Below are 55,215 nucleotides of genomic sequence, written 5' to 3' on the forward strand. Positions count from 1 at the left end.
GCGACCTCGCCCACTTTCCGGCCGGTGGCGGGGGCGACGACGTCCATGACGGCGCCGTCGGAGGCGTCGCGCCACGCGCCGCCGATGAACAGCTGCTTCGGTGCGCGAGGGTCGGTTGCGGCGAGGGTGGATGCGGGATCGGTGAGGGTCATGAGGTGCTCCTTCGGTGGGTGGGGTCAGACCCGTGCGCTCGCGGCGACGCGTGTGAGTGCGTCGACGAAGCCCTGCGGGTCTTCCTGGAACGGTGCGTGCCCAGTGGCAAGGCGGATGATCTCGGAGCCGGCGCGCTCGGCCAGCGTCTGCTGCAACGACGGCGGCACGAGCACGTCCTTCTCGGTGAGCAGGTACCAGCTCGGCTTCGTGCGCCACGCGACCGCGGTCACGGTGTCGGTGAGGGAGGCGAGCGACTGCGGACGGAACATGTCGGCGAGCTGCTCGCCCGCCTCCGGCGGCGTGCCCGGAGGGAAGTCGGCGGAGACCATCGCGATGCGGTCCTCGCGGGTGGCGCCGAGGGTCACCTGGCCGCCGGCGACGTGCCATCCGGGCGGGAACGCGCCGCCGACGGACCCGCGGACGCTCTCTCCGGCATCCAGTGCGAAGGCGGCGATGTAGATCAGGCCCGCGACGGACGGATGATCGCCGGCTTCCGTCACCGGGACGCCGCCGTACGAGTGGCCGACCAGCAGGACGGGCGTCTCGGCGTGATCGAGGCGGTCGCGCAGCGCTGCGGCATCGGCGGCGAGGGATCCGGTCGACCCCGTGGAGGGCAGCTCGAGGGTCTCGACCGTCCAGCCGAGCGACTGGAGCGCGGGGATGACGGGGGCGAACTCCCACCCTCCCACCCACGCGCCGTGGATGAGGAGCACATGCGGGTTCTGGCTCATGTTCCGGTCTTCCTTGATCCGGGGAGCCGGCGTGCGGCGGCTCCGTGACGACGATGTCTGACGCTCAGTGTCGGTCGGAGCCCGGGGCCGCGGTATCCGTAGGACTACGTAACCTCGCCCGCCACCGCGGCGCGGGTGGACTCGAACCACGCCGCGATCTGTGCGCGGGAGCCGAAGCCGAGCTTGCCGAGGATGCGCTGCACGTGCGTGTCGACAGTGCGCACCGACAGCACGAGCCGATCGGCGATCTCGCGATTGCTGAGTCCCTCGTGGATGCCGGCGGCCACCTCCCGCTCGCGCTCGCTCAGCCCGCCCGCGGCGCCGTGGGCGGATGCGGCGAACGACACCGCCTCGGCGGGGGTCAGGCGTTCGCCGACGGCGGCGGCGCGTTCGAAGGCGCGGTCGCCGAGGCGGGCGCGCACTTTGGCTACGCATCGCTCGTGATGGGCGGCCATCTGCGGGCCGTGCACCGCGATGTCGGAGCCCACGCGGCGCCAGCGACTGCGGGCGGCGCCCAGCAGCACGGCGGAGCGCTCGGTGGGTGAGCGCGCCGCGTCGATCCAGCTCAGCAGCTCGAGCACGAGGCAGTCCCCGACCGGGTCATCGATGCCGTCCTCCGCCCGCAACGACTGGCGCGCCTGCGTCTCGGCCAGATCGAGCTCGCCGTCGCAGAACGCCGACAGCGCCAGCGACCACAGCGCGAGCGAGCGCATCCACATCTCACCGGTCGCCGCGCTGTGCCGCACGGCAGCCTCGGCCGAGGCTCCCGCTCCGGGCACGCCGAGGTGGCTCCGCGCCGTCGTGAGCTGGAACTGCGCGAGCAGCGCTTCGTCGGCGAGGCCCGCACCGAGGGCGCCGTCGATCGAGCGTTCGAAGTCGACGACGGCCGCCGCGGGATCGCCGGAGAACAGGGCGTGCGTGCCGCGCCACCTGTGGGCTTCCACGGTGAAGACGCTGCGCTCCGGCTCGGGGACGGATGCGAGCAGCGCCTCGGCGTCGCGCAAGTGGATGTCGGCCTCCTCCAGATCCCCCTGCAGCAGACACAGCCATGCCGCCGTGATCGAGCCCCGCACCCGTGGCACCGCGCCGGCACCCGGCAGCGCCAGCACACGCGTCGCCCACGCGCGGCCCTCGGGCAGGAATCCGCCCACGCCCCAGTGGTACCGGAGTGCCGCGAACAGCACGAGCGCGGTGTCGGCGTCGACGGTCGTCGCGGTGCTCAGCGCCGCGTGCAGCTCCGCCCGATCGGCCCGCTGGGTCGCGACGATGTGCGATTGGTCGGGTCCGTACCAACGGGCGTCGGCGGCCTCGGCGAGGCGGCGGTAGTGCGCGAGGTGACGGTGCAGCAGCAGCGGCCACGCGCCGTCCTCCTCCGCGCGTTGGCGTCCGTAGGCGCGAATGGTCTCGAGCATGCGGAAGCGACCGCTCTCGCGGTCCGCTTCGATGACCGACTGCGTGACGAGATCGTCGACCACATCCACGGTCGCAGCCTCAGTGAGCTCCGCCACCGATGCTGCGGCCGCGAGGTCGAAAGGGCCGCGGAAGACGCTCATGGCCTCCCAGACCCGGCGCTGCTCCGGGGTGCACAGTTCATAGCTCCAGTCGACGACCGCCCCCAGGGTGCGCTGACGGGCGACGGCGGAGCGGGAGGCGGCCCGCAGCAGCGTGAAGCGCGACGACAGACGCCCGTTGAGCTCGGACAGCGGCAGCGACCGCAGCCGGGTCGCCGCCAGCTCGATCGCGAGCGGCAGTCCGTCGAGCGAGCGGCACAGCTCCTCCGCCACCGGCTGCTCCTGCTCCGACAGGGCGAAGGATGCGTCGGCGGCCCGCGCTCGCGTCAGCAGCAGGGCGAGGGCGTCGGAGGGCTGAGACGCGTCCTCGGCGAGGGAGAGCGGCGGGACGGCGAAGACCTGCTCGCCGTCGACGTCGAGCCGGCGCCGGCTCGTCGCGAGGACGGTCAGCTGCGGGACCGCATCCAGGAGCTCGTCGGCGAACGCCGCCACCGCGTCGATGAGGTGCTCGCAATTGTCGAGCACGACCAGAGAGGGTGTGTCGGCGAGGACGTCGGCGAGGAAGTCGAGGGGGTCGCGGGCGGAATGCTCGCCGAGCGGCAGAGCGCGCGCGACGGTGAGGGGCACGCGGCGCGCATCCTGCAGGCTGTCGAATCCGACGAACCAGGTGGTCACCCCGACCGCGGCGGCGAACTCGTTGGCGGCCCGCGAAGCCAGACGTGTCTTCCCGACCCCGCCCACGCCGGTGAGGGTCACCAGGCGGCCGGAGCGCAGCAACGCGCCGATCGTGTCGAGCTCCGCCCTGCGGCCCACGAACTCGCTGCGCGGTTCGGCGATCATCCAGACCCCTTCGTCTGCACCGATTATGCATCCCGCTGAATGGAGAGGGGCGAAGAGTGTTCCTGCCTTCGTCCGTGGATTACGTGATCTCACGGATAGACGGGACGCGCTCCCACGGCGACAGACTTGCCGCGCCCGCCGCCGTCGGTGGGCGACGCACCGTTCAATGACGAACCGGGAGTTCCCATGCGCAAGACCCTGCTGCGCGCCGCCGCCCTCGCCGCGGCCGCACTCACACTCACCGCCTGCTCCGCCACCTCCGCGCCGGCCGGCACCGCCGGCACGGAGGGTCCCGTCAAGATCGGGATGGTCGTGCCCCTGACCGGCCCCTACTCCGCTCTGGGGCTCGGCGACAAGGAAGCCGCTGAGCGCCTCGTCGAGGACATCAACGGCAAAGGCGGGGTGAACGGGCGTGAGCTGCAGCTGACGGTCGTCGACGACAAGACCGATGTGACCGAGTCGGTCAAGCAGTTCAGTCAGCTCGCCGCCGACCCCAGTTACTCCGCGATGCTGGCGAGCTCGTTCGTCTCGGCCGCGACGGCCGTGGGAGACGTGGCGCGCACCCAGAAGATCCCGACCATCGCGCTGAGCCCCGTCGACGCCTTCGCCGACGGCAGCAACCCCTACGCATTCACCTCACCGCCCACGCCGTCGGTATATGCGGGGGCGCTCGTGGACTACTGGAAGTCGGAGGGCGTCAAGACCCTTGCGATCACCTACGTCGGCGCCGACGTCTTCGGGCAGACGGGCGAGAAGGCGACCGTTGCGCTCGCGAAGGAAGCGGGCATCGACGTCGTGCTCGACGAACCGTACGACGCGGCAGCGACCGACTTCAGCCCGCTCGTGAACAAGGTCGTGCAGGCGAAGCCGGACGCGTTCGTCGTGTGGGGTGCGGGCCCGGCACCCGTGATCATCACGAAGCAGATCGCCGGCAAGGGGGTGCAGACCTACTTCACGGGCGCGCAGGCGTCGAACCTCTACCTCGACCCCGCCGGTGACGCCGCGGAGGGCGTCATCGCCGCGACGACGGCCGCGATGGCGGGGGCCTCGCTGCCGGACAGCGCCTACAAGACGCTCGTGATGGCGGTCGCGGATCCCTGGCTCGCGGCGAACAACGGTGTCTATCCGCCCGAGTTCGCCTTCGGCGGGTCCTCCGCCGTCGAGCTTCTGGCCGACGCCGTCACGCGGGCCGGCTCCAGTGACCGGCAGGCGATCCGCGACGCCCTCGAGAAGACCGACCTGCTGACCTCGAACGGTCATTACCGCTACAGCGCCGACGATCACATGGGGCTGACCTCCGACGCGCTGGCGATCATGACGGCGAAAGCCGGAGCGTGGGTGCCCACCGCCTACGCGACGAAGCGTTTCACCACCGATCTGCCCCAGTGACGGCCGCCGCCGAGGAGGATGCACGTGCTCGAACTGCATGACCTGTCCCGTTCCTTCGGCGGTGTCTTCGCCACCGACGGGGTATCGATGAGCGTCGCGGATGGGGAGCTGCGCGGCGTCATCGGCCCGAATGGAGCCGGTAAGTCCACTCTGTTCTCGCTCGTCAGCGGACACCTGCGACCGCAGCGCGGCCGCATCCTCTTCGACGGCGAACGGATGGACCGGCTCGCCCCGCACCAGCGTGCACGACGCGGCATCGCGATCGTCTTCCAGGGCGCCCGGCTCTTCCCGGAGATGACGGTCTGGGAGAACGTCGCCGTCGGCGCCCATGCGCGCACCCGTGCCGGTGCGGCCGCGGCCGTCCTGCGGCTGCCGCGCCACCGGCGAGAGGAGAGTGAGATCTTCCGCAGCGCGTTCACGAACCTCGAGCGCGTGGGTCTGGCGGACTGGGCCGACCGTGCAGCGGACCAGCTCCCGCTGGGGCAGCAGCGGCGCATGCAGGTGGCGCGAGCGCTCACCGCCGAGCCGCGGCTGCTGCTTCTGGACGAACCCGCATCCGGATTGCGCGCCGGCGAACGCCGCGAGCTCGCAGCCCTCATCCGGAGCCTGCATGAGGAGGGGATCGCGGTTGTGCTCGTCGAGCACGACGTGGCGATGGTCACCTCTCTCGCCGAGCGCATCACGGTGCTGGAGCTCGGTCGCGTGATCGCGGAGGGGACGCCGGACGAGATCCGCCGGGACCCGGCGGTCATCGCCGCGTACCTGGGGACGCAGGCAGCGGCATGATGCTCGATGTTGAGGATCTCGTGGTCCGCTACGGCGGGGCGACCGCGGTCGACGGCGTCTCGCTGCATGTGGATGACGGCGAGATGGTCGCTCTCGTCGGCCCGAACGGCGCAGGCAAGACATCGATCGTGAACGCGGTCTCGGGGCTCGTTCGCCCCGCATCCGGGCGCGTGCGTACGACCGGATCCGTCGCGCAGGTTCCCGAAGGGCGCCAGATGTTCGGCGACATGAGCGTCGAGGACAACCTGCGCCTGGGCGCGTGGCGCCGTCGGGACAAGAACCCCGCGCATGTCTACGAGCTCCTGCCCGATCTGCAGCGGATGCGGCGCAGGCGCGCATCGACGTTGTCCGGGGGGCAGCAGCAGATGGTCGCCATGGGGCGGGCGCTCATGGCGCAGCCAGATCTCCTGGTCATCGACGAGCTGTCTCTGGGGCTCGCCCCGATGATCGTCGACCAGCTCATGACGCATCTGGCAGAGCTCAACCGCACGCGGCGGACCGCCGTCCTGCTCATCGAACAGGAGATCGGGCACGCGTTCGATCTGTGCTCACGGGCGTACGTGATCGAGACCGGAAGGGTCGCGCTGGAAGGTCCGAGCGCCCAGCTGCGCGAGGCTCCCGCGGTACGGGAGGCCTATCTCGGCGGGTTCGAGGCCCCGGGAACGGAGACGCCGTGAACGATCTGCTGGTCTACATCGTGTCTGGGCTCGCCCTGGCAGGCGCCTTCGCGCTCATCGGCAGCGGAATCGTGGTGGTCTACCGCGTCACACACGTCCTCAACTTCGCGCAGGGCACCTTCGCGGTGTTCGGCGCCCTCATCTCGTGGTCGCTCTCCCGCGCTCTCCCACCCTTCCTGGCCGTACCCGTCGCGATCCTCGTGTGCGCCGGGATCGGCCTGTTGGTCGGGATCGTCGCCGTGGGCCGCCGCAGCACCCCGCCCATGATCTCGTTGCTCATCACGCTCGGGATGTCGATGGTGGGAGCCGCGGTCATCATCCTGCTGTGGGGACAGGACCCCGTCTCCCCGCCGGGCCTGCCGGGCACAGTCGATCTGCTCGGCGTCGCCGTCGAGTCGCAACGTGTGCTGGTCCTGGTCGTCGCCGTGCTGACCTTCGTCGCCCTGGGCCTGTTGTTCGCGCGCACCGATCTCGGCCGCGGGCTCACCGCCGCCGCATCCAATCCGCGCGCGGCGCGGCTGGTCGGCATCGACACTCGCGCGATGGGTCTGATCGCGTTCGCGATCGCCGGCGCGCTCGGCGGTCTCGCGGGTGCGCTCATCGCTCCGACGACCGCGGTATCGGTGACATCGGATCTCCCGCTCGTGCTGAGCGGGCTGGCAGCCGCGATCTTCGGGGGACTTCGCAGTCCGTGGCTGACGTTCCTGGGAGCCGCGATCCTCGGTGTCGTCGGGCAGCTCGTCGCGGGATACGCGAACGGCTCGTACCAGACCCAGATCGCACTGATCATGATGCTGCTGATCATGATCGTGCGCGCCCGCAGCTTGAACGCCGAGGAGGCGAAATGAACGAGTCCCGAGGGCGTCTCGCCCGCATCCTGCCGCCCACCGTGGTCTTGATCATCGCCTGCGTGATCCCGCCGTTTCTCGGTGACCTCACCTTCTTCGTGCAGACCGCCCTCGCGGCGCTCGTCGTGGTGGGGCTCTCGCTGTTCATGGGGTACGCGGGCCAGACCTCGCTCGGCCAGGGCGCCTTCGTCGCCGCGGGCGGACTCACGGTGGCGGTGCTCACGACGCAGTTCGGTGTGCCGTCGGTCGTCGCCCTTCTTCTTGCGCCGATCGTGGCGGGCGCTCTCGCGGCCGTCGTCGGGTGGCCCCTGCTCCGGCTGCGCGGGCACTATCTCGCGTTCGGAACGCTCGCCGTCCTGCTCATCCTGCAGACGGTCATGGCGACCGTGCCTCTGTTCGGCGGCGGGATCGGCATCTTCGGGATCCCGGCGCTCTCCCTCGGGCCTGTCCAGGTGCAGGGCCAGCTCGCCTACGCATATCTCGCCCTCGCCGCCGTCGCGGTCGCGATGATCGTGGCGCACAACCTCGTGCGATCGCGCTTCGGACGAGGGATGCGCGCCCTCGCCGGCAGCGAGAGCGCGGCCTCGGCGAGCGGCGTCGCCGTCGCCCGTACCAAAGTGGCGGTCTTCGTCGTGGCGGGCTCGTTCGCAGGGTTCGCCGGAGCCGTCGGCGCCTTCTTCACCCCGTATGTGAGTCAGGACACGTATCCGCCGCTGCTCTCTTTCGGCTACGTCATCATGGCCGTCGTCGGCGGGCTCGGGTCGCTGTGGGGCGGGGTGGTCGGTGCCATCGCCGTGAGCGTGTGGTTGCAGCTGCTCGGTGCCGTCAGCGCGACCCCGGGTCTGGATCCCGTGGTGGGTCCTGTGCTGCAGTACGCCGGCTACGGTCTCATCCTCGTCGTCTTCCTCCTGCTCGTGCCCCGCGGGATCGTCCCGACGATCGCCGCCCGGGCTCGCACGCGCGCGGCCGCCCGCGGGGGTTCCGCGCCGATCCCCGTCTCCGTGGGGAGCGCCGGCCGGGGGTGAGGTGCGCCGGCGGCGTCAGATCCCGCGGTGGCGTACGAGGCCGTCGACGATCGTCGCGTGCACGGCGAGCGACGACACCTCCGCCGCGGAGCAGGTGGACGGATCTGCGGACAGCACGCTCAGATCCGCGCGCATACCCACCGAGATCCTGCCTTCCTCGCTCGAGACGCCCGCTGCCGCGGCGGCGCCCGCGGTGTACCCGGCCAGGGCCTGAGTCGCCGTCAGCGCCTCGGCGGGCTGCACCGGTGGACGACCGCCGTGGCTGCGGGTCTGCGCCTCCGCCAGGATCTCGCGGGGATCGAAGGGCGCGATGGGCCAGTCCGAACCGAGCGCCAGCGTCACCCCGAGCTCCACGAGCGATCGCGTGCGCCACCCCTGCTGCGCCCGGCGCACTCCGAGGCGTTCGCTCCAGTTGTCGCTGCCGTCGGCGTGCACGAAGCGGGTGACGTGTGTCGGCTGCATACTGGCGACCGCGCCGCTGGCGGCGACCTCCGCAACGATGTCGTCGCCGGTCAGCTCGAGGTGTTCGATCCGATGGACGGAGCCGGGGTACGCGGCGCGCGCTGCGGCGATGGATGCGGCGGCGTGCCGCACCGCGGCGTCGCCGATGGCGTGCGTGGCGGTCGGGACACCGTGCCCGGCGAAGTGCGCGATCGCCGCCGCGTAGTGCGCGGGAGACGACCAGGTGCTGCGCAGCGACTCCCCGTGGCAGTCCGGTGCGCACAGCCATGCAGTGCCGTTGTCCACCGTGCCGTCGAGGAAGAACTTGACCCCGTGGCGACGCCAGAGCCGGCCCCCCGTGCCGGTCTCGGACACGAGCCTCTCCCAGTCGCCGGGGGCCATCCCGGGATCGACCCACGGATGGATCCGAAGGCGCAGGGACATCCGGCCCGCATCCTCGACCGCGTCGTACAGCGCTGTGGGATCGCCCTCGAAGTCCATGACGTGCGCGCCGGTGAGACCCGACGCGGCCATGTCCGCCAGCTGGTCGGCGAGTCGTGCGGCGACGACCGCATCCGGCTCCGACGGCACGATCCGCTCGATGAGACCGATCGCCTCGTGTTCGCGCAGGAAGCCGGTGGGCCTGCCGGTCGCATCCGCTTCGACGCACGAACCGGATGCGAACGTGCGCTCCTCTCGCACGCCGGCGAGCTCGAGCGCGGCGCGGCTGGCCAGGGCCGAGTGCGCGTCGAACATACGCAGCAGCATCGGGGCGTCTCCCGCGGCATCGGCGACCGCGTCGACATTCGGCGTCCGGCCCTCCCACACCGCGTGCTCGAGCCCCCATCCGAGAACCCATCCGCCCGCGGCCCGGAGCCGTTCGTGGGCGATGGTTTCCCGCAGCTGGTCCAGCGTGCGCACACCGCGTAGATCCCGCCCCCTTGACACGCGCGCCGCGAGGATCGGATGCGCATGCGCGTCGACCAGTCCGGGCAGTACCGTTCCGGGCACCCGCAGCGTCTCGGTCCCGACGCCTGTCCACGCGCGCGCATCCGCCCGGTCGCCGATAGCGACGATGCGGCCGTCTGCAACGGCGAGGGCCTGCGCGTCGTGCCCGTGCAGAGCGTCGGCGATGACCACGAGTGGCGCGGTCACTGCTGCGTTCCTCCGATCCCGGCATACGCCGCGGGCCGGGCGCGCCGGAGAATCGCCGCCAGGACGATGCCGAACACGAGGGCGAGGCCGGTCACAGAGATGATGACCGCGTTCGTGGCCGCGTCGGCGCCGGTCAGCACGCCGATGTTGACGACGATGAGTACGAGGAACACGAGCATCAGCACTCCGCCGAGCACCCCCGCCGGCAGCACGTACCAGGCTCTGGCGATGTCGCGCCGGCGCAGGAAGAACACCACCACCGACGCGGCGGCGAGAATCTGCAGCACCACGATCCCGATCACGCCCGGCGTGTTCACCCAGATGAGCAGCTGACGGTACGGGTCCGCGCCGGCGATCGCGAACCCGCCGACCACCACCACGGCCAGCGCGGTCTGAGCCACTCCCGCCACCCACGGCGTCCCCGCGACGGCGCGCGTGCGGCCCAGCACCGGAGGCAGGACGCCGTCGCGCGCGAGGGCGTACGTGTAGCGGTTGATGGAGTTGTGGAAGGCCAGCAGCGCGGCGTACACGCTCGTCACGATCAGCAGCAGGAACACCACGGTCGCTGCGTCGCCCAGGCGGCTGCCCGCGGTGGCGAACAGGAAGTTCTCGACGCCGTTCTCGCCGATGAACGCCTGCACCAGGTTCTCCCCGTGGGCCTGCACGAGAAGCCACGTCAGTGCGAAGTAGAAGAGCGTCATCGCGATGACGGCGACATAGGTGGCGCGCGGGATAGTGCGGTTCGGAGTGCGCGCCTCGGCGCGGTACAGCACGGTCGACTCGAAGCCGATGAACGCGCCGAATGCGAGGCCGAGTACGACGGCGAACTGCGGAGTGAACACGTTGGCCGCAGCGAAGGCGCCCGTGCCGAATCCTTCGGGCAGCTGCCCGGTGGCCATGATGGCGACTCCGAGCACGATCAGCGCGAGCGTCTCCGCCACCAGCAGCACGCCGAGCACCTTCGCTCCGACGTCGATCCCGGTGAAGCCCATGGCCCAGACGCCGGCGATCGCGGCGAAGGCGAACAGCGGCCAGGGCAGATCGATGCCGAACACCGTCGCCACCATCGCCTTCGCATTGACGGCGAACAAGCCGTAGATCCCGATCTGCATCGCGTTGTACGACACGAGCGCGAGGATGCCGGCGCCCAGGCCCAAATGACGTCCGAGCGATTCCGCGATGTAAGTGTAGAAGCCGCCGGTCTTGGTCACGTGCCGGGTCATCGCCATGAACCCGACCGCGAACACCACCAGCGCGATGCCGACCAGCAGATAGGCGGTGGGGGCCGCCGGCCCGGCGATCAGGATCGCGAGGGGCACGGTGCCGGCGATCACGGTCAGAGGGGCTGCGGCCGAGACGACGAGGAAGGTGATTCCTCCCGCTCCCAGCGAGTTCTTCTTCAGGGCGCCGACGGTGCCGGTGGTCTCCGCGGGTGCGGAGGGGGTGTTCGTCCTCATTGACATGACTCCTCCAGAGGTCATTTATCTAACAGTGTTAGGCAGTATGTCGATCGATTGAGTCCCCGACAAGTACGCTGTGTAACTGTTCTGTTTCGGGGGTGCGTGTGGGAAGACCGAGGACCGCGCTGCTGTCGAGCGAGCGGATCGTCGACGAGGCGCTCGAGCTGTTCGACAGCGGCGAGCCGTTCTCGATGCGCGCCCTGGCGAAGCGTCTGGGTGTCGCCGCGGCCTCGCTGTACTACCACGTCGACGGGATCGACCACCTGATCGACGTGATCCGCGACCGCATGGTGCGCGACGATCCGCCTCCGGCTCCGGACGTGCGTCGCGGGTGGCGCGAGGAGGTCGAGGCCATCCTCCGTGCCATGCACGCCGGATACGCGCGGCACCCACGCCTCGTGTCAGCGCTGGTGGGAGCTCCCATCACGTCGCAGAGTGTCCTCGATCTCTACGAGCGGCTCGCTTCCGCGCTGCAGCGCGCCGGCTTCGCGCCGGTGCAGGTCGCGGTGCACCTCGAGGTGCTCGACAGCTTTGCGCTGGGGGTGGCCCTCGAGCGGGCGGCGCCTGCCGAGGTCTGGCGGATCGCGAGTCAGGACGGCGCCCTCTTCGCTGCCAGCCGCGCCTGGGCCGATCCCGATGAGCGGCTCGATGCCGCGTTCGAGCACGGGCTGCACGGACTGCTCGACGCGATCGAGGCGGGGGTGCGGTCGCAGATCGCAGACGCGTGACGACCGACACGGATTCAACGAAACGCAAACGGGCGTCACGAATCTCTTGACTTTCGTCGGTGCCACCCCGCACCATGAGGGGGTCAGCACGCTGCGGTGCCGACGCGTCGGGGACTCGAGGTGGTGACTCCGCGTGACGGATGCTTCGCGTTGGCGTTCTGCTTACCCGTCACTGAGAGGCACTTCGATGAAGAAGACCCTTGCCGCCATCGCTCTTGCAGCCGTGGCCGCTCTGACCCTGTCCGGTTGCACCGATTCCGCCGCGCCCGCCACGTCGCCCTCGGGTGACTCCACCGCCGGCGGCGGTGAGATGCGCCAGGTGCGCGTCGCCGCGCTGCCGATCGCCGAGACGGGCGCCCTGTGGGCGGCCATCGACGCCGGCATCTTCGAGGACCACGGCCTCGAGGTCGAGGTCGTTCCCGCCCAGGGCGGCGCGCAGGCCATCCCCGCGCTGCTCAGCGGCGACATCGACTTCGCGATCGGTCAGCCCATGGGCCCGATCCGCGCCGCCCTGCAGGATCTCGGCGTCGTGATCTTCAGCAACTACGCCTCGAGCCACGCCGACGGTGCGGACGTCAACTCCGTCGTCGCCCTCGGCGACTCGGGTATCACGAGCCCGGCCGACCTCGCCGGTAAGCGCGTCTCGGTGAACAGCATCGGCGCCGCCGGTGACCTCACCATCCGCAAAGCCGTCGACGATGCGGGCGGCGACTCGTCCACCATCCAATTCGTCGAGGTCGCCTTCCCCGACGTGAAGGCGCAGCTCGAAGCGGGCAACATCGACGCCGGCTGGGTGCCCGACCCCTTCCGCGGTCTCATCGTCTCCGGCGGCGGCGTCGACGTCGTCTCGCCGTACCAGGCCACCATCCCCGGACTCACGGTGCTCACCAACTTCACCACGCAGGAGAAGATCGACGCCGACCCGCAGCTCGTCGCCGACTACGCGGCGGCGATGGCCGAGGCGCAGCAGTACGCGACCGACAACGAGGACGCCGTGCGCGCCGCGATCGTGAAGAACCTCGAGATCCCCGAGGCCGCGGCCGCCGCGATCACGCTGCCGAACTTCACCTCCGACCTCGCCGACGCCGGCATCGAGAAGCTCGCCGCCCTCGCCGTGCAGTACAAGTACATCGACAAGGAGCCCGACTTCACGAAGCTGATCCAGCCGCAGTGATCCCGAGCGGGGGATGCGGCACCCGCCGCATCCCCCGCATCCCCTCTGGAAGGCCCCCCATGACCCTCGCTCCGCCTGCGCCGGTGCACACCTCGACGGTCGTCGTGCCGCGGCGTCGTCGCCGACGTTCGTTCCGAGCGCCGCTGCTCGGACTGCTCGGCGTCGTCGTGTTCCTCGGCAGCTGGCAGCTCATCGCGGCTGCCGGACTCATCAACCCCTCTCAACTGCCCTCGGCGGTCGACACGTTCACGCGTCTCGGGACGATGGCGGGCGACCTCGAGTTCTGGCGCAACGTCGGGCGCACCCTGACCGCGTGGGCGATCGGACTCGCGATCGCCTCACTGCTCGGGATCTTGTTCGGAGGGCTCATCGGGCTGATCCCCGTGCTCCGGCGCGCAACCCACACCACGGTGGAGTTCCTGCGCCCCATCCCCTCCGTCGCCCTCATCCCGCTGGCGATCCTGACCTACGGCATCCAGATCCCCGCGGCGCTCGTGATCATCGTGTACGCCTGCTTCTGGCAGGTGTTCGTGCAGGTGCTCTACGGCGTCGCCGACATCGACACGGTCGCCCGCGACACCGCACGCAGCTACGGTCTCACCCGCGCGGCGCAACTGCGCTCGCTCGTGCTGCCCACCGCGCTGCCCTACATCTTCACCGGGCTGCGCCTGGCCGCATCCGTCGCCCTCATCCTCGCGATCACTGCGGAGATGACCATCGGAAACCCCGGCCTCGGCAAAGTGATCATCCTCGCGGCCAGCAACGGCAACATCGCCACGGTCTACGCGGTCGTGATCGTGACGGGCATTCTCGGACTCATCATCAACCTCGTCTTCCGGGTGCTCGAGCGCCGCGCGCTCGCCTGGCACCAGTCGGTGCGAGGGGAGGAAGTGCTGTGACCCTCTACACGAGCACCGTCCGCACGCCGCCGCGCCCGCCACGGGTGTGGGCGCGCCTGGCCGCGAGCACGGTGTACGCGCTCGCCCTGCCCATCGTCCTGCTGATCATCTGGGGCGTGTGGGGCACGATCTCCCCGGGCAAGTTCTTCCCGCCGCCGGGGCGTATCGCCGAGGCGTTCGTCGACACCTGGGTGGGGCCGGCGTTCCTCACGGACGTCGTGCCGAGCCTGACCCGGCTGGCACTGGCCATCGTGCTCGCGATCGCCGTCGGAGTCGCGCTGGGCACCGTCATCGGACTCACACGGTGGCTGCGCGAGCTCGTCGAACCGCTGCTCGAGTTCTTCCGCGCCATCCCGCCTCCTGTGCTGATCCCCGTCTTCGTCGCCCTGCTGGGTGTCACCGACAACATGAAGATCGTCGTCATCGTCTTCGGGTCGCTGTGGCCCGTCCTGCTGAACACGGTCGACGGGGTGCGCGGCACCGACTCGGTCATGACCGAGACCGCCAAGTCGTTCTCCCTGACTCCCGCACAGCGCCTGTTCTCGCTCGTGCTGCCGGCGGCGAGCCCGCGCATCATGGCGGGCGTGCGTCAGACGCTGTCGGTCGCGCTGATCATGATGGTGATCTCCGAGATGTTCTTCTCCTCGTCGGGCCTCGGGTTCCAGATCGCCTACTTCCAGCGCAACTACCTCATCGCGGAAATGTGGAGCGGCATCGTGCTGCTCGGCTTGGTCGGCATCATCCTGTCGGTCATCTTCACCCTCGTCGAGCGCAGGATTCTGCGCTGGTACCACGGAATCAAGGAGGTCGAGCGTGCCTGAGACGCTCCTGCAGGTCGAGCACCTAAAGAAGGTCTACGAGTCCTCCACGGGCGTCGTGGAGGCGATCGGCGACATCGACTTCTCGATGCGCCGCGGCGAGCTGGTGTGCATCGTCGGCCCGTCCGGATGCGGCAAGACGACGCTGCTCAAGTGCATCTCGGGGCTGCTGCGCCCCACCGCGGGAAGCGTGGTGCTCGACGGAAAGCAGGTCACCGCGCCGCCGCCGAACATGGCGCTCGTGTTCCAGGAGTACGGACGCAGCCTGTATCCGTGGCTCACGGTGCGCGGCAACGTCGAGCTGCCGCTGAAGCACAAGAAGCTCTCCAAGAGCGAGCGCAACTCCCTCATCGACGACGCGCTGCTCGCGGTCGGTCTCGACCACGCCGCCGACAGCTACCCGTGGCAGCTCTCGGGCGGCATGCAGCAGCGCGTCGCCATCGCGCGCGCCGTCGCCTACCAGCCCGAGGTGCTCATCATGGACGAGCCCTTCGCGGCGGTCGACGCGCAGACGCGCGCGGACCTCGAGGACCTCGTGCGCCGCCTGCACCTGGAGCGCGGCATGTCGATCCTGTTCGTGACGCACGACATCGACGAGTCGGTCTACCTCGGCGAGCGTGTCGTCGTGCTCTCCAAGTCGCCGACATGGGTGCAGGAAGATCTGGTGATCGACCTCGCCCCGGAACGCGACCAGATCACGACGCGCGCGCTGCCCCGCTTCACGGAGCTGCGCACGCATGTGTACGAGCAGATCCAGCGCGCCAAGCGCGGCGAGGCCGTCCGTCCGGCCGCATGATATGTCGGTGACATCGGTGCAATCCCTCTCCCGGGAGGTCGAAGCGACCCAGCGCGCGCCGCAGCGTCTGCTGCTCGCGCTGCTGGGCGAGCTCCTCGAACGGGGGATCTCCCGGCCCGTGCGCGCGAGCTTCTACCTCGACGTCCTCGAGAGCGCGGGGGTCGCCGCTCCCACGACGCGGGCGGCCCTGGACCGGATGGCCGTCACCGGGCTGCTCTCTCGCGCGCGGGTCGGGCGAGGCGTCGAGTTCGCCCTGACCGATCAGGGGCGTGCGGTGCTGGAGGAGGCCTCCGAGCGCGTGCACTCGCCGCATCCGTTCGATCCGGTCGGCAGCGGCTGGACCCTCGTGACCTTCACTGTGCCCGAGGACCAGCGCACCCTCCGCCACCGCCTGCGCGCGGCGCTCGCGTGGGAGGGGTTCGCCGCGGTACGGGACGGCCTGTGGATCGCCCCGGGCGAGGTGGACCTGGTCGCGGCCCTCGGCGGGCTCAAGGAGGAATTGCCGCCCGGCGCGGTGATCGCCTTCCGCGCCCGCGACCTTGCCGCGTTCCCCGTGGCGGACGCGGCGCGCACCGCGTGGGACCTCGCCCGCATCCGCGCCGCGCACGAACGCTTCGCCCTGGAGTGGAACACGGCCGAGACCATCGAGGCCCCGCCGCTGTCGGCGCTCACGATGCTCGTCGCCGACTGGCTGGAGCTGCTGCGCAGCGATCCGCGCCTGCCGTTCGACTACCTCGGCGAGGACTGGCCCGCTCAACGCACGACCGAGATCTACCGTGCCCGTCGGGCCGCGTGGTCGGCGGCGGCCGCCGAGGCCCTGGCCGCCGCGCTCCCCGGGGACTGATCCCCGCCTCCCGCCCCGGGGGTCTGGCGGCACAGCTCAGTCGGAACCGGCCGGGTCGGTGCGGGGTGCTGTCGGTGCTGCCGGTTCTGGCTGAGTTTGTGCCCCGAACTCCTGCAGAACCGCTCGTCGGTTGGTTTCCGAGCTGCCACTGGCCGGTTGTGCAGGAGTTGGGACGTGGGGGTGGGGGTGGGCACCGCGGGCGGGCACAGCTCAGTCGGAACCGGCCGGGTCGGGGCGGGGTGCTGCCTGTGGTGCCGGTTCTGGCTGAGTTTGTGCCCCGAACTCCTGCAGAACCGCTCGTCCGTTGGTTTCCGAGCTGCCACTGGCCGGTTGTGCAGGAGTTGGGACGTGGGGGTGGGGGTGGGCACCGCGGGCGGGCACAGCTCAGTCGGAACCGGCCGGGTCGGGGCCCTGTGCCGCCGGTGGTGCCGGATGCGGCTGAGTCGTGCCCGACGGACAGTACCCTGGCCATCGCGGGAGGGAGACCGAGATGAGCGAGTCCGATATCACGGTGACGCCGCTGAACGCGCAGGTCGTGCTGTTCGCCGCGGAGGATGCGGAGTTTCCCGAGTGGGTGACCGGCGAAGAGTCGGCCGTCGCAACCGATTCCGCGATCATGGTCGCGACGCGAGGGGACGTCGACGGCGAGGTGACGGTGCGGGTGCGGACCACCGGCGAGGTCGCCCCGCCGGGCGAGAAGGTGTTCGAGCACACCCTGTTCTTGCCGATGCCGTCGGCGCGCTTCGGGAGCTTCCTCTCCGGCGAGCTTGCCGAGATCCGCCTGTCGGATGCGGGGGCGTACACCGCGCAGGTCTACGTGGACGACCCCGCGGCACCCGCCGTCGTGCTCGTACTTCTTCACCGCCGCGAGGGCTGAGCAGACCCTGGTGCCCCCGGAGATGCCGGGTTACCGTGGAATATGGCGCTCTATCGCTGGCGGCGGGCGCTCATCGCCGCGATCGTCCTCGGCGGCTTCGGCCTGTACTGGGCATCCATCGCCTTCGCGTGGCGGATCCCGCTCTGGGTGGTGATCGTCGGAGCGGTTCTCGCTCTGGGCGCGGTGTCGCTCCTCTCGTTCCGGCCCCGCCGCAGGAAGAGGACCGAGAGCGAGACCCTCTACGCATCCGACCCTTACAGCGATGCGTACCTCGGTCGCAGCGCACCGACGCACCCGCACCGCGAGGCGAAGCCCACGTCGCAGATCGGAGGCGCGCTGCCCGTCGATCCGCTCGCAGACGCCATCGGCAAGAGACCGGATCCCGAAGACCGCTGAGCGGGCGAGCCGTCACTCCTGGGCGGCGCGGATGTGCTCGGCGATGCGCAGGTAGTTCTCCCGGGCGAGCGCGTCGTCGCTGCCGTCGTAGCCGTGGTCGGCGCCCTCGACCTGCCAGAACTCCGCCAGGGCGCCCACGCGCTCGAGGCGCCGGGCGTAGCGCTCGTCCTCGTCGCGCAGGATGTCGTCGGATGCGGCGATGACGACGGCCGGAGCGATGCCCGTGAGATCGGCGGTGTCGGAGGCGCTCGCCGGCGAGACGAGCGGATCGGCACGCGTTCGAGGGTCCGGCACGTAGGAGCTGTCGAAGACCTCGGACATCCAGGGTCGCAGGAGGGGTCTCGCGAGCGGCGAGTGCTTCTCGGCCGCGGGAACCGTGAGATCGAGCGGCGGGTAGTGCAGCACCTGCAGACGGATGCGGGGACCGCCCGCATCCAGCGCCTGCCGAGCGACCGCAGCGGCGATCGCCCCGCCCGCGCTCTGCCCGCCGACGGTGAGCCGCGTGGCGTCCCACCCCTGCGCGTCCGCGTTGTCGATCGCCCACTGCACGACCCGCATGGCCTGGTGCACCGCGGTCGGGAACGGATGCTGGGGCGCGACCGCGTAGTCGACGTCGATCACCACGACGCCCGCCCGGCTCGCGATCGCGCGGCACAGAGCGTCGTCGCCGTGGAGCTGGCCGAGGATGTAGCCGCCGCCGTGGAAGTTCACGTGCACGCCGGGGTTGGCTGCCGCATCCGCCGCGCGGTAGATCACGGCGGGGGCGGGCGGGTCGGCCGGGATGATGAGCTCGCGCCGCTGGGCGTTGAACTCCGGCAGGCGCTCGCGGGGGTCGAGTCCGCCCGCCTGTGCCGCCATCATGCGCGGCATCGCCTTCTGCAACCGCCGCGCGACGAATCGTGCGACGGCGGGACGCGACAGCAGCGACACGATCAGTGCTTCCGTCCGAACAGCTCACGCAGCGCAGCCTTGCGGACCTTGCCGGATGCGGTGCGCGGGAGGTCCTCGACCACGACGACGTTCTTGGGGAGCTTGTACCGGGCGAGGACGCCGTCGAGCTGGGTGCGCACGGATTCGGTCGTGACCTCGGCGCCCTCCTTGACGGTCACCACGGCCCACGGGACTTCACCCCATCGTTCGTCGGGCACCCCGATGACCGCGACCCCGGAGATCCCGCGGATGTCGTTGATGAGGTTCTCGACCTCGGCGGGGTAGATGTTCTCTCCGCCGGAGATGATCATGTCCTTCAGCCGGTCGGAGATGAAGAGGTAGCCGTCCTCATCCAGATAGCCGAGGTCGCCGGAGCGGAACCAGCCGTCCTCGCGGAACGAGGCCGCCGTTTCGTTCGGGAGCCCGTGGTACCCGGGGAACACATTGGGCCCCGCGATCTCGATCTCTCCCACGATGCCGGGCGGCACGACGGCGCCCGTGTCGTCGGTCACGCGCACCTCGGTGAAGAAGTGCGGCAGGCCCACACTGCCCTGCTTCGCGCGGGTCATCGCCGGTGCCAGGGACGTGGCGCCGGGGGAGGTCTCGGTCATGCCGTACCCCTGCGAGAACGACAGCCCCCGCGCCTCGAAGGCGTTGAGGATGCGGGTCGGCACAGCCGAGCCGCCGCACGTCAGCTTCTGCAGGCTCGACAGGTCGGTCGTGGGCCAGTCGGGGTGATCGGCCATGAGCTGGTAGGTCGTGGGAACGCCGCTGAGCATCGTGATGCGGTGGCGTTCGATCAGCATCAGCGCGCGGCCGGCGTCGAATCCCTTCTCCAGCACGAGCGTCGCACCCTTCAGGATGACCGGCAGCGCGCCCATGCCGAGCGAGGCCACGTGGAACAGCGGTGAGATCATCAGCGCGATGTCGGTCGAGACCACGTCGTAGTCGACGATGCAGTTCAGTGCGACCCAGGTGAGGTTGCCGTGGGTGAGCACGGCGCCCTTCGCGCGTCCGGTCGTGCCTGACGTGTACACGATCGCGGCGGGATCCTCGAGCGACACATCCGTCGTCCCGACGGAGCCGCCGTCGGCGTCGCGCACCAGAGCAGCGAGGCCCGGATGGTGCGAGATCCCCTCGCCCGTGAGGATGACCTCGCCGATGGATGCGGCCTCGATCCCCGGGATGATGCGCTCCGCGAACTCCGGGTCGTGGATGAGCACCCGGGCGCCGGAGTCCGTCAGCACGTGTTGGATCTCCGGAGCCGCGAGGCGCGTGTTGACCGGCACGAACACGGCCCCGAGGCGGGCGCACGCGAAGAGCACCTGCAGGAAGGCCGGGCTGTTCTCGCCGAGGTAGGCCACCGCATCCGCCTTGCTGACGCCGCGCTCGCGCAGCACGGCGGCCGTGCGATCGACGGCGTCGGCGAGCTCGCCGTACGACAGCGTCTCGCCGCCGTCGACGATGATGGCGGGCTTGCCGGGGCTCTTCAGTCGTCTCTTGGTGATCCAGGATCCCAATCCGTGATCGTGCATCGTTGCATCCTCGTGATGGTGGGTTCGGGCGCAGCCCGGGGGATGAGGGTTCAGGCGTAGAAGCGGTACAGGCCGCGAGCGACGACGGCGGGCTTGGTGGCGCCCTCGATCTCGATGGTCTGGTCGACGGCGAACTGGTAACCGCCGGGCACTTCGGTGACCTCGGCGATCACGGCGCCGCCGCGGATGCGGGCGCCGACGGCGACGGGCGAGACGAAGCGCACCTTGTCGAGTCCGTAGTTGACCTTGGTGCCGACGCCCTCCAGATCGAACAGCTCGGACCAGAACTTCACGGTCAGCGACAGCGACAGGAATCCGTGCGCGATCGGGCCGCCGAAGGGGCCCTCCTTCGCGCGCTCCGGGTCGACGTGGATCCACTGGTGGTCGTCGGTCGCGTCGGCGAAGAGGTTCACCCGGTCCTGGGTCACCTCGAGCCAGTCGGTGAAGCCGAGGTCGGTGCCCGCGAGGGCTGCGGCGTCGGCGTAAGCGGCGGTCGTGGTCATGGTGGGTTCCTTTCGGTGGATGTTCAGACGAAGGCGGACGAGCCGGTGAGCCCGCGCCCGACGATCAGGGCGGTCATCTCGTGGGTGCCCTCGTAGGAGTAGACGGCCTCGGCGTCGGCGAAGAACCGCGCGGCGCCGTGCTCGAGGAGGATGCCGTTGCCGCCCTGCACCTCGCGCGCGAGGGCGACGCTCTCGCGCGCGAGACGAGCGGTCTGCATCTTGGCCAGCGCCGAGTCCTCGTCGCGCAGCACCCCCGCATCCTGCCGCGCCGACAGGCGCGTGACGATGCCGAGGGATGCGGTGAGGTTGCCGAGGATGCGGGCGAGTTTCTCCTGGACGAGCTGGAAGCCGCCCAGCGGCGAGCCGAACTGCTCCCGCTCGCGCACGTACGCGACCGCCGCATCGAGGGCGCCCGCCTGGAGGCCCGTCGCTATCCAGGCCACATCCGAGCGCAGCGCCCGCAGGATCTCGGCCACGTCGCGCCAGGTGTCCACCCGCTGGAGCCGCGCGCTCTCGTCGACGCGCACCCCCTCGAGGCGGATGTCGAAGTTCTGCATGGGTCGCAGCGACACCTTGCCCTCGATGCGAGTGAGGGTGACGCCGGGCGCATCCCGGGGCACGAGGAACGCCTTGACCTCGCCGTCGTCGGCGGCGCGCGCGAACACGACGAACACATCGGCGGTGTCGGCGCCGCCGATCCAGCGCTTCGCACCGTCGATCACCCAGCCGTGCCCCGCACGCGTCGCTGTCGTGGCGAGCCCGCCGGCGATGTCGGAGCCGTGGTCGGGTTCGGTCAACGCGAAGACGCCCCGCAGTGCGAAGCTGCGGATCGCGTCGTCGAGCGCGGCCACCTGTTCGGGGGAGCCCCCGCGGCGCACCGCGGTGCGGAACAGTCCCGACTGCGCGTTGTACGCCGTCGCGACGGAGACGTCGGTGCGGGCGAGGACGAAGGCGCGATAGCCCGAGAAGACGGAGGATGCGGCTTCCGCCGGGTCTACGCCGGCGGGCTGCATGAGATCGAGCCGTGCGAGCGCGTCGATGATCGCGGCCGGCAGCGTCGCCGTCTCCCACGCGGCGGGCAGGAGAGGCGCGACCTCGGCGCGCAGGATGTCGTCGAGGCGTGCAAGGGCCGCCCGGGCGCCCTCGCTGAGCGCCGCGTCGGCGAACCCGAGCGGATCGTGGCCGAAAGGCGCTTCGCTGCGCAGTCTCGGGATCATGGGCTAACCGAGCCCGAGCAGACGCGCGGCGTTGTCCTTGAGGATGCCGGGCATGACCTCGGGCTTCATCTCGATCTGCTCGACGTCGCGCAGCCACCGGTCGGGGGTGAGCAGCGGAAAGTCCGAGCCGAAGAGGATGCGGTTCTTCAGGAACGAGTTCGCCGCCCGCACCAGCTGCGGCGGGAAGTACTTCGGGCTCCAGCCCGACAGGTCGATCCACGTGTTGTGCTTGTGGGTCGCGACCGAGATCGCCTCGTCCTGCCACGGTACCGAGGGGTGGGCCATGATGATCTGCAGGTCGGGGAACCGGGCTGCGACGGTGTCGAGCAGCATCGGGTTCGACAGAGCGAGGCGGAAGCCGCGGCCGCCCCGCATCCCGGCGCCGATGCCCGTCTGCCCGGTGTGGAAGAGAGACACCACGCCTGCCGCCTGCAGCGTCTCGTAGAGCGGGAAGTACTGCTCATCGCTCGGGTCGAAGCCCTGCACGGTGGGATGGAACTTGAAGCCGCGCACGCCGTAGTCCTCGATCAGGTGCCGCGCGCGATCGACCGCGGCCTGCCCCTGATGCGGGTCGACGGAGCCGAACGGGATGAGCACGTCGTTGTTGCGCGCGGCGCCGGCGGCGATCTCCTCGCTGGAGAGCGCCGGGTGCTTCAGCGCCGTCTGCGCGTCCACGGTGAACACGACCGCGGCCATGGAGCGCTCGCGGTAGTACGCGGCGACCGAGTCCAGGTCGGGGCGGCCGGCATCGGCGCTGAAGTAGGCGGATGCGGCCTCCGCCAGATCCTCGGGAAGTGAGGAGTGCCCGTGCGCGTCGACCTCGATGTGCACATGCACGTCGATCGCCGTGATGGCGGACAGATCGATCGCGGGTTCGTAGCGCGTGGTCATCGGCGTTCCTCGTCGTCGGGGATGCGTGGTGCGAGGGGTCCGGTCTGGACCGGACCCCTCGAGTCTCAGGGGCGGGGGCGCTGCAGCTCTTCCGGCAGTGCGGGGAAGCGCTCGCCGACCGACTGCAGGTTGTCGCCGACCAGGTCGGCGAACTCCGACTCCAGGGCCTCGGCGCTCCAGCCGCCCTCGCGGTAGGCGGTGACGACGGGCTCCGGGTGGGACCAGAGCTGGATGCGGTCGCCGCCGACGCCGATCGCCTGGCCCGAGACGTTCGCCGCCGCATCCGAGGCGAGGAAGGCGATGAGGCCGGAGACGTCGTCGGAGGTTCCGAAGCCGAGGTCGTGGCGGTAGAACGCGGGCATGGGCTCGCCCGCCGCATCCGCTTCGACCGCTGCGGCGAAGTACGGCAGGGTCGCCGTCATGGCGGTGGCGGCAACGGGGATCACTGCATTTGCGGTGATGCCGGCCTTCTTCAGCTCGAGCGCCCAGGTGCGCACCATGCCGACGATGCCGGCCTTGGCGGCGGCGTAGTTGGTCTGTCCGAAGTTGCCGCGTTGCCCGGTCGGCGAGCCGATGCAGATGATGCGACCCGCGATCTGGTTCTCACGCATGTAGGTGGCGGCCTCGCGGACGCACGTGAAGGTGCCGCGCAGGTGCACGTCGATGACGGTGTCGAAGGCCTCGTCGCTCATCTTCCAGAGCACGGTGTCACGCAGCACGCCGGCGTTGGTGACGAGGATGTCGAGCCGGCCGTAGGTGTCGACGGCCGTGCGGACGAGCTCTTTCGCCGTCTCCGACGAGCCCACGGGAGCGACGACGGCGACCGCCTGGCCTCCCTCACGCTCGATCGATGCGACCGCCTCGGCGGCGGTGGCCGCATCCACGTCGTTCACGACGACGCGCGCGCCCTGACGGGCGAGCTCCTGGGCGTAGGCGAGACCGAGGCCGCGGCCGGATCCGGTGACGATGGCGACTTTGCCGTCGAGGGACATGGGGGACTCCTTCGTTCGTGCTCTCATTGAAACCGGACTAGTTGAAATTGTCAATTATTGTTTCCCGCACCTTTTGTTAGGATCGATCCATGGAAAAGAGCGAGGAAGCTGCAGCGCGGACGGACGCGCGCGCCCGGCTCGCCGACGACGTCAGCTTCCTGCTCGCCCGTGCCAATGCCCTCTCGCTCGCCGCGGGGAACGCGGCCCTCGCCGCCGTCGGACTGAAGGTGCGGTCCTACTCGGTGCTGGCGCTGGCGTGCGACACCGCCGCGGGGCCCTCGCAGCGCGAGCTCGCGGAGTTCCTGCGCCTCGATCCCAGCCAGGTCGTCGCCCTCGTCGACGATCTGCAGCGCCGGGGGCTGATCGAACGTCGGCCCGATCCCGCAGACCGACGCGCCAACGTCGTGGTCGCGACCGCCGAGGGCCTCGCCCTCCATGAGCGTGCGCTCGCCGCCGCCGAGGCCGCCGAGCGAGACCTGCACGCCAATCTCTCGGCTGCGGAGCGCCTGCAGCTCGCCGACCTCCTCCGGCGCATCGCGTTCCCCTGAGTGCGGTCGGGGCCGCATCCGCTCCGCAGGATTTCGGTTACATCCGCGCGAGCGTGCGGTTCGGAACCCATCCTTCGCGGCCCGCGGCGTCGCAGCACCACGACCAGCCGCTCTCGATGTCGTCGGCGAGGATCTCCACGACATCGCCCGCGCGGGCGGCCAGTTCGGTGGTGTCGTAACCGGTGCGCACGATCCCCGCAGCGCCGTCGATGTCGATGTGTCGAGCCGGCACCCAGCCGGATCCGTTCGTCGTGGTGACGAACACGAACGCGGGCCACTCGGTGTCGCGCTCGCCGACCGTCACCCGCTCACCGGGGAGCACGCTCAGCGGGTCGCGCTCGGGGATCTCGTGGTCGGCGGTCAGCTGCGCACGCATGACGTCAGCGTCGCAGGTGCCGCCGACATCCGCTCACCGGCCGTCGAGTACGTACCGGTCGCGTCCGACGGAGACGCCGACGACGCACTGCCCGACGAGCACGGCGATGTAGAGCAGCAACGGCGCGGTCCAGCCGCCGTCGAGAGCGTGGAGGGCTCCGAAGGAGATGGGACCGGCGGCCGCGAGCAGGTATCCCACCGACTGCGACATCCCGGAGAGCGCGGAGGATGCGGCGGCGTCCCTCGCGCGCTGCGCCATCAGGGTCAGCGACATGCTCAGGGACGCGCCCGCCGACAGGCCTGAGATGAGGGCCCATGCGGTCAGCAGCTGCGGTGCGAGGATCATGCCGACGGCGGCGACGATCGCGAGGAGGGGGAGTGCCGCGGGCACGGCCCGGCGCAGGCGCCCCTGCAGGGCGAAAGCGACGACGAACGATCCGACGACACCGAGGATCTGGTACAGCGCGACGTCGACGCCCGCGGCGACGGGAGACTTGCCGGTGGATGCGGCGAGCGGGGCCATCCATGTCACGAGCATGTAGAACGACGCGGACTGCGCGCCCATGTAGGCCGCGATCTGCCACGCGAGGCGGTCGCGCCAGATCCCCGTGCTGCGCGAGACGCCCGGCGAGGGAGATGCCGGCGCGGTCCGCGGGGTGCGGCCGTGCTGGGCCCATGCCCAGAGGGCGATCGTGAGCGGCAGGAGCGCGGCGGTCGCGGCCAACGCCACGCGCCATCCGGCATCCGGATCGTTCACGGCGTGCGAGATGGGCACGACGACGGCCGAGGCGATGGCTCCCACGCCGCCGAGCAGTGCCGTGTACATGCCCATCATGACCGGCACGCGCCCCGGGAAGTCGCGTTTGATCACCGCCGGCATGATCACGTTGGCGACAGCGAGGGAGGCGCCGATCAGGCCCGTCCCCAGCCACAGGTTGACCTCCGTGCCCGGCAGCGACCGCCATGCCGTTCCTGCCCCGAGCGCGACGAGGGCGATGAGCAGCACGCGCGACATCCCGAACCGGCGTGACAGGCCGTGGGTCAACGGCGAGACGATCGCCCAGGCCAGGAGGGGCACTGCGGCGAGCGATCCGAGGGCCGCTGTCGTCGTGCCGAGATCGTCGGCGATCTCTTCCAGCAGCGGGCCGACACCGGTGATCGTCGCGCGCATGTTCGCGGCGACCAGCGCCACGGCGACGAGCAGCAGGAGCGCCCGGCCGCGTCGTGCTCGGCGCTCGCCGGGGGTCTGGATGCTCACGAGCACCGGACTCTACCCTGCCCGCCGGTCCCGGCCGCTCCCGGTTTCGTGCGCCGGATGGGTGCGCCGCGGTGCGACATGTGCACGACGCGTGGTGCGGATGGTGCCCGGTGGGGCTTGTGGGGCCGCGGGGGTGGGGTCGGTCGTGCGGATGTCGCGGTACCTGCTTGGGGGCGGGCCGCGGGTGCGGCGGCGCGGGGTGGGCCGCGCGGGTCAGCCGAGGCGGGTCTCGAAGGGCCAGCCGGTGTACGCCTCCGCGAGGTAGGTGCGGCCGGCGTCCGAGTCGATGATCGAGCGGAGTTCGCCGAGCTGTCGCTGGCGGTCGAAGTCGGATGCGTCGGGCGTGCGGTGGAGCAGGCTGGTCATCCACCACGAGAAGTGCTGGGCCTTCCAGATCCGCCGCGACGCCGTCTCGGAGAAGGCGTCGATCGGCCGTTCGTCGCCGGAAAGCAGCAGCGCGCGCAGTGCGATGTCGAGCAGCACGACGTCGGCGACGGCCAGGTTCATGCCCTTCGCGCCCGTCGGCGGGACCGTGTGCGCGGCGTCACCGATGAGCGCGACGCGGCCGCGGCGCAGCTCCCCGGCCACGAAGCTACGGAAGCGCAGTACGTCTCGCTGGAAGATGGGACCCTCGTTGAGGGTCGTGCCCGGGACGCGCGCCTGCAACTCGTCCCAGATCTGCGCCTCGCTCAGTGCGTCCGGGTCGGCCTTCGGGTCGCACTGGAAGTACATGCGCTGCACCGTGCTGCTGCGCTGGCTGATCAGGGCGAAGCCCGCATCCGAATTGCTGTAGATGAGCTCCTCGGAGCTCGGCGGGGCCTCGCACAGGATGCCGAACCACGCGAACGGATACTCGCGGAACGACCCGGCCGCAGACCCGCCGAGTGTCTGGCGCACGACGGAGCGCGAGCCGTCCGCGCCCACGACGAACTCGGCCGCGATCTCGACGCGCTGCCCGTCCGCATCCACGCCGATGACGCGCGGCCGATCGGATGCGGCGTCTTCCACCGCGTCGACGCGCACCCCGAAACGCAGGTCCTGTCCGGCCGCGAGCCGCGTGGCGACGAGGTCCTTGAGCACTTCATGCTGCGGGTAGAGCCAGACGCTGCGTCCGCTGAGGGAGGGGAAGTCGATGCGGTGTCCCTCGCCCGCGAAGCGCAGCTCGATGCCGTCGTGCCGGTTGCCGTCGGTGAGCACGCGCGTTGATGCGCCGCTGTCGACGAGGAGATCGACGGTCCCCTGTTCGAGGATGCCGGCGCGGATGGTGGTCTCGATCTGCTCGCGTGTGCGGGAATCGACGATGACCGACTCGATACCGGCGTCGGCGAGCAGGTGAGAGAGCAGGAGTCCGGCGGGTCCGGCGCCGACGATGGCGACGCGGGTGCGGATAACGGTCATGGCGTCTCCTTCGACGACGGGCCTGTTGATGCTGCGCATTAGTGTGCCCGGTGCCCCCGCATCCGCCCCGGATCATCCCGTTGAATGGGACTCCGCGTTGGTGCCGTCTGGTTGCCCGAGTTACGTCGCATATGCGCATCTGCCGCACCTCTGCGCAGGCGCGGCAGTCGTGAAAGGTGGCGGATGCGGGGCCGCGGCGACCGGCGGGGCGGGCGGAGCCGGAGGCCGTGGCGTTCGAGGGTTGCCGGGTGGGGCGCTCAGGCCCGGGGGTCGCGCAGTCCCGCTTCGATCTCGGCGGCGGCCTTCCGCAACGGCGGCAGGGCGAGCTGCGCATCGGCGTCACGCGGCAGCACGACCGAGAGCGCCGCGATGACCTCGCCCTCTTCGCGCAGCGGCACGGCGACGCCCGTCGACACCGACTCGATCGAGCCCGGCGCGATCACGTAACCGTCGCGCCGGATGCGGGTGAGGATGCGGCGCAGCTCAGCCGCATCCGTCACGGTCTGGCGAGCCACGCGCCGCAGCGGCGCGTCGAGCACGCGCTCGCGGAGGGCGGCGGGAGCATGCGCGAGAAGCACGAGCCCTGCGGAGGATGCGTGCAGCGGGAGGCGCCCCGCGATGCGGGTGATGTTCGCGCCCGCATCCGGATGCGACAGTCGCTCGACGAACAGCGCCTCACCGGCCTCGAGCACGGCCAGCTGCGTGTGCTCGCGGATGGCGTCCTGCACGGCCGACATCGCCGGAAGCGCCGCCTGCCGCAGCCGCAGCGCCGTCGATCCGCGCAGCGCGAGCTCCCACAGGTGCATGCCGATGCGGATGCGCCGTTCCTCGTCGCGTTCGAGCAGACCTTCGCCGACAAGGTCGTCGACGATGCGGTGCGCGGTGGATGCGGGAAGCCCCGCGCGCCGGCCGATCTCCGCCGCCGTCTGCACCGTGCGGTCGGCAGTGAACGTCTCGAGCACGCGCACGATGCGTGCCGTCATCGAGTCGCCGCTCGGCGAGTTGGCCATGCCGCCACCATCTCACGCATCCCGTCGTACGCATGTCCCACTTTCTGCGGGTCCTCGCTGGGCATGTCCCACTTTCTGCAGGCCCTCGCTGGGCATGTCCCACTTTCTGCAGGCCCTCGCTGGGCATGTCCCACTTTCTGCAGGTTTGGGGATGAATTCTTGCGGCAAGTGGGACATGCGCTGCAGCAAGTGGGACATGCGCTGCGGCAAGTGGGACATCGGCAGCGGGTGGACCAAGGCCACAAGCTCGCGCGACACCCGCGGCTAGGGTGAGGGCATGGCGGATGGCGTGCTGCGTCGGGCGATGGCGCTCATGCGGGCGTTCGATGAAGATGCCCCCGAGCTCACCGCCGCCGAGCTGGCCGGCCGTGCGGACCTGCCCCTCTCCACGGTGCATCGCCTCCTCGCGCAGCTCATCGACGAGGGCCTCGTCGAGCGCACGTCGGCGCACGCGTACGCCGTCGGCGCCAGGATGTGGGAGATCGGCGAACTCTCGCCTCTCGCCCTGCGGCTGCGCGAGCAGTCGCTGCCCCACCTCGTGCGGTTGTACGAGGCGACCGGGGAGAACGTCCATCTGGCGGTGCTCGATGCCCCGACCCCGCCGGAGGCGGTCGTGCTGTTCGCCGGCCGCATCACGGGCCGAGCCTCGGTGCCGACCCTCGGGCGAGCCGGCGGGCGTCACCCGCTGCACACGACGGGTGTGGGGCGTGCGCTGCTCGCGACGTGCGACGAGGCCTGGCTCGATGCTTACCTGGCGGCTCCCCTCGTGCCCGAAACCCGGCATTCGATCACCGACCCGGAGGTGCTGCGGGCCGACATCGCGCTCACCCGTCGCCGTGGCTATGCCGTGACCCGCGAGGAGATGACCCTCGGCAACATCTCCGTCGCCGCCGCTCTCGGCACGGTCTCGCGGCTTCCGGCCACGGCGCTCGGCGTCGTCACCCACCTCGACGGCGCCGACGAGAGGCGACTCGCCCCGCTCGTCGTGCAGGCGGCGAAGGATCTGACGAAGGCGCTCCGCGGGGCACATTCTCACTGAGTGAGAATCGAAGAGAGCGCGTCCGACACGTCGGGTAACGCTGGAGGTCCCACTCGTGAACGTCGAAGGAGACGGTTCCATGTCCACCCCTCCGCCCCAGGCTGCGGCTCCCGAGTCGCTGTTGGCCTCTGCCGACATGCCCACGCAGTCGAAGATCAACCAGGAGATCGCGGACGCGCATGCCGACGCCGCCCGTCGCGTGGCCGCCGGCGAGGACGTGCCCACCACGCTCTACGACTTCGCGCCCTACCGCTCGAGCCTGCTGCGCCACCCCACCAAGAACCCGCGGCTCGTCGACCCCGAGACCATCGAGCTGTTCTCGCCCGCCTACGGTCAGCGAGACGTCGCCCAGATCGAGTCCGACCTGACGCTCCAGCACCGCGGCGAGCCGCAGGGCGAGCGCATCACCGTCACGGGGCGCCTGCTCGACAGCTGGGGGCGGCCTCTGGCCAACCAGCTCGTCGAGATCTGGCAGGCCAACGCGGCCGGTCGCTACATCCACCAGCGCGACCAGCATCCGGCACCGCTGGATCCGAACTTCACCGGCGCCGGCCGCACGATCACGGGGGACGACGGCGGTTTCGCGTTCACCACGATCAAGCCCGGCCCGTACCCGTGGAAGAACCACATCAACGCCTGGCGCCCCGCCCACATCCACTTCTCGCTCTTCGGCAGCGGCTTCACCCAGCGCCTGATCACGCAGATGTACTTCCCCGGCGACCCGCTGTTCGCGCTCGACCCGATCTACAACACCATCCGCGATCAGCGCGATCGCGACCGTCTGATCGCTGCCTACGACCACGACCTCACGGTGCCCGAGTTCTCAATGGGCTACCGCTGGGACATCGTCGTCGACGGCCCGGATGCGACCTGGTTCGAGCCCGAGGGAGAGCACTGAGATGACCGAAGCCACGCGCCTTCCCGCCACCTCCGGCCAGACGGTCGGACCCTTCTTCGCCTTCGGTCTCGAGTACCCCAAGATGCACGAGGTCGTCTTCCCGCACTCCAGCGGCGCGATCGTGCTGTCGGGCACGATCTACGACGGTGCGGGGGCGCCGATCCCCGACGCCGTGATCGAGATCTGGGGCGCCGACACCGACGGCACGATCTCCCGCGCACGCGGCGCACGTCGCCGCGACGACCACACCTTCACCGGCTTCGGCCGCAGCTTCACGACGGATGAGGGCGCGTATGACTTCTGGACGCGCAACCCGGGCCCGATCGACGGCAAGGCCCCGTTCTTCGCGGCCGTCGTCTTCGCTCGCGGGCTCCCGAACAAGCTGCACACGCGCATCTACCTGCCGGACGACGAAGAGCTGCTCGCGGCGGATCCGTTGCTCTCCTCGCTCGAGCCCCACGAGCGCGCTACGCTCATCGCGACGCGCACGCCCGAGGGTGATCTCACCCACGACATCCACCTGCAGGGCGAGAAGGAGACCGTTTTCCTTGCCTTCTGACGAACCCGGGGCGCCCTTCACGGATGTGGGGCTGCTCTCCCCGGTGACGGTGTCGCACGACGCCCTCGTGGCCGACGACGCCGTGGCTGCCGCTCTCGTGACCGCCGAGGTCGCCCTCGTGCGGGCCTGGGCGGTCGTCGGTGTCGCCCCGGATGCGGTCTCCGCTGCGGCATCCGAAGAGTTCGGCTGGTCTGGGGGCGGCGTGCTCGTCGACGCCGATTGGCTCGACACCGCCCGGCTGGCGAGTGCGGCCGTCGCGGGCGGCAATCCCGTCATCCCGCTCATCGCGCGGCTCGACGATCGGGCGTCGATCCAGGTGCGTCCCTGGCTGCACCGCGGTGCCACGAGCCAGGACATCCTCGACTCGGCGCTCATGCTGGTCTCCCGGCGCGCGGGGCTGCACCTGTTGGGCGTGCTCCGACAGGTTGAGGCGCAGCTCTCCGGGTTCGCCGTCGTCCATCGCGACACGGTCGCTGCCGCCCGCACGCTGACGCAGCATGCCGTGCCGACCACGATCGGCGCCCGCGCGGCGGGGTGGCTGCGCGGTGTCACCCGGGCGCGAGTCCGCCTCGGCGACGCCGTCGGGCAGCTGCCCGCGCAGCTGGGAGGCGCGGGCGGCACCCTCGCGTCCTTCGTCGAGATCGGCGGGACGGATGCGGCATCCTCCCTCCCGTCCGCGTACGCCGCCGAGCTTGCGCTCGCCGCCCCCGACGCGCCGTGGCACGTCTCACGCTGGCCCGTCACCGAGCTCGGCGACGCGCTCGTGCAGGCGATCGACGCACTCGGCAAGCTCGCCACGGATGTCGCCACCGGCTCGCGCACCGAGATCGGCGAGCTCGCGGAGGGCGTCGGGGGCGGATCGAGTGCGATGCCCCAGAAGCGCAACCCCACCGGCGCCGTGCTCGTACGCTCGGCGGCGCTACGTGCACCGCAGCTGGGAGCCACGCTGCACCTCGCGGCCGCGCTCGCCGCGGATGAACGTCCCGACGGGGCGTGGCACGCGGAGTGGCCGACGCTGCGGGAGCTGCTGCGCCTCGCGCTCGGTGCCGCCGAGACGACGCACACGCTCGTGACCGGACTGCAGGTCGATGAGGACGCCGTGGCCCGTGCGCTGGCCGAGACCGACGGCCTGCTGGTGTCGGAACGGCTGTCCATCGTGCTCGCGCCTGTCATCGGATCCGACGAGGTGCGCCGGATCGTCGGCGCCGCGACCGCGGGCGGCGACCTCCGCGGCCGCGTGCGCGACGCGCTCGAGGCCGCGCTCGATCGTGTGCCCGGCGCCCCGCATCCCGCCGACGACGTCGACGCCCTCCTTGATCCGGCCGCGTACACCGGCCTCGCGGGGACGATCGTCGACAGGGCGGTCGCCGACGCCCCGGCGGATGCCGCCCGCGAGAGCCTCGAAGCGCCGACGGAGGAGTCTGCATGACGCAACCTGCGATCGCCCTGACCGAGCCGACGGGTCCTGCCGATGCTCCGCTGGTCGTGCTCGGCCCGTCGCTGGGCACATCCACGATCCTGTGGGAGGACGTCGTTCCGCTCCTCGTGGACGACTACCGCGTGGTGAGCTGGGACCTTCCCGGCCACGGAGCGGCACCCGCCCCGACCGCGCCGTTCACGGTCGCGGAGATCGCCGACGCCGTCGCCGACGCGGTCCGCGCGATCGGTGGCGACCGCATCCTCTATGCCGGCGTATCGCTCGGCGGTGCGACCGGGCTCGAACTGCTCCTGCGCCATGCGGGCCTCGTGCGCGGCGCGGCGATCGTCGCCTCCGGCGCTCAGCTGGGCGATGCGGCGAGCTGGCGGGAACGGGCGGCCCAGGTGCGCGCGCAGTCCACCTCGTCGATGATCATCGGGTCGGCCCAGCGCTGGTTCGCCCCGGGCTCGATCGAGCGTCGCCCTGAGCTGAGCGGCCGGCTGCTGCACGCGCTGCAGGATGCGGACGATGAGGGCTACGCCACGTGCTGCGAAGCGCTCGCGGCGTACGACGTGCGCCCGCGGCTGGGCGAGATCGCGGCTCCCGTCCTCGCGGTCTTCGGCCGGGACGACCAGGTGGCACCCGAGGCGAAGAGCGTCGAGATCGCCGAGGGCGTCCGCGACGGGCGCGTCGCGGTGATCGATTCCGCCGCGCACCTGCCGCCCGCCGAGGAGCCGGAGCAGACCGCGGCGGTGCTGCGCGAGTTCTTCCGCGAGGTCGCCCGATGAGCCGGCCGAGCGGGGAGGGGCGCACCGACGGGGAGCGCTACGACGACGGGATGCGGGTGCGCCGCGAGGTACTGGGCGACGCCCACGTCGATGGCGCGGTCGCCGGCACGGCCCCGGAGACCGCAGACTTCCAGGACCTCATCACGCGCTACGCCTGGGGTGACATCTGGTCCAGGCCCGGCCTGGCCCGACGCGACCGGTCGATCGCGGTCCTGACGGCGCTCATCGCCCTCGGTCACCACGAGGAGTTCGCGATGCACGTGCGCGCCGCGCAGCGCAACGGGCTGAGTCGCGACGAGATCGTCGAGGTCGTGCTGCAGTCGGCGGTCTACTGCGGCGTGCCGGCGGCGAACACCGCCTTCCGCATCGTCAAGGACGTCTTCGCCGAGGAGTGATCAGTCTGCGGCGCCGGGCTGCCCCTGCCGCTGCACGTCGGCCCGGTATCGACGCGGCGAGGCGCCGTAGCGCCGCGTGAAGGCGCTCGAGAGGGTGGCGGGATCGGGGAAGCCCCACCGCGCAGCGATCGTGCCGATGCTCTCGCGGGCGTGAGCAGGGTCGACGAGTTCATCGCGGATGCGCTCCAGTCGTCGGTCGCGTACCAGGCCCGAGACCGTCACGCCGTTGGCGGCGAAGACCCGCCGCACGGCGCGGGGCGACAGCCCCTGTGCGTGGGCGATCCGACCGGCATCGAGCTCCGCATCCTGCAGGTGCTCCTCGACCCACAGCACGAGCGAGTGAAACAGCGAGAGCACGGTCGCGGTGCCCGGTTCGCGCCCGTCGGCGAGCACCGCGTGCACAGCGGCGACGAGCGCATCGGCGACATGGCCGGCGGCAGCGTCGGAAGGCCGCGAATCCGGTGACGCCAGCGTCGACATCACCGCGCGGAGCAGAGGTGTCGAGCCCAGCGGGGTGAGGTCGGCCGCGAGCAGCGTCGTGAGCTCGCCGTGGCGCAGCGCCAGGACGGAGGTCGGAATGCGCACGAGCAGGTATTCGTGCGCACCCGGGGAGCTGAGGCGGTAGCCGTGGGCGCCGGTGTAGAGCACGACGTCGCCGGGCCCGAGCTCGACCGTCCGCTCGTCCTGCGAGACGCTCATCGATCCCGAGACGAGGTAGCCAACCACCACGCCCTGCCATTGGCGTGACGTCTCCCACGGCGCGACGTCGACGGCCCCGCCGGCGACGAGAGCGACCTCCAACGCGCCGAGCGCGAAGCTCGCCCGCACCGAGGGCGGCTCGCCCGTCATTCCCGACACGATGATGACGTCGTCGTTGTCCTGCACGTCGGTCTCGGCGGATGCGGGATTCAGCCATCCGTAGACGAGGTCGGACCCCTGCGGATCGCTCGTCTGTTCGCGCGGCACCATGATGTGCCCATTCTGCCGGTCGTGCCGGATTTCAGTCGGCCACCCAACCGGGGTCGGCGAGGAGCTCGCGGAACTCGTTGACGAGCCGCGCCGTGTGGAACCCGTCGGCGACGGCATGGTGGATCTGGAGCGCGAGGGGGAGGAGCAGTCGCCCTTCGCGCTCGACGTAGCGGCCGAGGGTGAAGATGGGCGCCAGGTGTCGCGAGCCGCCGTCGATGTTCAGGGTGAACCCGGTGAACGCCGTCCAGGGCAGGCTCGAGACGTCGAAGCTGTTGGGCGGCGGCGCTCCCTGCGGGAAGAACTCCGTCGTGCCGGCGTGCTCGGCGATGACCTGACCCGCGGCGTCGTGGAAGGCGGCGTAGTCCGCATCGAAGGGGGTCCAGACGCTCGCGAACGTCTCGCGTTCGGCGTTGAAGATCGTGAAGGAGGGATGCGTCTGCCCCCACACGGCCGGTGCGCCGGCGTCGTCCATTGTCATCCGGAACTCGTCGTGACGGTTGACGAGGAGGGCGAGCGCCCAAATCTGCGAGATGTAGGTGCGCCGCCCGGTCCGTCTCACGGCGGCGGCGAACGCCGTCGCGTCGACCTCGACGGTGATCGCGTACGTGCACGGCACGGTGCGGAGGTAGTGCTCGAAGTGCTGGCGGCGCGGCCACGCCTCGAGCTCGATGGGGAGCGGGGCGTCCATGCATCGATCGTCTCAGGTGACGGCCTGGCCCCGGTCGAGCGGTTGCCCACACAGCACTCAAGTTGCCTGAGCAGAACCGATGTGCAGCAAATGAGCGGAATGTGAGCCAGAATGATGTGCGCGCATGCACATCGGTGCAGAACGGCTTCGCCGTCCGTTCTCGTTGTCGCCGCATCCCTACACTCCGAGGCAGGCCGGACCCGAATCAGTCCGCCCTCCCCTCGCACACAACAAGGAAGTTGGTTCTCATGTCCTCTCCCCGATCCCTCGTGAGGCTGTGGTCGCTGTTCGCGATCGCCGTCGCTCTCGTGCTGGCCGGCGGTGCCGCGGCGGCCCTCGTGCAGACATCGGCGGGCTCCGTCCAGGTGCGCGACGTCACCTTCACCGGTACCGCGGGCACGAGTGTGTCCGGGCTTCTCTACGTGCCCGCGACGGCCACCCCCGAGACTCCGGCGCCCGCGGTGCTCGCCGTGCACGGCTACGTCAACTCGCGCGAGATGCAGACGGCGAACGCGGTCGAGCTGAGCCGCCGCGGCTATGTCGTCCTCGCCCTCGACCAGGCAGGACACGGTCGCTCTGACGCCCCCGCGTTCGGGAACGGCTTCAACGGTCCCGCAGGGCTCGCGTACCTTCGTGGCCTCGACATCGTCGACCCCGACAACATCGGACTCGAGGGGCACTCGCTCGGCGGCTCGACCGTGATGAACGCCGCGGCCGCCTTCCCCGAGGGATACGCATCCATGGTGTTGCTGGACTCCGCCACCGGCTTCTTCGGCCCGGAAGGAACGCCCGATTTCCCGCGCAACACCCTCGTCGTCTTTGCCGAGTGGGAGGAGTTCTCCGGATCGATGTGGGCCTCGCCCAACACGCGCGATCTGACGTCGAGCCCGAAGCTCATGACGATGTTCGGAACCGACGAGCCGGTCGTTCCCGGCCAGCTGTACGGCTCCATCGACGACGGCACCGCGCGCGAACTCCTGCGCCCCGCGAACAACCACCCCGGCGTGACCCACGATCCCGCCGTGACGCAGGAGATCGTGGCGTGGTTCGACAAGACCCTCGAGGGCGGCCACGACGCGGCCGGTCAGACCTGGTGGATCAAGGAGCTCGGCACCCTCGTCGCGATGATCGGCGGTGTGCTCGTGATCTTCGCCACGGGCGGACTCCTGCTGGCGACCGGATTCTTCTCGGCCATCCGCCGGCCCGTGCCAACGGCCGCGGGCAGCCGGTGGGGCTGGCCGTGGATCGTCTCGGCGATCCTCACGACCGGCATCCCTGCGTTCACGTTCTTCTGGTTCAACACCTGGGGTGCCGCCTGGATCCCGGCCGGCCCCGTGTTCGGGCAGTCCTACTCGACCGGCATCGTCGTCTGGGCGCTGCTGAACGGACTCATCGGCCTCGCGATCTACGCGGTTACCGCGTGGGTGCAGCGCCGCCGCAACCCGCTCGCATCCGTGCGCGCGGCCGAGGTCGAGGGTGCGCCGGCGCTTCGGCGCGGCGCGCTGATCGGCCGGGCCGCGGTGCTCTCGCTGCTCAGCGTGGGCGCGGCCTACCTGCTCGTGGTGATCTCCGACTGGCTGTTCAAGAGCGACTTCCGCTTCTACGTCCTGCAGCTGCAGCCGCTGACCGCGACGCGTTTCGCATTGTTCGCCCTGTACCTGCTGCCGTTCACGGCGTTCTTCCTGATGCTCACCTTCACGCTCCACCGCACGCTCCGGTGGACCGGGCGCGCCTCCTCGATGCGCTCCGAGATGATCGCCTCCGCGATCGTGCTGCCCGCCGGCTTCGTCGTGCTGGAGGTCATCAACTACGTCCCGCTGTTCGTCAGCGGTGAGCTCGCGCTTCCGGGCGAGTCGCTGCTCACGATCATCGGGTACCCGTTCATCGTCGTGCTGGCGGTCGTCGGCGCTCTGTCGACGTACTTCTTCCACAAGACCGGGACGATCTACGTCGGAGCGTTCGTCTCGGCGCTGCTGGTCACGTGGAACGTCGTGGGTGGCACGGCCGTGCAGGGCGACGTGCGGGAGTGGGGTGGTCTGGCGATGACGGTGCGGGTCGTCCTCCCGCTGCTGCTGGCTCTCGTTCTCGTCGTGGTGGCCGTGCGCCTGCGCCGGCGCTCCGCCGGCAAGAGCGGGACCGACGCCTGATCCGAACGGCGTCAACGCGGGCGGTGGGGGAGTGCGATCCCCCGCCGCCCGCGGTGCGTCAGCCGTCGAGGAACCGCTTCGTCTCGGCCGCGATCTGCGCCGACAACGTGTGGTGCAGGTAGTGGTCGCCGGTCATGACGATGAGCTCGCCGCGGTCCGCCGACGACGCCTGGCGTTCGTGCAGTGACACCCAGTCGGCCACATCCGTGTCGTTCTCCCGGACGAACAGCAGGACCGGGAGGGATGCGGGGAAGCTCGCGCCGCTCGCATCCGCGAAGTTCCGGCTCGCGTACTGCATCTCATCGACCATGGTGGCGGCCGTCGTGTTGCGAGTGGCGAGCATGCGCATCTGCTGCTTCGTCTGCTCGTCGTAGGGGAGCCCCTCGTAGGGGTCCGGCGAGATCGCCTGCAGCGCGCGGGTGATGCCGAGGTCGTTCAGCAGCACCATCGCGTCAGTGGAGATCGGCTCGTCGGACCCCGGCTGGTCTGGCACGCTGTTGTCGATGCCCACGAACGCGGTCACCTCGTCGGGGAAGAGCGAGGTGTAGGTGAGCGCGTAGATCCCGGCGATCGAGTGGCCCATCAGCACGTACTTCTGCACCCCGAGCTGCTGCAGGGCCTCGTGCACCTCGCGGGAGATGTTCTCGGAGGTGCGGGGGACGGGGGTCCCGTCACTGAGCCCCGTGCCGAACGGCTCGACGGCGATCACGCGGTAGTCGTCGTCGAGCTGGTCGATGAGCGGAGCGAAATCGAGACCGGGGGCTGCCGTTCCGAGTCCGGGAAGCAGCACGACCGTCTGCTCGTGATCGCCGCTGATGACGACGTTCATCTCGCGGCCCTCGACGCTCACCCGCTGTCCGTAGGACTCGATCCGGGAGGCTTCGGAGTTCGTCGCGATGGCGTTCACGGTGGCCATCGCGCCTATGGCGACCGCCGGGGTGAGGACGAGGGCTGCGGCGACGGTGAGCGTGATCCTGGTGCGTTTCTTCATGGTGTCCTGAGGTGCGTGTCTCCTGCGCGACGCGGGCGACATCGCTCCTTCAGGACATCAGTCGATCGGCCGCCGCGGCAGTGTCGCTGCGTCACCGCACGCGGTGACAAATGTCACCGCGTGGCAGGGGCCGCCGCATCCGGCCACGTCTTCGGACGCGGGCCGTAGCCGAGGGCGCGGTCTGCGCCGACGTGGAACAGCCAGCAGGCGGCGATGATGGCGAGGGCGGGCGCTGCGAGGCCGGTGGCGGCCAGTGCGGTGTACAGGCCGAGGAGCGTCAGGGGCGCCGCGTAGTTGTGGGCGAGGTTGTAGACGAGCGCACCGACGCGGATGCCGAACGCGTAGCCCAGCATGGACAGATCGAACAGCAGGAAGAGCGCGGCCAACCACCACCACGCGAACCCGGCCGTCACGAACACGACGACCGTGGCGATTGCGATGGCGGCGCCTTCGATGCGGTGGATCGCCGGTACGGGCGCGGCGGGAATCGGCGCCCGGTGCGCCGCCACGGTGCTCACGCCCGCCCCCAGGTCTCGAAGGACGCGGCGACGGTGTCGATCGCCCGCGCGAAGCTGCGCTCGATGTCGACGGGGAGCTCGAACGCGTGCGAGGTCTCCAGCGAGAGGAAACCGTGCAGGCTCGCGCGCAGGAAGCGGATCGCGTCGATCGCCTCGTCGCCCTCGAGTCCGTAGCCCACGAGCACACCCGTGACCACCTCGAGGACGGACGAGGAGGCCCGCTCGTCCTCCTCGTCGTCCGCCGCCGGGGCGGTGATCGTCAGCGGGTACTGGCCCGGGTGGGCGAGCGCCCAGTCGCGGTAGGCGTGTCCCATTGCGCGGATGGCGTCGCCGCGGGAGCGACCCACCGTCGCGCGGGCGAGGGTGTGCCCGAGCTCGGTCTTGGCGCGCAGCATGACGCCCCGCTCCAGCCCCGAGAGCCCGTCGACGTGCTTGTAGAGCGACGGCGCGCGAACGCCGAGGTCGTCGGCGAGCGCGGCGAAGCTCAACGGGCCCGCATCCGGAGCGTCGAGCAGAGCTGCGGCGCGTTCGATGACGATCGCGGGTGTGAGCCCGGCCCTAGGCACGGTCGGTCCCTTCGCGCAGGAACGCGAGGATGGCGTCGGCCGTGCGTTCGGGCTGCTGGGACTGCGGGTAGTGGCCCGCATCCTCGATCATGACGCTCGTGCCGTGCAGGGTCTGGGCGATCCACGTCGCCTCGGCGGCGGGGTCGGCGAAGTCGGGGTCGGCGCTGCCCATGACGACCAGCGCGGGGGCGGTGACGCGTGCGAGGCTCCGCTCGGCATCGCTGTGGTCGGTGCGCGTGGTGAGGCGGAAGGACCGCGCGTAGCCGGGGCGCCGCATCGCCTGGATCATCGCGGCGCGGTAGGTCTCGAAGTCGGCGGGTTTCGCGCCCGAGTACAGGGTGGGCAGGTACGCGTTCCAGGCGGCGACGGCCCAGGGGCGGGCCATCAGGATCCGGAACATCAGGGCCGCGACCGCGCTCTGGCTCGGCGGGATGCGCACGAACGGGCCGACGAGAACGAGCCCCGACACGAGCTCCGGGTGCTCGGCGGCGACGATCACCGCGGCGCCCGCTGCCATCGAGTTGCCGACGATCGTCGCCGGGGCGCCGAGGTTCCGCACGAGGGCCGCGATGTCGGATGCGGTGGGCACGTCGCCGTAGACGGCGAAGTCGGCGGAGCTGTCGCCGTGACCGCGGAGGTCGGCGGTGGCGACGCGGTAGCCCTTCGCGATGAGGAGGGGGGTGAGGTGTCGGTACGAGGAGCGCAGCTCGCCCATTCCGGGCACGAGCAGCAGGAGGGGGCCCTCGCCCGCGACGTCGAAGCCGATCTCGCCGCCGTCGACGCGGAGTCGCTGCGTCGCGGTGGCGGAGGAAGAGGAGGAGGTCATGATTGGAACTATACATAGCCGTAAAGCTACGCGCAATAGCCAACCGCCCTTCCCCCGCCCCCACGCGCTCGAGGGACCCAAAACGCGGCGTTTCCGGCTTCCAGGGCGCAGTTCGCGTCCCTTGAGCAGGGGTGCCGAGGATGGTGCGGGGCGGGTTCGCGCGATACAATGTTCGCCAGCCGCACTTGCGTTCGCAGAGCGAACACTTCCGAAGGAGGATGTGTGATCGACAAGACTGTCGCCGACATCGCGTCGGCGGTCTCCGGCATCGAGGACGGCTCGACCGTCATGATCGGCGGGTTCGGTCGCGCCGGCCAACCCGTAGAACTCATCGATGCCCTCATCGCGCACGGCGCGGGCGACCTCACGATCGTGAACAACAACGCCGGCAACGGCGATACGGGACTCGCCGCACTGCTGGCCGCAGGACGTGTGCGTCGCATCGTCTGCTCCTTCCCCCGGCAGTCCGACTCCTGGGTCTTCGACGACCTCTACCGCTCGGGCCGCATCGAGCTGGAGCTGGTCCCGCAGGGCAACCTCGCCGAACGCATCCGTGCCGCCGGCGCCGGGATCGGTGCGTTCTTCTCGCCGACCGGCGTCGGCACCGAGCTCGCCGAGGGCAAGGAGCACCGTGAGATCGACGGACGCACCTACGTGCTCGAGCACCCCATCCGCGCCGACTACGCGCTGGTCTCGGCCCGCGCGGCGGATCGCTGGGGAAATCTCGTCTACCGCGAGACCGCCCGCAACTTCGGGCCCATCATGGCGGCCGCGGCGACCACGACGATCGTGCAGGTCGACGAGATCGTGCCGCTGGGTTCGATCGACCCCGAGACGGTCGTGACCCCGGGGTTGTACGTCGATCGTGTGGTCGCGGTCGGCGAGCGGCGCTGGCTGAAGGACGGCGTGTTCATCGGCGGCACCGACCTGGAGGGCCGCCCCCTCGAGAACCAGGAGCAGCGATGACCACCCGCATCCCCCGCGCAGACCTCGCCCGCCGTATCGCGGCCGACATCCCCGACGGCGCGGTCGTGAACCTCGGCATCGGGGCGCCGACGCTCGTCGCCGACCATCTGCCCGCCGACCGCGAGATCGTGCTGCACACCGAGAACGGCCTGCTGGGGATGGGGCCCGCGCCCGCGCCCGACCGCATCGACCCCGACCTCATCAATGCCGGCAAGCAGGCCGTCACGGCCGTCGCGGGTGCCGCGTACTTCCACCACGCCGACTCTTTCGCCATGATGCGCGGCGGGCACCTCGATGTGTGCGTGCTCGGCGCGTTCCAGGTCGCGCAGAACGGCGACCTGGCGAACTGGTCGACGGGCGAACCCGGCGCGATCCCCGCCGTGGGGGGCGCCATGGATCTCGCGATCGGCGCCAGGTCGGTCTACGTCATGACCGACCTGCTCACCCGCGCCGGCGAGCCGAAGCTCGTCGCCGCCTGCACGTACCCGCTCACCGGCGTGGGCTGCGTCTCGCGCGTGTACACGGACCACGCGGTCCTCGAGATCACGGACGCGGGCTTCGCCGTCATCGAGGCGTTCGGTGACAACACGATCGAGGAGCTGCGCGAGCTCACCGGTCTCGATCTCATCGATGCGACGGATGCGGCGGCCGCATCCGCGTCCCAGGAGGAGAAATGACCGCGAGCTTCGTCTACGACGCCGTCCGCACGCCCTTCGGGCGTGCCGGGGGCGCGCTCTCCGGCATTCGGCCGGACGACCTCGCCGCGCTCGTCATGGGCGCCGCCGTCGAACGCACCGGCCTCGACCCGGCGCGCATCGACGACGTGATCTTCGGCGACGCGAACCAGGCGGGCGAGGACAACCGCAACGTCGCCCGCTTCGGCGCGCTGCTCGCGGGATTCCCGACGACCGTGACGGGTGCCACCGTCAACCGCCTGTGCGCCTCGTCGGTAGAGGCCGTCATCCAGGCGTCCCGTGCGATCGAGTCCGGCGACGCCGACATCATCCTGGCCGGAGGTGTCGAGTCGATGAGCCGCGCGCCCTTCGTCGTCGAGAAGTCGGCCAAACCATGGCCCGCCGTGGGTAACCAGACATTGTGGAACACGGCGATCGGCTGGCGCATGACAAACCCCGCGCTGCCGAAGCCCTGGACGATCAGCAACGGCGAGTCCGCGGAGAAGATCGCGCGCGAGTGGGGCGTCTCTCGCGAGGCGCAGGATGCGTTCGCCGCACGCTCGCACCGCCTGGCCGCCGAGGCGTGGGCCGCCGGTGTGTACGACGGCGAGATCGTGCAGGTCCCCGGCGCTGAACTCCCCCGCGATGAGAGCATCCGCCCCGACACCTCGGTCGAGAAGCTCGCGGGTCTGCGCGCGTTGTTCGCGTCGGACGGCGATGGCTCGGTCACCGCGGGCAACTCGTCGCCCATCAACGACGGCGCCTCCGCGGTGCTCGTGGCCGCGGAGGGAGCGCTGCCGGGCGAACCGCTAGCGCGCATCGCCGCCCGTGCCGCCCACGGCGTCGACCCCGATGTGTTCCCCATCGCGCCCATCGAGGCCGCGAACAAGGCGCTCGCCCGCGCCGGCTTCACGTGGGACGACGTCGACGTCGTCGAGCTGAACGAGGCGTTCGCCTCGCAAAGCCTCGCGTGCATCGCCGGATGGCCCGACCTCGATCCCGAGCGGGTGAACATCCATGGCGGTGCGCTGGCCATCGGCCATCCCCTCGGCGCGTCCGGCGGTCGCATCATCGGCCACGCGGCGCACGAGCTCGCTCGTCGCGGCGGGGGCGTCGCGGTCGCCGCGATCTGCATCGGGGTCGGACAGGGTCTCGCCGTCGTCCTCGAGAGGTGACCGGCGCCGATATGGTGAGCGGATGAGCGAGCAGGGCGACGGATCCGGCGAGTTCGTGCAGTCGCTCGCCCGCGGCCTCGCGGTCATCCGCGCGTTCGACGCGGATCACGCGGAGCTCACCCTGAGCGAGGTCGCGCGCCGCGCCGAGGTCACGCGCGCGGCCGCCCGCCGCTTCCTGCACACCCTCGTGAGCCTCGGTTACGTGCGCAGCGACGGACGCCTGTTCGCCCTCACGCCGCGGGTGCTCGAGCTCGGCTTCAGCTACCTGTCGTCGCTGTCGCTGCCGGAGGTGCTCCAGCCGCACCTCGAACTGCTGTCGCGCGAGGTCGGAGAGAGCGTGTCGGCGGCCGTGCTCGACGGCGCCGACATCGTCTACATCGCCCGCGTGCCGGCCCGGCGCATCATGAGCGTGCGCATCACGATCGGCACCCGGTTCCCGGCGTACGCCACGAGCATGGGGCGCGTGCTGCTGGCGGCGCTGCCCGCATCCGCTCGCGCCGATGCGCTGGCGCACCTGCATCCGCTCACCGACCGGACCCTGACGGATGCGGCGCGCCTCGACGCCGAGCTCGATCGGGTCGCAGCCCAGGGATGGGCCGTCGTGGACGGCGAGCTCGAGGCGGGGCTGCGCTCGATCGCCGTCGGTGTGCGCGATCGCAGTGGTCGGATCGGGGCCGCGATCAACGTCTCGTCATCGGCGACGCGCGACAGCGTCGAGCACCTGGTGCAGAGCTACCTGCCGACGCTGCAGGCCACCGCAGACCGGGTGAGCGACGAGCTGCGCCGCGTCTGAGCTCAGCGCACGCGCCGGGATCGATGCCGCCTGCTACGGCGAGAGATCGCATCCGTCCGCCATCGGCGCCGGATTGGCAGACATCGAACGGTGCGCGTGGCGTGCCGCTCGCTAGCCTGCCGCCATGATCCTCCGCGTATCCGAGGCGATCGTGCGCGCCGGCGCCGAGCAGGAGTTCCTCGACCGGCTGCGTGAGCTCGTCGCCGACTTCCCTGATCGATACCACGGCCTCGTCCACGAGGTCCTCGTGGACGAGGCGGAGCCGCGCCGCATCCAGTACGTCTCCGCCTGGCGTGACGACGCGGATCTGGTCGCCTACGCGGGTACGGGCTGGCGCACCGAGCCCGTCACCTTCCCCGGCGAAGAGCGGTACCTCGAGGCACCGTTGGCCCTGCGCCATTTCCGGGTCGTCGCCGCCGGGTGAGCGCCGCTCAGCCCGCGACGGGAAGGGATGCGGTCGCCGCCGCCTTCAGCTCGCTCTCCACCGCATCCAGCCACAGAGTGAGCGAGATGCGCGCCTCGGCGGTGTCGGGGTAACGGCATCGCAGGTGCAGGCCGGTGTCGTTGATGACGAACCAGATCATCACGCCGTTGGTTCGGATCACCGCGGAGATCCACGACGCCTGCGGGTCGTCGACGGCGACGGGAAGGCGACGCGTGTCCAGCCACGACAGTGCGAACATGCCCGGTGTGCGGGGCATCCCCCCGCGCGGTGCGAACACCGGTGCCAGCGGATGCGATCCGAGCTGCAGCGCCCGGCGGACATCCGCGGCGCAGGCTTCGGGGTCGCCGCTCTCGCACTCGATGACCGAGTTCGTGATGAACCATCCCACGGCATCGGTCCAGCGTGGATCGTTCCGGCTGTGCACGGGGAAGACGGCGCGCAGTGGTGCGTCGGCGACACGACGGGTGGCCCGCGTGACCGCCGCGAGCGCGACCGCGGTCGGCCGAACGCCTCGCTCGTGGGCGACTCGGGTCAGCTCCACGACCTGTGCGGGATCGAGCACGTCGCGTACCTCCACGACCTCGTCGTGAGGACGACTCATGTCGCCGAGCGGCAGCGGGAAGCGCGGCATGGCCTGCCCGCCGGCAGCGAGCAGGCGCTCCCATTCGTCGCGCACGTCGGCAGGAGACTCGCCCATCGCCTCCAGCTGCGCGGTGTGTTCGGCGAACGGATGCGCGGGCGTCAGGTCTGGCTCTTCGCCCTTCTGCACGCGGCGCAGCGCACGGTCCAGATCACGACCCAGCACGAGGAGCGACCACATATCGACGTGGGCGTGGTCACTGCCGATGACGACGATCGGCTCGCCCGCATCCGGCTCGACGAGACACAACAGGAAGGAGCCTGCCGCGTGCGGGCGGCAGCCGGCATCGAACGCCTCCCGCAGCGCTTCGGCCATCCCGCCGACGGTGGGATGCGTGCGCCACACGCCGGGCGTCTGCTCGCCGGCGAACAGGCGCACGCGCTCGCCTGTGCGAAAGACGGAGCGCAGCGTGCCGTGACGGGCGACCACCGCATCCCATGCTCGGCCCAGAGCCTGGCGCTCGGCGCCCGCAAGGCGGAAAGAGATCGCCATCCACGATCCCGGCCGATCGCCCTCGCCCACATGGCGGCCCTGATCGAAGGAGACGGGCAGCTCCTGATCCGTCGCCTCGATCACGACGTCGTAGCTGTGCAGCCGCCCGGGCGGGAGCCGGAGGTGGGCGACATTGGTCAGGCGCATGGCGCCGTAGTCTAAGGGGCGCAGATTGCGGGCAGTGGACGGGTGGGAACGGAGACGCGGATGCCGGCGCTACGCGTGCGGGGAGCGAGCCTCGACTACGACATCACCGGCGATGAGGGGCCCCTCGTCGTGCAGCTTCACGGGCTGACCTCGAGCCGCAGCCGCGATGCGCAGCTGGGCCTGGATCTCGGTCGGGCTCTGCGCGGGCACCGCATCCTGCGCTACGACGCGCGCGGCCACGGAAGATCGAGCGGCACGGATCGCGAATCGGACTACGGCTGGGACGCGCTCGCCGAAGACCTGCTCATGCTGCTGGACGCCGTCGCGCCCGGCGAGAAGGTGCACGGCGTCGGTCCATCGATGGGTACCGGCACCCTGCTGCACGCGGCGGCCGCCGACCGGCGCCGCTTCTCGACGCTCACGCTCGTCACGCCGCCCACCGCCTACAAGCGGCGCCGGGCGCAGGGCGACGTCTACCGGGCGAACGCCGAACTCGTCGAGCGCGGGGGCCTCGCCGCCCTGCTCGAGATCGGCAACACGGCTCCCGTTCCACCGGCCCTCGCGGACGCGCCGGAGACCCGCCCCACCGTGCCGGCGGAGCTGCTGCCGATCGTGCTGCGGGGAGCCGCCGCAACCGACCTTCCGCCCAAGAAGCGCATCGCCCGCATCGAGGTGCCCACCCTCATCCTCGCCTGGACGGGTGACCGCACGCATCCGCTCAAGACCGCGCGGACCCTGCGCGAGCTCATCGACGACAGCCGCCTGATCGTCGCCCGCAGTCCCTACGGCGTCATGGCGTGGCCGGGCTTGTTCGCCGAGCACGTCACCACCCGCGCCTGAGGCCCGGGTCGGGGCATAGCCCCTCTCGCGGCCGAGGGGCGGGGCGGGTTCGGATGCGGGCGCGTTCTACAGTGAGAGCATGCGGCTGCAGTTCTTCGGCGGTTTCGCGGCCGAGGATGCGGCGGGCTCGCCCATCGAGGTGCGCGGATCGCGCCAGCGTGCGCTGCTGCTGAGGCTCGCGCTGGATGCGGGAACGACGGTCAGCTACCGCGCCCTGGCCGAAGACGTGTGGCCCGACGATCCCCCGGAGGACCCGCGCGCGTCGCTGCAGTCCCTCGTGTCGCGGATGCGGCGGACGCTGCCCCAGGGGATCCTCCGCGCGGAACCCGGCGGCTACGCCCTCGACGTCTCGCGCGACGACGTCGACGTCGTGCGCTTCGCCGACCTCGTGCAGGCGGCACGCGCCGCCGCGGAACCCGCATCCCTCGCGCGTGAGGCGCTCGCCCTGTGGCGCGGCGAGCCATGGCTTGTCGACGGCTTCGACTGGGTGCTGCGAGACCTTCTCGAAGACCGCGCGCACGCCGAGCGGCTCGCCCGGGGTGCGGCGCCGTCGACGGAGGAAGCGCCGACGCCCGTGCCGGCGATCCCGGCGGCTCTCACCCAGCTCGTGGGTCGCGCGGAGGAGCTCGCCCTCATCTCGTCGCAACTGCAGACCTTCCGACTCGTCACGCTGCTGGGTCCGGGCGGCGCGGGAAAGACGACCCTCGCCCTCGAGACCGCCAGGCACCGGCCGCCCGCCCTCTTCGTCGAGCTCGCGCCGGCCCAGCCGGGTGAGGTCTGGGACGCGGTGGTCACGGCGCTCGGGCGCAGCATCCGGCTCACCGACAACCCCGCGGGCGAGCTCTCCGCGGCGGACAGTGTGCTCGCCGCTCTCGCGGGTCGCGCGGTTCTGCTGGTGCTCGACAACGCAGAGCATGTGCTGCAGGAGACGGCTGAGGTCGCGGCGACCGTGCTCACGACGCCGGGCGTGAGGGTGCTGGTCACGAGCCGCGAGCCGCTGGGGCTGCCCGGCGAGGCATTCGTCGAGCTCGGTCCGCTGCCGGATGCGGACGCCACCGCTCTTCTCGCCGCCCGCATCCTCGCCGCGCGCGGCACGGAACCCACCCCCGAGGAGCTGCCGGCCGTCGCGCGCATCGCGCGGCACCTCGACGGGCTTCCCCTCGCCCTGGAGCTGGCCGGCGCGAAGGCGCGCACACTCGGCGTCGACGAGCTGGAGTCCGGGCTATCCGACCGGTTCGCACTGTTCGATCGCGGCCCCCGTTCGGCGGCGGCCCGCCACCAGACCCTGCGCGCGGTCATCGACTGGAGCTGGGACCTGCTCGGCGAGCCCGAGCGCGAGGGACTGCTCGCCCTGGCCGTGTTCCCGGACGGCATCGACGCGGCCGATGCGGGGGCGGTCGCCGAGGCCTTCGCCCTGCCCGCGAGCGTGTTCGACGAACTCGTCGACCGCTCGCTCGTGCAGCGGGCGCGCGGGCGGTTCCGCGTGCTCGAGACGGTCCGCGAGTACGGCATCGAACAGCTGCGCCACGGCGGGTCCGAGGAGCGAGCACGCGACTCGCAGGCGCGGGTGCTCGCGCGGAGGGCCCTCGAGCGCGACGCCGAGCTGCGCACGCCCGCGGTGCGTTCCGCGATCGCCTGGTTCGACGCCAACGAGGAGAACCTGGCCGCCGCCACCCGCTGGAGCGGTGCGCGAGCGCAGATGAGCGAGACGGCCGTCGAGCTCGTACGCGCGCAGATCTGGGCGTGGATCATGCGCGAGCGGCTCGAAGCCCTGCGCGCCGCCCTTGAACTCGTCGGCGCCGAGGCCACGCTCGATTCCGAAGCGGGCGTGGTCATCACCGGCGTGCGACTGATCTTCGCCTCGGCCGACGCGCAGGTCACGGGCGGTTTCACCGCCGAGGACGCGGATCGGCTCGCGGAAGCCGCGGCGGCGCATCCGTCCGAGCTGTCGCTCATCCTGCCCGTCCTTCTGAAGGCCCAGGCTCGAGCCATCGGTGACGGCCGCCCCGGCACGCCCTGGCTGCCGAACTTCCGCCTGGACCCCGCCGACCTCGCGGGGGCGCCGACCTGGTCACGCGGCGTCGTCGCCGCGATCGAGGCGGCCATCGCGCAGAACGGCGGCGACATCGAACGGCTCGACCGTCAGAGCGAGCAGGCGCTGCGCCTGCTACGAGAGGTGGGCGACACGTGGGGCATCGCCCTGGCCAGCCAGATGCGCTCGGAGTGGCTCATGCTGCACGGCCGGCTCGAGGAGGCGCTGGAGATCACGGATGCGGCCAGCAGCGCGCTTGAGGGACTCACCTCGGCCTCCGATCAGCTGCAGCAGCAGGCTTTCGCGATCGTGCTGCTGGTGCGGCTCGATCGCATAGACGAGGCGCGGGAACGTCTGGTCGGGATGCAGGAGGCGGCCCGCCGCGACGGCTCCGACCGCGCCATGCTCCAGGCGGCCATCACCGTGGTGACCTTCGAGGTGATCATGGGCGACGGGCCTGCTGCCCTGGGCATCCTGGAGACCCTGCCGCTCGCACTGCGGGACGGATCGTTGCCGGGGATCCCGCCACAGATCCACGCCTGGATGCACTCGCGTCATGCCCAGGCTCTCGTGCTTGCCGACCGCTTCGACGAGGCGCGCGACGAGGCGCGCGCCGGCATCGAGCTCGCGGTCGCATCGGGCGACCAGCCGATCATGGCGGATGCGGCGCTCGCCGCCGCGGAGCTGTTCGCCGCGACCGACCGCCCGGACGACGCGCGGCACGCTCTGGTGCTCGCGGCGGTGCTGCGGGGTCGGGCCGACGAGACGGATCCCGTCGTGCAGCGCGTACGGGCGAAGATCGGAACGGATGCGGGGCCGGACGCTTCCGCATCCGGCCCCGCAGATCTCGCCGACCTGGTGGCGCTGCTCTGAGTCAGGCCTTGCGCATGTAGGCGCGCACGGTCAGCGGGGCGAAGATCGCCACGATGACGGCGGCTCCCGCGAGCGAGACGAACAGGTCGCCGCCGACGACGCCGGAGTTCGCGAGGTCTCGCACGGCGGTGATGAGGTGGGAGATCGGGTTGATCTCCGCGAACCACCGCAGCACGTCGGGCAGCGTGTCGACCGGGACGAACGCGTTCGAGAGGAACGTCAGCGGGAACAGCGCCAGCATCGAGATGCCCTGCACGCTGGCCGCGGTGCGGGCGATCACGCCGAAGAACGCGAAGATCCAGCTCATCGCCCACGACGAGACGATCACCAGCAGGCCCGCGCCGATGACGGCGAGCACGCCGCCGCCGGGCCGGTAGCCCATGACGAAGCCCATCCCGAAGGTGAGGGTGGTGGCGATCGTGTAACGCAGGGTGTCGGCCAGCAGCGCGCCCGACAACGGTGCGATGCGGGCGATCGGCAGGGAGCGGAAGCGGTCGAACACGCCCTTGTCCATGTCCTCCCGCAGCTGCGTGCCGGTGACGACCGAGGTGGTGACGACCGTCTGGACGAGGATGCCGGGGATCAGCAGCGGCAGGTAGTTCTGCACGTCGCCGGAGATCGCGCCGCCGAAGATGTACGCGAACATCAGGGTGAAGATGATCGGCTGTAGCGTGACATCGACGAGCTGCTCCGGTGTGCGTCGGATCTTCACGAGGCCGCGGTAGGCCATCGTGAGGGTGTTGCTCACCGTCTGCGACAGGCTCGTGCGGTTCTTCAGTGCGCGCTCGGTCGCGGGCACGATGCGGTGGGGGGCGAGGGTGTTCATGCGGTCACCATCTCTTTCGTCTCGGTCTCGTCGGCGGCGCCCGAACCGGTGTCGTGACCGGTGATGGTGAGGAACACCTCGTCGAGGGTGGGTTTCTGCACGCTCATCTCGGCCAGACGCACGCCGCCCGTGCGCAGGGCGATGAGCAGGTCGGTGACGCGGTCCGCATCCGCCATGGGAGCCGTGATGCGGGAGGCCTCGGGGGACAGCGTGGCGCGCACGCCGAGCACGCTCTCGACGATCTCGAGAGCGGATGCGGTGTCCGCCGTCTCGGAGACGCGCAACTGCAGGCTGGCGGTGCCGACGGACGCCTTGAGCTCATCCGAGGTGCCCTCGGCGACGACGCGGCCGTGATCGATCACCGCGATACGGTCGGCGAGCTGGTCGGCCTCGTCGAGATACTGCGTGGTCAACAGCACCGTGGAGCCGCCGGCGACGAGTTCGCGGATCGTGTCCCACATCTGCCCGCGGGTGCGGGGATCGAGGCCCGTCGTCGGCTCATCGAGGAAGATGAGCGGCGGCTGGGCGATGAGGGAGGCGGCGAGGTCGAGGCGCCGCCGCATCCCGCCGGAGAACTTCTTCAGGGGGCGTCGCGCGGCATCGGTGAGGCCGAAACGCTCGAGCAGCTCGGTCGACTTCGCGCGTGCGTCGGCACGGCTGAGTCCCAGCAGCCGCGCGAAGATCATGAGGTTCTCGGTGGCCGAGAGGGTCTCGTCGACGGAGGCGAACTGGCCGGTGACGCCGATGAGCTGGCGCACGACCTGCGGCTGGGCGGTGACGTCGTGGCCGAAGATCTCGGCGCGGCCCGCATCCGGACGCATGAGCGTCGCGAGCATGTTGATGGTGGTGGTCTTGCCGGCGCCGTTGGGGCCGAGCACGCCGTAGACGGTGCCGGTGGGAACGAGCAGGTCGACGCCGTCGACCGCGCGGTTGTCGCCGAACACCTTGACGAGGCCTTCGGCCCGGACGGCGGGAGGGAGTGTGGTGGTCATGGGGGAGCCTTTCTGCTGGCGTGCTCCCAGCGTGCGCCGCACCCACCGTCATGCCGCTGTCACGCCGCCCCCGCCGCTGTCACCGCGCTGTCACGCACCGCCCCGCCCGCATCCCGCCACCCATCTCCCGCGAGAGTGCATTTCCATCACGAGATCACGGGTAATGACAGTGATCTCGTGCGAAAGATGCAGTCTCGCGGACGGAGGGGCGGTCAAGCGTGGCGGCGTCATGTGCGCCGGGCGACGGATGCGGGGTCGTAGGGTGGCGGGATGAACCCGGACTGGACCCCGCACCGCCGCGACGACGGCGAGCTGCTCGGCTGGATCCGGCCGGAGGGATCCGGCTGGGTCGCCGTCGACCTCCTCGGCCACGACATGACCGAGCCCGTGGAGTGGCTCGACGCCGAAGAAGCGCTCGAGGCACGGGGTCTCGGCTGGCTCGCCGAGAAGTGGATGCTGGAGCGCGAGGGCGCAGCTCCCCTGGCGGTGCGTCTCGTGGAGGTGACTCCGGAGCGCATCGTGGTCAAGAGCGAGGACTTCGGCGCGATCGATGCGCCGCTGCGCACCTACGAACTCGGCTGGCCGGCGCCGGCCGAGCTGCGCCTTCGTGCGCCCGAGGACACCCCGCTCACCTTCTGACCGCGCGGTGGGAGCACCGCGATGGCGACGCCGATCAGCAGCACCGCGCCGCCCACGAGCTCGGCGGGTGCGGGTATCTCGCCGAGCGCGAGCCACGCCGCCGCGATCCCGACCGGCGGTACGAGCATCGTGAACGGGACGACGGCGGATGCGGTGTGCCGGGCCAGCAGGGTGTTCCAGATTCCGTAGCCGACAAGGCTCGCGAGCCACGCGGTGTATGCGGTCGACAGCAGCTGCGCCGCGGTGAGGTGCGTGAGTGCGGTGCCGACCGCATCCGCGCCGTCGAGCGCGACGGCCAGGAGAACCATCGGTACGGGGACGACGAGCGCCGACCAGACGGTCACCGACAGCCCAGCGAGCGCGCCGCCCTTTCCTGCGCCGCCGAGGCGGCGTGCGATCACGTTGCCGATCGCCCACGAGGCGGCCGCGGCCAGCGTCACCACCAGGGCGAGCGCGGGGGTGGCGGCATCCCGTCCGGCGGCGACGATCCCGAGTCCGGCGGCGCCGACGACCACACCGACGACCTGCGAGCGGCGGGGTGCTTCGCGCAGGGCCAGGGCGGCGAAGACGATCGTGAAGGCCACCTGCGCCTGCAGCACGAGCGAGGCCAGCCCCGGCGGCATGCCCATCGCGAGGGCCGTGTACAGCAGCCCGAACTGACCGAGGCTCATGAAGAGCCCGATGAGCAGGACGTCCCGCATCCGACCCCTCGGGCGCGGCACGAAGAAGACGGCGGGGACGAGGACGGCGGCGAAGCGCAGCGCGACGAACAGCGCGGGCGGCATGCCGTCGAGCCCCGCGTCGATGACGACGAAGTTCACGCCCCAGATGACGGCGACGAGGGCGGCGAGGAGAGAGGAACGAAGGGGCACCCGCCCATCGTGACCGAGCAGGTTCGTGCAGCACCAGCGCACAGTTGTGCATGGATCCATGCAGCCCGGTGATACATTCTCGCCATGATCGATCTCGCGGCCGTGGACGCGCTGCTCGCCCTCGCCCGCAGGGGCACCGTGCATGCCGCGGCGGCCGAGCTCGATTACACGCCGTCGGCCGTGTCGCAGCAGATCAAGCGGCTCGAGCGCGACCTCGGCGCCCGTCTCATCGATCGGCAGGGGCGCGGTGTGGTGCTCACCGCTGCGGGCCGCCGGCTGGTGGAGGAGGGGGCGCAGTTGCGCACCCAGGTCGAGCAATTGCGTTCACGGCTGCACGACGCGGGCGCCCGCCCCACGGGCACGTTGCGTCTCGGTGTCTTCTCGACCGCCGTGCGCGGCGTCGTGCCCGGGCTCGTCACGCGAGCGGCCGTCGAAGCGCCCGACCTACGCCTGACCGTCACCGAGATCGACCCGTGGGATGCGGTCGCGGCGGTCACCGCCGGCACGCTGGATCTCGCGATCGTGCACCACTGGGAGGGCGTCACCCTCACGCTGCCGCCGAGTGTGCGCAGCGTCGAGTTCCTCCGCGACACCGCGGATCTGCTCGTCCACCGCGACGACCCTCTCGCGTCGAGGGATGCGGTCAGCCCCGTCGATGTCCGCGATCATGTGTGGTCCAGCACGCCCGACGGAACCATCTGCTACGAGTGGTTCTGTCACATGTTCCGGGGCGAGCCGCATCCGCCGCGCATCGACTTCTGGTGCCTCGAGTTCGCCTCGCAGATCGAGCTCGTGGCGCACGGGCTCGCGGTGGCGCTCGTTCCGAAGCTGGGGCGCGGGCGGCTTCCGGACGACGTCGTCGCGGTGCCGGTGCGCGACCCCGAGCCGACGCGTCCGGTTGCGCTGGTGTGGCGCACGAGCATGACCGACTCGCCCGCTGTGCGCCTCATCCGCGAGCTCCTGCCCGCATCCTGAGCCTGCCCGCGTCGCCGCTCTCACCCTCTCCACGCCCGCGAGACTGCATCTTCATCACGAGATCACGGGTAACAACAGTGATCTCGTGCGGAGAATGCAGTCTCGCGGGAGAAAGGGGCCGCGAGGGCGACGCCCGAGGGGTCAGTGGGTCGAGGGGGAGAAGGCGAGTTGGGCGGAGAGCAGGCCTTGCTCGCGGCTCACGATCTGCGCGCGACCCGGCGCCGCCGGCGCGGCCTTCACGCGGCCGATGAGCGGGCCCTCCTCCGGATTTCCGCCGAGCAGGATGCCGGTGACACCCAGATCGGTGAAGCGCTGGATGATCGGATCGTAGGCTGCGCGGCTCGCACCACCGGTACGGCGGGTGAGGACCACGTGCAGGCCGAGGTCGCCGGCCTGTGCCAGCAGCGGCTGCAGCACGGCGAGGGGGTTGCCCTGACTCGTCGCGACGAGGTCGTAGTCGTCGACCAGCACGAAGCCCTCTGCGCCCTTCCACCAGCTGCGTTCGCGGAGCTGCTCGGGGGTCACATCGGGCCCCGGGATGCGGCTCGAGAAGAACTGCGCCAGCTCGGCGAGCCCGCTCGTGGCCGGCTCGTGCGAGGTGAGGTAGGCGCCCAGGTACTCCTGCGGAATCTCGCCCAGCAGCGAGCGACGGTAGTCGACCGCGAAGATCTTCGCCTCGGTCGGACCGTACTTGCGCATGATCTCCTGCGCGATGCCCCGCAGGAACGACGACTTGCCCATCCCGGAGTCGCCGTACAGGAAGAGGTGGGGTTCCTTGCGCGGGTCGATGCCGAAGGGCGCGAGCTGCGCTTCATCGACACCGAGCAGGATGCGGGCATCGTCCGGCGTGGTCTGCGTCCGTACCTCGTCGAGGGTGATCATCTCCGGCAGCAGCCGCAGCTTCGGACCCGTCGGTCCTTGCCAGGCGGCGCCGACGCGGGCGACCATGTCGTCGACGCCGTCGACGAGGGCAGCCACATCCGTGGAGCCGTCGATGCGCGGCAGCGCGGCGAGCATCTGCAGGCGCTTGGCGCTGAGGCCTCGACCGGGCTGACCGGCGGGGACGTTGGCCGCCTGCTTGCGGTCGATCTCGGAGTCCGTCGGGTCTCCCAGACGCAACTCGAGGCGCGTCTGGATGAGGTCCTTGAGGCTGGCGCGGATCTCGAGCCAGCGGTTGGCCGTGACGATCACGTGCACGCCGAAGCTGAGGCCGCGCGCGGCGATGGTCTGCACGCGCGTCTCGAGCGCCTCGTAGTCGGCGCGCAGCGTCGCCCAGCCGTCCACGACGAGGAACACGTCGCCGTAGCCGTCGTCGACGACGCCCTGGCTGCGTCGCAGCCGGTACGTGTCGATCGAGTCGATGCCGTTCTGACGGAAGTACCGCTCGCGGTCGTCGATGATCGACTCCACCTCGGCGACCGTGCGGCGGATGGCCTCCGCCTCTGTGCGGGTGGCGACGCCGGCGACGTGCGGGTGGCGCTGCAGACCCGTGAAGGTACCGCCGCCGAAGTCGAGCACGTAGAACTGCAGCTCGAGCGGTGTCGCGGTCAGCGCGAGCGCCGAGACGAGCGTGCGAGCCAGCGTCGACTTGCCGCTCAGCGGGCTTCCGACGATCGCCACGTGTCCGGCCGCGCCGCCGAGCGAGACCACGAGGTTCTCGCGGCGCTGCTCGAGAGGCACGTCGACGATTCCGAGCGGGACCGTGAGGGCTCCGGCGGCGCGCCAGGCGGGGGAGTGCAGTCCCATCCGCGGGTCGACGACGAGGTCGGGCATGAGCTGGTCGAGGGATGCGGGCTCTTCCAGCGGCGGCAGCCACACCTGGTGGGCG

56 protein-coding genes (2 of these 56 cut by a window edge) are annotated in these 55,215 nt (G+C 70.9%); 30 read left to right on the forward strand and 26 right to left on the reverse strand.

Annotated elements, in window-relative coordinates; all coding sequences use genetic code 11:
* The 3 genes from ACYVJS_RS08720 to ACYVJS_RS08730 form a co-directional block, all read right to left on the reverse strand.
* On the reverse strand, nt 1-152 hold the 5' portion of the coding sequence (locus ACYVJS_RS08720) for an aldehyde dehydrogenase family protein (protein WP_460739558.1). 1,348 nt of this gene lie to the left of the window's left edge; the window shows 152 of its 1,500 coding nt (coding positions 1-152); the start codon lies at nt 150-152; its stop codon lies off the left edge, out of view.
* Between the two features lie 24 nt (nt 153-176).
* Nucleotides 177-884 carry an alpha/beta hydrolase gene (locus tag ACYVJS_RS08725; RefSeq protein ID WP_460739559.1) on the reverse strand — a complete coding sequence of 236 codons (708 nt, stop codon included), beginning with the start codon at nt 882-884 and terminating at the stop codon, nt 177-179.
* A 104-nt stretch (nt 885-988) separates the two neighbouring features.
* The gene (locus tag ACYVJS_RS08730; protein ID WP_460739560.1) at nt 989-3,235 is read right to left on the reverse strand and encodes an ATP-binding protein; all 2,247 of its coding nucleotides are present in this window, start codon (nt 3,233-3,235) and stop codon (nt 989-991) included.
* A 186-nt stretch (nt 3,236-3,421) separates the two neighbouring features.
* Here ACYVJS_RS08730 and ACYVJS_RS08735 point away from each other — a divergent pair, with 186 nt between their 5' ends.
* From ACYVJS_RS08735 to ACYVJS_RS08755, 5 genes are read left to right on the forward strand one after another with little or no spacing between them, the layout of a single operon-like run.
* Nucleotides 3,422-4,624: an ABC transporter substrate-binding protein gene (locus tag ACYVJS_RS08735; RefSeq protein ID WP_460739561.1), complete on the forward strand. Its 1,203-nt coding sequence runs from the start codon at nt 3,422-3,424 to the stop codon at nt 4,622-4,624.
* Nucleotides 4,625-4,648: 24 nt separating this feature from the next.
* Nucleotides 4,649-5,410 (forward strand): ABC transporter ATP-binding protein, encoded by a 762-nt coding sequence (locus ACYVJS_RS08740; protein WP_460739562.1) that lies wholly within the window; start codon nt 4,649-4,651, stop codon nt 5,408-5,410.
* The gene (locus ACYVJS_RS08745) at nt 5,407-6,087 is read left to right on the forward strand and encodes an ABC transporter ATP-binding protein (RefSeq protein ID WP_460739563.1); all 681 of its coding nucleotides are present in this window, start codon (nt 5,407-5,409) and stop codon (nt 6,085-6,087) included. Before ACYVJS_RS08740 ends, ACYVJS_RS08745 begins: the two co-directional genes overlap by 4 nt.
* Nucleotides 6,084-6,935 carry a branched-chain amino acid ABC transporter permease gene (locus tag ACYVJS_RS08750; RefSeq protein ID WP_460739564.1) on the forward strand — a complete coding sequence of 284 codons (852 nt, stop codon included), beginning with the start codon at nt 6,084-6,086 and terminating at the stop codon, nt 6,933-6,935. The genes ACYVJS_RS08745 and ACYVJS_RS08750 overlap by 4 nt, the downstream gene beginning before the upstream one ends.
* Nucleotides 6,932-7,960: a branched-chain amino acid ABC transporter permease gene (locus ACYVJS_RS08755; protein WP_460739565.1), complete on the forward strand. Its 1,029-nt coding sequence runs from the start codon at nt 6,932-6,934 to the stop codon at nt 7,958-7,960. The genes ACYVJS_RS08750 and ACYVJS_RS08755 overlap by 4 nt, the downstream gene beginning before the upstream one ends.
* A gap of 15 nt (nt 7,961-7,975) precedes the next feature.
* On the opposite strand, the gene ACYVJS_RS08760 is transcribed toward ACYVJS_RS08755, so the two are convergent.
* Together ACYVJS_RS08760 and ACYVJS_RS08765 are read right to left on the reverse strand one after the other, a co-directional pair.
* Nucleotides 7,976-9,556, reverse strand: coding sequence for an amidohydrolase (locus ACYVJS_RS08760; RefSeq protein ID WP_460739566.1), 1,581 nt, complete (start codon nt 9,554-9,556; stop codon nt 7,976-7,978).
* On the reverse strand, nt 9,553-11,013 hold the full coding sequence (locus ACYVJS_RS08765) for an APC family permease (protein ID WP_460739567.1): 1,461 nt from the start codon (nt 11,011-11,013) through the stop codon (nt 9,553-9,555). The genes ACYVJS_RS08760 and ACYVJS_RS08765 overlap by 4 nt, the downstream gene beginning before the upstream one ends.
* Nucleotides 11,014-11,120: 107 nt before the next feature.
* Here ACYVJS_RS08765 and ACYVJS_RS08770 point away from each other — a divergent pair, with 107 nt between their 5' ends.
* From ACYVJS_RS08770 to ACYVJS_RS08805, 8 genes are all read left to right on the forward strand, one after another.
* The gene (locus ACYVJS_RS08770) at nt 11,121-11,744 is read left to right on the forward strand and encodes a TetR/AcrR family transcriptional regulator (RefSeq protein ID WP_460739568.1); all 624 of its coding nucleotides are present in this window, start codon (nt 11,121-11,123) and stop codon (nt 11,742-11,744) included.
* 187 nt (nt 11,745-11,931) lie between these two features.
* On the forward strand, nt 11,932-12,918 hold the full coding sequence (locus ACYVJS_RS08775) for an ABC transporter substrate-binding protein (protein WP_460739569.1): 987 nt from the start codon (nt 11,932-11,934) through the stop codon (nt 12,916-12,918).
* A 59-nt stretch (nt 12,919-12,977) separates the two neighbouring features.
* Nucleotides 12,978-13,817, forward strand: a complete 840-nt coding sequence (locus ACYVJS_RS08780; protein ID WP_460739570.1) for an ABC transporter permease — start codon at nt 12,978-12,980, stop codon at nt 13,815-13,817.
* A complete protein-coding gene (locus ACYVJS_RS08785) occupies nt 13,814-14,638 on the forward strand; it encodes an ABC transporter permease (RefSeq protein WP_460739571.1) in 825 nt (274 codons plus the stop codon). The genes ACYVJS_RS08780 and ACYVJS_RS08785 overlap by 4 nt, the downstream gene beginning before the upstream one ends.
* Entirely contained in the window at nt 14,631-15,431 is an 801-nt protein-coding gene (locus ACYVJS_RS08790; protein ID WP_274287032.1) for an ABC transporter ATP-binding protein, read from the forward strand. Before ACYVJS_RS08785 ends, ACYVJS_RS08790 begins: the two co-directional genes overlap by 8 nt.
* A gap of 16 nt (nt 15,432-15,447) precedes the next feature.
* Nucleotides 15,448-16,275 (forward strand): PaaX family transcriptional regulator C-terminal domain-containing protein, encoded by an 828-nt coding sequence (locus tag ACYVJS_RS08795; protein ID WP_460739572.1) that lies wholly within the window; start codon nt 15,448-15,450, stop codon nt 16,273-16,275.
* Between the two features lie 490 nt (nt 16,276-16,765).
* Nucleotides 16,766-17,152, forward strand: a complete 387-nt coding sequence (locus ACYVJS_RS08800; RefSeq protein ID WP_460739573.1) for a hypothetical protein — start codon at nt 16,766-16,768, stop codon at nt 17,150-17,152.
* A 42-nt stretch (nt 17,153-17,194) separates the two neighbouring features.
* Entirely contained in the window at nt 17,195-17,548 is a 354-nt protein-coding gene (locus ACYVJS_RS08805; protein ID WP_460739574.1) for a hypothetical protein, read from the forward strand.
* Between the two features lie 12 nt (nt 17,549-17,560).
* On the opposite strand, the gene ACYVJS_RS08810 is transcribed toward ACYVJS_RS08805, so the two are convergent.
* The 6 genes from ACYVJS_RS08810 to ACYVJS_RS08835 form a co-directional block, all read right to left on the reverse strand.
* Entirely contained in the window at nt 17,561-18,478 is a 918-nt protein-coding gene (locus tag ACYVJS_RS08810) for an alpha/beta hydrolase fold domain-containing protein (protein WP_460739575.1), read from the reverse strand.
* A 2-nt stretch (nt 18,479-18,480) separates the two neighbouring features.
* Entirely contained in the window at nt 18,481-20,013 is a 1,533-nt protein-coding gene (gene menE, locus ACYVJS_RS08815; protein WP_460739576.1) for an o-succinylbenzoate--CoA ligase, read from the reverse strand.
* Nucleotides 20,014-20,063: 50 nt separating this feature from the next.
* Nucleotides 20,064-20,516 (reverse strand): MaoC family dehydratase, encoded by a 453-nt coding sequence (locus tag ACYVJS_RS08820; protein WP_460739577.1) that lies wholly within the window; start codon nt 20,514-20,516, stop codon nt 20,064-20,066.
* Between the two features lie 23 nt (nt 20,517-20,539).
* Nucleotides 20,540-21,733, reverse strand: a complete 1,194-nt coding sequence (locus ACYVJS_RS08825; RefSeq protein ID WP_460739578.1) for an acyl-CoA dehydrogenase family protein — start codon at nt 21,731-21,733, stop codon at nt 20,540-20,542.
* A 3-nt stretch (nt 21,734-21,736) separates the two neighbouring features.
* Nucleotides 21,737-22,624, reverse strand: a complete 888-nt coding sequence (locus ACYVJS_RS08830; RefSeq protein ID WP_460739579.1) for an amidohydrolase family protein — start codon at nt 22,622-22,624, stop codon at nt 21,737-21,739.
* 65 nt (nt 22,625-22,689) lie between these two features.
* Nucleotides 22,690-23,616 (reverse strand): SDR family oxidoreductase, encoded by a 927-nt coding sequence (locus ACYVJS_RS08835; RefSeq protein ID WP_460739580.1) that lies wholly within the window; start codon nt 23,614-23,616, stop codon nt 22,690-22,692.
* 89 nt (nt 23,617-23,705) lie between these two features.
* Here ACYVJS_RS08835 and ACYVJS_RS08840 point away from each other — a divergent pair, with 89 nt between their 5' ends.
* Nucleotides 23,706-24,164, forward strand: a complete 459-nt coding sequence (locus ACYVJS_RS08840; RefSeq protein WP_460739581.1) for a MarR family winged helix-turn-helix transcriptional regulator — start codon at nt 23,706-23,708, stop codon at nt 24,162-24,164.
* Nucleotides 24,165-24,201: 37 nt separating this feature from the next.
* Here ACYVJS_RS08840 and ACYVJS_RS08845 read toward each other — a convergent pair whose 3' ends face one another.
* From ACYVJS_RS08845 to ACYVJS_RS08860, 4 genes are all read right to left on the reverse strand, one after another.
* A complete protein-coding gene (locus ACYVJS_RS08845) occupies nt 24,202-24,540 on the reverse strand; it encodes an SH3 domain-containing protein (protein ID WP_460739582.1) in 339 nt (112 codons plus the stop codon).
* A gap of 33 nt (nt 24,541-24,573) precedes the next feature.
* Nucleotides 24,574-25,797: an MFS transporter gene (locus ACYVJS_RS08850; protein WP_460739583.1), complete on the reverse strand. Its 1,224-nt coding sequence runs from the start codon at nt 25,795-25,797 to the stop codon at nt 24,574-24,576.
* Nucleotides 25,798-26,010: 213 nt separating this feature from the next.
* Nucleotides 26,011-27,195: a 4-hydroxybenzoate 3-monooxygenase gene (locus tag ACYVJS_RS08855; RefSeq protein ID WP_460739584.1), complete on the reverse strand. Its 1,185-nt coding sequence runs from the start codon at nt 27,193-27,195 to the stop codon at nt 26,011-26,013.
* Between the two features lie 257 nt (nt 27,196-27,452).
* Nucleotides 27,453-28,205 (reverse strand): IclR family transcriptional regulator, encoded by a 753-nt coding sequence (locus ACYVJS_RS08860; protein ID WP_460739585.1) that lies wholly within the window; start codon nt 28,203-28,205, stop codon nt 27,453-27,455.
* Between the two features lie 277 nt (nt 28,206-28,482).
* Between ACYVJS_RS08860 and ACYVJS_RS08865 the strand changes: the two genes are divergently transcribed.
* From ACYVJS_RS08865 to pcaC, 6 genes are all read left to right on the forward strand, one after another.
* On the forward strand, nt 28,483-29,244 hold the full coding sequence (locus ACYVJS_RS08865) for an IclR family transcriptional regulator (RefSeq protein WP_460739586.1): 762 nt from the start codon (nt 28,483-28,485) through the stop codon (nt 29,242-29,244).
* A gap of 79 nt (nt 29,245-29,323) precedes the next feature.
* The gene (gene pcaH / locus ACYVJS_RS08870; RefSeq protein ID WP_460739587.1) at nt 29,324-30,142 is read left to right on the forward strand and encodes a protocatechuate 3,4-dioxygenase subunit beta; all 819 of its coding nucleotides are present in this window, start codon (nt 29,324-29,326) and stop codon (nt 30,140-30,142) included.
* A gap of 1 nt (nt 30,143) precedes the next feature.
* Nucleotides 30,144-30,701, forward strand: coding sequence for a protocatechuate 3,4-dioxygenase subunit alpha (pcaG, locus tag ACYVJS_RS08875; RefSeq protein ID WP_460739588.1), 558 nt, complete (start codon nt 30,144-30,146; stop codon nt 30,699-30,701).
* Nucleotides 30,691-32,130, forward strand: a complete 1,440-nt coding sequence (locus ACYVJS_RS08880; RefSeq protein WP_460739589.1) for a lyase family protein — start codon at nt 30,691-30,693, stop codon at nt 32,128-32,130. Before pcaG ends, ACYVJS_RS08880 begins: the two co-directional genes overlap by 11 nt.
* Nucleotides 32,127-32,906 (forward strand): alpha/beta fold hydrolase, encoded by a 780-nt coding sequence (locus ACYVJS_RS08885; protein ID WP_460739590.1) that lies wholly within the window; start codon nt 32,127-32,129, stop codon nt 32,904-32,906. Before ACYVJS_RS08880 ends, ACYVJS_RS08885 begins: the two co-directional genes overlap by 4 nt.
* Nucleotides 32,903-33,301: a 4-carboxymuconolactone decarboxylase gene (gene pcaC / locus ACYVJS_RS08890; protein ID WP_460739591.1), complete on the forward strand. Its 399-nt coding sequence runs from the start codon at nt 32,903-32,905 to the stop codon at nt 33,299-33,301. Before ACYVJS_RS08885 ends, pcaC begins: the two co-directional genes overlap by 4 nt.
* On the opposite strand, the gene ACYVJS_RS08895 is transcribed toward pcaC, so the two are convergent.
* Together ACYVJS_RS08895 and ACYVJS_RS08900 are read right to left on the reverse strand one after the other, a co-directional pair.
* Nucleotides 33,302-34,270, reverse strand: coding sequence for a helix-turn-helix domain-containing protein (locus ACYVJS_RS08895; protein ID WP_460739592.1), 969 nt, complete (start codon nt 34,268-34,270; stop codon nt 33,302-33,304). It lies immediately after the preceding gene.
* 31 nt (nt 34,271-34,301) lie between these two features.
* Nucleotides 34,302-34,958 carry a CatA-like O-acetyltransferase gene (locus ACYVJS_RS08900; protein ID WP_460739593.1) on the reverse strand — a complete coding sequence of 219 codons (657 nt, stop codon included), beginning with the start codon at nt 34,956-34,958 and terminating at the stop codon, nt 34,302-34,304.
* A gap of 248 nt (nt 34,959-35,206) precedes the next feature.
* Here ACYVJS_RS08900 and ACYVJS_RS08905 point away from each other — a divergent pair, with 248 nt between their 5' ends.
* Entirely contained in the window at nt 35,207-37,105 is a 1,899-nt protein-coding gene (locus ACYVJS_RS08905; protein WP_460739594.1) for an alpha/beta hydrolase family protein, read from the forward strand.
* Between the two features lie 58 nt (nt 37,106-37,163).
* Here the strand turns inward: ACYVJS_RS08905 and ACYVJS_RS08910 are convergent, their stop codons facing one another.
* From ACYVJS_RS08910 to ACYVJS_RS08925, 4 genes are all read right to left on the reverse strand, one after another.
* Complete coding sequence (locus ACYVJS_RS08910; RefSeq protein ID WP_460739595.1) at nt 37,164-38,096, reverse strand: alpha/beta fold hydrolase; 933 nt, start codon at nt 38,094-38,096, stop codon at nt 37,164-37,166.
* 113 nt (nt 38,097-38,209) lie between these two features.
* Nucleotides 38,210-38,614, reverse strand: a complete 405-nt coding sequence (locus ACYVJS_RS08915; RefSeq protein ID WP_460739596.1) for a DUF4260 family protein — start codon at nt 38,612-38,614, stop codon at nt 38,210-38,212.
* Entirely contained in the window at nt 38,611-39,180 is a 570-nt protein-coding gene (locus tag ACYVJS_RS08920) for a TetR-like C-terminal domain-containing protein (protein WP_460739597.1), read from the reverse strand. Before ACYVJS_RS08920 ends, ACYVJS_RS08915 begins: the two co-directional genes overlap by 4 nt.
* Entirely contained in the window at nt 39,173-40,006 is an 834-nt protein-coding gene (locus ACYVJS_RS08925) for an alpha/beta fold hydrolase (RefSeq protein ID WP_460739598.1), read from the reverse strand. Before ACYVJS_RS08925 ends, ACYVJS_RS08920 begins: the two co-directional genes overlap by 8 nt.
* Nucleotides 40,007-40,228: 222 nt before the next feature.
* Here ACYVJS_RS08925 and ACYVJS_RS08930 point away from each other — a divergent pair, with 222 nt between their 5' ends.
* From ACYVJS_RS08930 to ACYVJS_RS08950, 5 genes are all read left to right on the forward strand, one after another.
* Nucleotides 40,229-40,972 (forward strand): 3-oxoacid CoA-transferase subunit A, encoded by a 744-nt coding sequence (locus tag ACYVJS_RS08930; RefSeq protein WP_460739599.1) that lies wholly within the window; start codon nt 40,229-40,231, stop codon nt 40,970-40,972.
* Nucleotides 40,969-41,649 carry a 3-oxoacid CoA-transferase subunit B gene (locus ACYVJS_RS08935; protein ID WP_460739600.1) on the forward strand — a complete coding sequence of 227 codons (681 nt, stop codon included), beginning with the start codon at nt 40,969-40,971 and terminating at the stop codon, nt 41,647-41,649. Before ACYVJS_RS08930 ends, ACYVJS_RS08935 begins: the two co-directional genes overlap by 4 nt.
* The gene (locus tag ACYVJS_RS08940) at nt 41,646-42,821 is read left to right on the forward strand and encodes a thiolase family protein (RefSeq protein WP_460739601.1); all 1,176 of its coding nucleotides are present in this window, start codon (nt 41,646-41,648) and stop codon (nt 42,819-42,821) included. Before ACYVJS_RS08935 ends, ACYVJS_RS08940 begins: the two co-directional genes overlap by 4 nt.
* Nucleotides 42,822-42,843: 22 nt before the next feature.
* Nucleotides 42,844-43,614, forward strand: a complete 771-nt coding sequence (locus ACYVJS_RS08945; RefSeq protein WP_460739602.1) for an IclR family transcriptional regulator domain-containing protein — start codon at nt 42,844-42,846, stop codon at nt 43,612-43,614.
* A 124-nt stretch (nt 43,615-43,738) separates the two neighbouring features.
* A complete protein-coding gene (locus ACYVJS_RS08950) occupies nt 43,739-44,038 on the forward strand; it encodes an antibiotic biosynthesis monooxygenase (RefSeq protein WP_460739603.1) in 300 nt (99 codons plus the stop codon).
* Between the two features lie 7 nt (nt 44,039-44,045).
* On the opposite strand, the gene ACYVJS_RS08955 is transcribed toward ACYVJS_RS08950, so the two are convergent.
* Nucleotides 44,046-45,338, reverse strand: a complete 1,293-nt coding sequence (locus tag ACYVJS_RS08955) for a condensation domain-containing protein (RefSeq protein WP_460739604.1) — start codon at nt 45,336-45,338, stop codon at nt 44,046-44,048.
* Nucleotides 45,339-45,398: 60 nt separating this feature from the next.
* Between ACYVJS_RS08955 and ACYVJS_RS08960 the strand changes: the two genes are divergently transcribed.
* A complete protein-coding gene (locus ACYVJS_RS08960; protein ID WP_344231064.1) occupies nt 45,399-46,178 on the forward strand; it encodes an alpha/beta fold hydrolase in 780 nt (259 codons plus the stop codon).
* A 79-nt stretch (nt 46,179-46,257) separates the two neighbouring features.
* On the forward strand, nt 46,258-49,083 hold the full coding sequence (locus ACYVJS_RS08965) for an ATP-binding protein (protein WP_460739605.1): 2,826 nt from the start codon (nt 46,258-46,260) through the stop codon (nt 49,081-49,083).
* Nucleotide 49,084: 1 nt separating this feature from the next.
* Here the strand turns inward: ACYVJS_RS08965 and ACYVJS_RS08970 are convergent, their stop codons facing one another.
* Both ACYVJS_RS08970 and ACYVJS_RS08975 read right to left on the reverse strand, forming a co-directional pair.
* Nucleotides 49,085-49,909 carry an ABC transporter permease gene (locus tag ACYVJS_RS08970; RefSeq protein WP_460739606.1) on the reverse strand — a complete coding sequence of 275 codons (825 nt, stop codon included), beginning with the start codon at nt 49,907-49,909 and terminating at the stop codon, nt 49,085-49,087.
* A complete protein-coding gene (locus ACYVJS_RS08975) occupies nt 49,906-50,901 on the reverse strand; it encodes an ATP-binding cassette domain-containing protein (RefSeq protein ID WP_460739607.1) in 996 nt (331 codons plus the stop codon). Before ACYVJS_RS08975 ends, ACYVJS_RS08970 begins: the two co-directional genes overlap by 4 nt.
* Nucleotides 50,902-51,171: 270 nt before the next feature.
* Here ACYVJS_RS08975 and ACYVJS_RS08980 point away from each other — a divergent pair, with 270 nt between their 5' ends.
* A complete protein-coding gene (locus ACYVJS_RS08980; protein WP_460739608.1) occupies nt 51,172-51,540 on the forward strand; it encodes a hypothetical protein in 369 nt (122 codons plus the stop codon).
* On the opposite strand, the gene ACYVJS_RS08985 is transcribed toward ACYVJS_RS08980, so the two are convergent.
* Nucleotides 51,468-52,412, reverse strand: coding sequence for an EamA family transporter (locus ACYVJS_RS08985; RefSeq protein ID WP_460739609.1), 945 nt, complete (start codon nt 52,410-52,412; stop codon nt 51,468-51,470). The genes ACYVJS_RS08980 and ACYVJS_RS08985 overlap by 73 nt on opposite strands.
* 84 nt (nt 52,413-52,496) lie before the next feature.
* Between ACYVJS_RS08985 and ACYVJS_RS08990 the strand changes: the two genes are divergently transcribed.
* Nucleotides 52,497-53,387 (forward strand): LysR family transcriptional regulator, encoded by an 891-nt coding sequence (locus ACYVJS_RS08990; protein ID WP_460739610.1) that lies wholly within the window; start codon nt 52,497-52,499, stop codon nt 53,385-53,387.
* Between the two features lie 141 nt (nt 53,388-53,528).
* On the opposite strand, the gene eccCa is transcribed toward ACYVJS_RS08990, so the two are convergent.
* Nucleotides 53,529-55,215: the end of a type VII secretion protein EccCa gene (gene eccCa / locus ACYVJS_RS08995; protein ID WP_460739611.1), read on the reverse strand. It continues 2,285 nt past the right edge of the window; only the last 1,687 of its 3,972 coding nucleotides appear in the window; its start codon lies off the right edge, out of view — the gene reads right to left on this strand; its stop codon occupies nt 53,529-53,531.

The sequence above is a fragment of the Microbacterium neimengense genome (assembly GCF_054782995.1).

Excerpts from the sequence above, each read along its gene's own strand:
- ACYVJS_RS08725 (WP_460739559.1), bottom strand. The coding sequence starts at position 884 with ATGAGCCAGAACCCGCATGTGCTCCTCATCCACGGCGCGTGGGTGGGA.
- ACYVJS_RS08730 (WP_460739560.1), bottom strand. The coding sequence starts at position 3,235 with ATGATCGCCGAACCGCGCAGCGAGTTCGTGGGCCGCAGGGCGGAGCTC.
- ACYVJS_RS08735 (WP_460739561.1), top strand. The coding sequence starts at position 3,422 with ATGCGCAAGACCCTGCTGCGCGCCGCCGCCCTCGCCGCGGCCGCACTC.
- ACYVJS_RS08745 (WP_460739563.1), top strand. The coding sequence starts at position 5,407 with ATGATGCTCGATGTTGAGGATCTCGTGGTCCGCTACGGCGGGGCGACC.
- ACYVJS_RS08755 (WP_460739565.1), top strand. The coding sequence starts at position 6,932 with ATGAACGAGTCCCGAGGGCGTCTCGCCCGCATCCTGCCGCCCACCGTG.
- ACYVJS_RS08765 (WP_460739567.1), bottom strand. The coding sequence starts at position 11,013 with ATGAGGACGAACACCCCCTCCGCACCCGCGGAGACCACCGGCACCGTC.
- ACYVJS_RS08775 (WP_460739569.1), top strand. The coding sequence starts at position 11,932 with ATGAAGAAGACCCTTGCCGCCATCGCTCTTGCAGCCGTGGCCGCTCTG.
- ACYVJS_RS08780 (WP_460739570.1), top strand. The coding sequence starts at position 12,978 with ATGACCCTCGCTCCGCCTGCGCCGGTGCACACCTCGACGGTCGTCGTG.
- ACYVJS_RS08800 (WP_460739573.1), top strand. The coding sequence starts at position 16,766 with ATGAGCGAGTCCGATATCACGGTGACGCCGCTGAACGCGCAGGTCGTG.
- ACYVJS_RS08805 (WP_460739574.1), top strand. The coding sequence starts at position 17,195 with ATGGCGCTCTATCGCTGGCGGCGGGCGCTCATCGCCGCGATCGTCCTC.
- menE (WP_460739576.1), bottom strand. The coding sequence starts at position 20,013 with ATGCACGATCACGGATTGGGATCCTGGATCACCAAGAGACGACTGAAG.
- ACYVJS_RS08820 (WP_460739577.1), bottom strand. The coding sequence starts at position 20,516 with ATGACCACGACCGCCGCTTACGCCGACGCCGCAGCCCTCGCGGGCACC.
- ACYVJS_RS08825 (WP_460739578.1), bottom strand. The coding sequence starts at position 21,733 with ATGATCCCGAGACTGCGCAGCGAAGCGCCTTTCGGCCACGATCCGCTC.
- ACYVJS_RS08830 (WP_460739579.1), bottom strand. The coding sequence starts at position 22,624 with ATGACCACGCGCTACGAACCCGCGATCGATCTGTCCGCCATCACGGCG.
- ACYVJS_RS08835 (WP_460739580.1), bottom strand. The coding sequence starts at position 23,616 with ATGTCCCTCGACGGCAAAGTCGCCATCGTCACCGGATCCGGCCGCGGC.
- ACYVJS_RS08840 (WP_460739581.1), top strand. The coding sequence starts at position 23,706 with ATGGAAAAGAGCGAGGAAGCTGCAGCGCGGACGGACGCGCGCGCCCGG.
- ACYVJS_RS08845 (WP_460739582.1), bottom strand. The coding sequence starts at position 24,540 with ATGCGTGCGCAGCTGACCGCCGACCACGAGATCCCCGAGCGCGACCCG.
- ACYVJS_RS08855 (WP_460739584.1), bottom strand. The coding sequence starts at position 27,195 with ATGACCGTTATCCGCACCCGCGTCGCCATCGTCGGCGCCGGACCCGCC.
- ACYVJS_RS08860 (WP_460739585.1), bottom strand. The coding sequence starts at position 28,205 with ATGGCCAACTCGCCGAGCGGCGACTCGATGACGGCACGCATCGTGCGC.
- ACYVJS_RS08865 (WP_460739586.1), top strand. The coding sequence starts at position 28,483 with ATGGCGGATGGCGTGCTGCGTCGGGCGATGGCGCTCATGCGGGCGTTC.
- pcaH (WP_460739587.1), top strand. The coding sequence starts at position 29,324 with ATGTCCACCCCTCCGCCCCAGGCTGCGGCTCCCGAGTCGCTGTTGGCC.
- pcaG (WP_460739588.1), top strand. The coding sequence starts at position 30,144 with ATGACCGAAGCCACGCGCCTTCCCGCCACCTCCGGCCAGACGGTCGGA.
- ACYVJS_RS08885 (WP_460739590.1), top strand. The coding sequence starts at position 32,127 with ATGACGCAACCTGCGATCGCCCTGACCGAGCCGACGGGTCCTGCCGAT.
- pcaC (WP_460739591.1), top strand. The coding sequence starts at position 32,903 with ATGAGCCGGCCGAGCGGGGAGGGGCGCACCGACGGGGAGCGCTACGAC.
- ACYVJS_RS08895 (WP_460739592.1), bottom strand. The coding sequence starts at position 34,270 with ATGGTGCCGCGCGAACAGACGAGCGATCCGCAGGGGTCCGACCTCGTC.
- ACYVJS_RS08900 (WP_460739593.1), bottom strand. The coding sequence starts at position 34,958 with ATGGACGCCCCGCTCCCCATCGAGCTCGAGGCGTGGCCGCGCCGCCAG.
- ACYVJS_RS08905 (WP_460739594.1), top strand. The coding sequence starts at position 35,207 with ATGTCCTCTCCCCGATCCCTCGTGAGGCTGTGGTCGCTGTTCGCGATC.
- ACYVJS_RS08910 (WP_460739595.1), bottom strand. The coding sequence starts at position 38,096 with ATGAAGAAACGCACCAGGATCACGCTCACCGTCGCCGCAGCCCTCGTC.
- ACYVJS_RS08925 (WP_460739598.1), bottom strand. The coding sequence starts at position 40,006 with ATGACCTCCTCCTCTTCCTCCGCCACCGCGACGCAGCGACTCCGCGTC.
- ACYVJS_RS08935 (WP_460739600.1), top strand. The coding sequence starts at position 40,969 with ATGACCACCCGCATCCCCCGCGCAGACCTCGCCCGCCGTATCGCGGCC.
- ACYVJS_RS08940 (WP_460739601.1), top strand. The coding sequence starts at position 41,646 with ATGACCGCGAGCTTCGTCTACGACGCCGTCCGCACGCCCTTCGGGCGT.
- ACYVJS_RS08945 (WP_460739602.1), top strand. The coding sequence starts at position 42,844 with ATGAGCGAGCAGGGCGACGGATCCGGCGAGTTCGTGCAGTCGCTCGCC.
- ACYVJS_RS08950 (WP_460739603.1), top strand. The coding sequence starts at position 43,739 with ATGATCCTCCGCGTATCCGAGGCGATCGTGCGCGCCGGCGCCGAGCAG.
- ACYVJS_RS08955 (WP_460739604.1), bottom strand. The coding sequence starts at position 45,338 with ATGCGCCTGACCAATGTCGCCCACCTCCGGCTCCCGCCCGGGCGGCTG.
- ACYVJS_RS08960 (WP_344231064.1), top strand. The coding sequence starts at position 45,399 with ATGCCGGCGCTACGCGTGCGGGGAGCGAGCCTCGACTACGACATCACC.
- ACYVJS_RS08965 (WP_460739605.1), top strand. The coding sequence starts at position 46,258 with ATGCGGCTGCAGTTCTTCGGCGGTTTCGCGGCCGAGGATGCGGCGGGC.
- ACYVJS_RS08970 (WP_460739606.1), bottom strand. The coding sequence starts at position 49,909 with ATGAACACCCTCGCCCCCCACCGCATCGTGCCCGCGACCGAGCGCGCA.
- ACYVJS_RS08975 (WP_460739607.1), bottom strand. The coding sequence starts at position 50,901 with ATGACCACCACACTCCCTCCCGCCGTCCGGGCCGAAGGCCTCGTCAAG.
- ACYVJS_RS08980 (WP_460739608.1), top strand. The coding sequence starts at position 51,172 with ATGAACCCGGACTGGACCCCGCACCGCCGCGACGACGGCGAGCTGCTC.
- ACYVJS_RS08990 (WP_460739610.1), top strand. The coding sequence starts at position 52,497 with ATGATCGATCTCGCGGCCGTGGACGCGCTGCTCGCCCTCGCCCGCAGG.